We start from the raw sequence: 57671 nt of genomic DNA, 5'->3' as shown, positions 1-57671 counted from the left end.
CTCAACCTTCGTCCGTCGGGGGAAGTCTAAGCTGTCACCCTTGATTGATGAATCAGATTTTTTCTATAAACTGATTCAGTTTCCCGATCAATCAATCTGAATATGCATATCAATCTTTCGATGCGCGACATTGAGACGGTACTTGTGTTGGGCAGAACGCTCAATTTCCGGCAATCGGCGGACCAGTTGCACCTGTCGCAGTCCGCTCTTTCCACGCAGATCAGGCGCATCGAAGACGATCTGGGCGTAAAGCTGTTCGATCGGACGACGCGCACCGTACGATTGACAGTCGCTGGCGAGGTTTTTCTGCGGCAGGCGGTGGTATTGCGGAATGTGTTTCGCGACGCACTCGACGCGATCGCCGGAGCCGCCAGCGGAGCCCGGGGCAGAGTTGCCGTCGCGGCACTTCCTTCGTTGGCCGCAACGCTGTTGCCACCCGTGCTTATGAAGTATCACCTGGCACATCCGGAGGTGGAGCTGAAGGTCTACGACACACTTTCGGGCGCCGCTTTCGATCTGGTGCGTTCCGGCGAAGTGGATTTCGCCCTGACTGCGGCGGACCCGCAGCAAGCCGACTTGCAGTACGACCCGATGATGTCCGACCGCTTTGTGTTGCTGATTCCGATCGATCATCGATTGGCGCGCGCTAAGGGGCCGATCCGATGGGCAGACACGATCGACTACCCGCACGTTTCCATGACCCATCCGAGTAGCGTTCGCCAGTACTCTGAGTGGGCCTTCCTCCAGAACAAGATCCGGTTTCAGCCATTGTTCGAGGCTGAGCACCTTTCCACCATCGCAGCCATGGTGGAATGCGGTTTCGGCGTTGCTGCGTTGCCGCAAATTGCTGCGGCCATCGTCGGACACCGGCGCATCGTAAAGCGCCTGCTGACGGCACCACTGACGAAACGCTCGATTGGTTTGGTGACGGCACGCAGTCGGACACTTTCTCCAACTGCGGCTGCGTTGCTTGCCACTCTTCAGGATTACCTCAGTCCTAAGGGCGGAATTGTGTCGGATCGCTAGCGTGGCGAGTTAGCTAGTAGGTTGGCGGAGACTGTCCGTACACCACTCTTGACCATATCTCCCTCGGCTGCCTTGGATCAAACAAACGCACCTTGCTTCATTGCCGTCTGTTGCATGCTGACTCTCCCCAAAAAAGCACATCTGCCGCTCCAAAATTCTAGGTCAGTTCGATGGAAGTAGAAAACATAGAAATTTTTGTGGCGCTGAAACTCGCGAGGCATGGATTCGTGTTTCACAACCGCTTGTTGGGTCTCCGGGTACAAGCTAGTTGAGACCGATCGTACAAAAATATCCCGTTATCCCGTTATCGCTGAGATTCGTGCAGATATTTTGTCTCATAAATCAGTGTTTTCCCCGACTCCCAACGGACTTGAATCTAGGTCAAGCAACTACTATTATTAGGTCAATAAAGCGTATTTAACAGGTCAAGAACCAGCAAGTACGCCCTCGGGTTGGCGGTGGCTACGGGACTGAAGGTGAGGAGGCAGGCAATGAGCAGCAACGCGATTTCTTTGCGCAACGTAATCGAGAAATGGCTGGCGCCGACGCCGGCCTCGCCGATTCGACTGACCAGGGTACGTCACGCAATACCGGGACCTCTGCGATGCGTACGTGCGGAGGCACTTCTGGCGTCAGGTCCCCTGGCAATCCTCTTTTTCCAGCATGGTGACGGATCGTGGTGCGTGTTTCCTCCGGAGTCGCACCGACCGACGTTAGGAGTTCTCCGCGGGCCGAATGAGAGGAGCCCGGCATAGTCTTCAGAATTGAAGGTGCAATGTGATGGATATCGAACGGATTGCCAGTGATTCGGGCATGCAGGTTGTGCTGGATGGTCGTATCGGGCGCGAAGAGTATAAGAGTGTGTACGGATCTCTCCAGGCCCTTCAGCGCTTTGCCGATAGCATTCGCCAGTTTGTGGCGAGCGAAACGGGGTGCGCTCAAGAATCAGATCTCCGGCTAAGACCGCAGCCTGGTCGATTTGACAGCGCGTAGGGGGCAATCGTGCCTTGGCGACGCATTTGTTGTGCGCGCCACACATAGGAGCCCGTCGGGTGAGTGCGATTTTAGTCCAGCGGCGCGACGTGTTAGCGGCGGTGTAAAAGCGCCATTAGATGGCGGCGCAAAGTTGAGTAGAAGCGTCAACAACAGAGGCGGTTATGGGCCGCTGTTGTTGGGTGATGGTCATCAGAATGGATCGTCGATGTCACGAGGGTGAGGATTGTCGGGAGGCGCGCGTTGTTCGTGCAGCAGGTCATTGAGCGGAATCTGATAGTGCGCGGCGATACGCTCGCGTAGATCGTCGATGAGTTCCACGACGGCGAGCGCCTGATCTGCGGACCAGTTGTCTGGGATCAGGAAGTCCAGCCCGTGAGTGATGCCCGAAGGCAGGTGAAGGCGCTTCATGATTTCTTCTTCTCCATACGTGCTGCGCTGCGTTTCTTTGCGCGCTGCTCCGCCCGTTCACGCGCCTCCTTCACCCGGTAGGACTCGCCTTCGATCGCGACGACTTCGGCGCGATGCACCAGCCGGTCAACCAGCGAGACGACGCAGGCGGCGTTCGGAAACACCTCCGACCATTCTGCGAACGGCCGGTTTGTGGTGACCACGGTGCTCGCTGCGCCATACCGGCGGCTGATCAGCTCGAACAGCAGGTCGGCGTGGCGATTCGAGTAGGACAGGTATCCGACCTCGTCAATTACGAGCACGTCAGGCGTGGCGTACCGGTGCAGCCGCCGGCGTAACGCTGAGTCACTGTCAAGCGCGGCGAGCTCGCCGAGCATCTGGCCAGCAGTTGTGAACAGCGCCGTGTGCCCGTTGACGAGCGCCTGGTAGGCGAGGTTCAGCGCCAGGGTCGACTTGCCCACGCCGTTCGGGCCGATCAGTACGACGTTGGCGGTGTCTCTGACGAACTCGAGCGACATCAGTTCTTCGACGGCGGCCCGGTCGCAGCGCGTGGGCCAGGTCCAGTCAAAGTCGCACAGCGGTTTGAAGCTGCCCAGATGGGCGTCCCGGATGCGTCGCTCAAGCGAACGGCGGGCACGCTCGTCTTCTTCCCACTGCAACAGCGGCGCAACCCAGCCGGCGTCAGTGAGTTCCGGCCAATGCGCCAGCAGCCCGTACAGGCGCAGGGCGTTCGCGCGTTCCTGCAGGTTCTCAGGCGAGCTCATCAGTACCTCCCGTTATCTGGTCGTAGATGTCGAGCCGGTGCGGGGTCACCAGCGTGTCCTTGCTACGCACGTGCTCGGGCAGGTTCACCGTCACTGGCGGCGGTACCTGACGCGACTCGCGCCGACGCTCCAGCGCCAGACGCACCGGATTCTGGTGAGGCGCGGCATCGCTGGCGAGCGTTTCCTCGATCGCTGCCTGCAGTTCGGCTGCACCATAACGGTCGAGCAGCCGCAGCAGGTGGGCGGTGATATTACCCAGATTGGCGCCGCGTTCAGCCGCGCGCAGCATGAGTGTGTGACTGGCCGGCGCTGCGCGGGCGAGATGGTCGAGGCCGCGATGGTGACGGGCTTCGCGTTTGCGTGCAACGAGGGCGTCGATGTGTGCGGGAATCTCGATTTGCGCGCCGCGATCGTAACTGCGCACATGAGTTGCAAGCAGATCGGCGCCGTCGAGAATGCGCACCTGCCGGGGATCAGCCCGGACCGTAAGTACGCGCCGCACGTGGGTATGCGGGATCGTGTAGTCGTTCAGATCGAAGCGCACATACGGCTGCTTGCCGACCTTCACGGCCAGTTGCAGTTCGCAGGGGTACGGATTCTCCGGCAACGCAAGCAGGCTGGGCTGCTCGCGGGCGAAGGCTTCGCGCACCGTGATCGTGGGTTCTTCCCGGCAGGGACGATCCGCCGCCATGCCCGCGCACCATTGCGCGGCCTGGATGTTCAGATCGTCGAGATCGGTGAACTTGCGCGCGGCAAAGAAATTCTCGCGTACATACCTGATAGCTCTTTCGACGCGTCCCTTCTCGTTTCCTCTGGCCACTGCCACGGGACGCGGCTCGAAGCGATGATGAGCGGCGAACGCGAGAAGCGTGGGGTTGAAGCGGATCGCATCACCCTGACGCTCGAGCACAGCGCTCCTGAGATTGTCGTAGAGGAGGATTCGTGGCAATCCGGACCACGCCGCGAACGCGCCGGCGTGGCCCGCCAGGAAGCTGTCCATGCGGGCATCGAGGAAGAAGCGCAGATAGATCTGCCGAGACCATGACAGCACCATGACGAAGGCCATGAGTGGCCGGCGCGCGCGCCCGATCTGCAGGTGATCGAAATGGGCCCAGTCAACCTGGCCCTGCTCTCCAGGCAAGGTGCGCAGCCGCAGATAAGCCTCTGGTGCAGGACGCGGACGGTGTACCGCGATCAGGTGCCGGAAATGATGAGGGTTGCCACGGTAGCCGCGCTCGGTGACCATCGCATACAGCCGGCTGGCCGTGAGCGACGGAAACCTCTTGAGCGTGTCATGGATAAACGGCAGGTAGGCATCGATCTGCGAAGGTCTGAGCATCCCGCCGATGCGGGGCAGACCGGCCTGCGCCAGCACGCGCTGGACCGTGCCACGGTGCACGTGCAACTGCCGTGCGATGGTGCCGCAGCGCCACTTCTCGACGTGGTAGTAGCGCAGGATCTGCGCCTCAAGTTCAACTCCAATGGTCATGGGTCACTTCCTGTGCAGTAGGTAGTAGTACGAACATCACGGAAGACCCGACGGCGTAGTGGCCCCAGGCGCACGAAGCCCGGGCAGACGCAGTGGCAGAAATGGCACTGCTCAGGCACAGCTGGGGCGGTGGCGGATACCGCCGCTGTTGCCGCCGACGTCGTCGAAGTCGGTGCCAGTAGAGCATCGGCGGCAGGCGCAGAGGAACCCTGATGCGTCACTTTATTCCGGCGGCTGCGATAGCGGCGCATCCGTTCGGCATGCGCGAAGCGGCCGTGACGACTGCGCTGATAGCGCTGGCCGGCCACGCGCATGCTGGCCTGACGTGCGACCTCCGAACAGTCGCCGTCGCAATAGATCTGGCCGCGGTCGCAACGGCGGCAAACGATGACCTGCGCCCGGCAGCGGGCGCACACAAACAGGCGGCCGGTGGCCGGCATCGGCAATCCCCGTCAATGCCGAAACGCTATCGACGGGACTGGTGGACCGTGCCATACTGGGCCGGCACCCGTGCCCATGCGCGTGTGGGGCTCGACATCGGAGTGAACTTGGCGGTTTGAGCCGGTGTCGGGCCTGTTTCTTCGGCGGTATTCCTTCTTCTACCGCATCTTGACCTGAGCGTCACCACTTCCTGAAATGAACCGCGTCGGGTGCGTCTGCACTCGCCCTACGGGCTCCTTCCGACGCACCGGGTAGCGCCTCTCGCTCTCCGCGCAAACCATTCCCAAACCGTTTAGCAGAGCATGACCATTCCGCATCTCTGATTGACGCCGCCGTTTAGTGTCGGATTCTCACAGCCGTTCACACGACGTGCGGGATCAGGCTGTCGTCGATGTCTCGCTGTTGCTGCAAGGCGGCGATCGCCTGTTCCAGATAAACCGATGACGGGTGTGCCTGCGGGCGTTGATCCGATCCGTAGCATTTGGAGTGAATCCTACCTTCCGGCGATCGCGGGCGGAGACACTCATTAGCGGGTCAGTGTAAAGCGAGCAAGCGAATCCATGGCCGCGAGAGCGGTTCGCTTTCAAATTCGAGCCCGACTGCGGTGACTGATCGTGCCCAGTCCAATCGCGAAACTGGTTAGCATTCACCTCCCCCCTGCCTTCAGAGCCAAGTCAGACAGTGATGTGTCCGGTTGCAGGCAGGCATCTTGTCCGCGCGGTCGAAGCTTCCCTTGTCGCTGTCACCAAAGCGTGTCACGCGCAAGGCCAAAAAGGTCTGGGCATCCTCGCTCATGGATTGCCTCCCCAAGTTGGGTTGCGGTCGCGTTCGTCGACCTTCTCAATTGCAGAAGCTACGTGGTCGGAAACTCGCGCTTATGCTGTACCGGCCTATAGAACGGCCTGGACGATGAGTGCTTGCGCCAGGAGTGTGTCGGTGTACGTCGCAGTGACATTCACAAACTTCAAAGTGTTGCTATTTTTCATTACCGTGGCGTAAAAATGCACGTCGTCGCCTTGCTTGCTACCGTTCATCATCGAGTAGTGTGCATCGAACGTACTTGCCTTTCTGCTTGCAGGTAAAAGGCTTAATGATGCGGCAAATGCGGCCATGTCCATGAAGGTAGTCAGGAAGGTGGAATGAGTGCGGCCATAGGCATTGACCGTCAGTTCGCCGACTCGTGCCTCGATCCAGGCCTCACCACCGGCGGCCCGCACGCTCTGAAGTCCCAGCGCGATATGCAACGGGTGCTGGCGAATCGCTTCCATCAGCGGATGCTCGGGGTCAATAGTCATCGTTCGGGGAACTCGTTCAAGCCGTCAAGAACAATCTCGAAGGATTCTATATATTTTCAGCTGGGTTTTTCACGGCGCGGTTTTCAAGTCCCGGCGGATGAATCACGCCGGGTTGTTTTTTGATTGGCATCGTGAGATGCCTTCCATTCGGGACGTCAGGCGAACTCGGCCGGAATACGACTGAACATGATTACCCACTGACCATGCTGAACGATTTCATCCTTCTGGTTGAGCACCTCCAGGTCGAACGTTACGATACCCCGGTCCGGCTTCTTGGTTTCGCGCTTGGAGGCCACGACTTCCCGCACGCGTATGGTGTCGCCGATGAACACCACATTTTTCATGTTCCACGTCATGCCCAGCATCACCAGGCTCGTGCCTTCCTTGAAGCCAAGCCCGATCTCGAGTCCCGATGCCATCGCGAAAACGCCGGGTCCGTGCATCAGGCGCTGACCGAACGGTGAGTTCCTGGCATATTCTGCGTTGGTGTGCATCGGGTGGGTGTCCCAGGAGAACGAGGTGAAATTCACCAAATCCGTCTCGGTGACGGTGCGGGACTTGGTTTCCCAAGTATCGCCGACGTTGAGTTCTTCATAATATTTGCCTGGCGGACGATTGGTGGATTGTGTCATGGTGCGTTTCTCTAAGGTTGGACGAGCGTATCGCGTATATCTTCACGCCGCAAATGCGGGCGGCGCAGTGAAGGCTTGGTATTGGGTTTCGAGCAAGCGGGCGAACTCAATGGTAGTGTGGTCGTCATACTGGGCTCCGATGATCTGCACTCCCACGGGCAGGCCCGAATTACCCACGCCGATGGGGGCTACCGTAGCGGGCAAATAAGCCAGCGTGGCCATGCTGGCCCAGAACATCTGGTGGATCGATTGCACCGGCTCGCCATTGATTGTGATTCGGCGTTCGTGGCGGGGTAGAGAATGATCATGCGTGACAGCCGTAGTGGACGCGGCCGGACAGACGAGCACATCAAAGTCTTGAAAGAAGGCAGCCCATTTCATGCGGATACGATGACGTAGCTCGTTGAGTAGCAACCAGTCGCGATGTCCCATCGCGGCCGCTTCCCGTGCGAGCCACCAATAGTCGTCGGTGTCGGCGAATCTGGTGCCGACCTCCTCACGAAAACGCAGCACCTCGGCGGACGTGTGATTGCGGGACGTGGTCGAGCGGAGCAGCCTTACATACAGGCGGTACATTTCGTCGCGGTCGAAATTAGGCCAGGCGTTCTCCGTGACCTGCACGCCGCTGTCGCGTAGGAAATCAGCCAGTTTTTGAAGTTGCTGCGCCACTTCGGTATCGACCGGTGCGTTGGGTGCGTCGAACAAGAACGCTACACGGAAGGCACTGAGTTCGGTCTTTCGCGGCGCAGGCAGATCAAGACGCCACCCCCTGTTTGCAATGTCCGCTGGACCACTGATTACACCTAATACGAGCGCGAGGTCGCTCGCGCTACGCGCCAGCGGACCAATGACGCCCATGTCCGGCTCGGAAACCACATCCGGCAGCGCATGGCCCGACTGGGAGACAATGCCGAACGTCGGCTTGTGCCCGTACACGCCACAATAGTGTGCCGGGTTGCGAATCGAGGCACCTATGTCGGTGCCCAATTCGAGTCCCGTAAGCCCCGCTGCAATAGCCGCTGCGGCTCCGCCAGAAGACCCGCCAGGCGAGCGAGCGACGTCCCACGGGTTGTTTGTCGTGCCGTAAACAGGGTTGAATGTTTGCCAGTCGGCCAACAATACCGGTACGTTGGTTTTGCCGAATATGACCGCGCCAGCTTCTTTCAGGCGACGTACGGCGACGGCATCGTCAGTCGGGATTGAATGGGCGAATTTTTCAAGTCCCCATGTCGTGGGAGTACCCGCCAGGCGGAACGATTCCTTGACGGTCATCGGCACGCCGTGTAGCGGCCCCATGATGCCACCACGCTGACGCGCGCGGTCCGCTGCGTCAGCTTCGGCGCGTGCCTCGTCCAATCGGAGGGTGACCACAGCATTCAGGGAGGCGTTGTGGCTGTCCAAGCGCCCAATGAAATGTTCGAGCGCTTCCCGGCTACTCAGGAAACCGTTGCGGATCGCATTGGCAATATTGGCTGCGCTGCCAAACGGCAGCAGAGATGATGACGACACGTTGAAGTTCCCGTTTTGGATTAGGCCATCGGCATTGACTGGTTGTAGCGTTCGGCCGTCTCGCTCATGCGCGAGAACTGTACCCCGGGGATTGCCTTCATGCGCTGGATCAGGCGTTCTAGCATGACGATACGCGGGCCGCGTCCGATCACTTCCGGGTGCATGGTCAGCGTGAAGGTGCCACCCTCGACATGTTTTGCGCAATAGTCGAACTCGGCCCACCAGATTGCGCCAACTTCCTCGGCCGAGCGTAATCCATTCAGCGGCGGTTTGCCCATAAACTGGAAATAAACAAAATCGTCCAACTCCCAAGCGACCGGGAACTCCACTAGGCTCGAGTTCGGGCCGAATACGACCCGACCGTCCGATTGCACCTCATCGTTTATGCGTGGTCTATAGAGGCGATAATCGTCTGCCATTAGACTGCTGTCATAGAGGTAGCCACGTTCGGCCAAGATCGAGAGTGTGTTGACGCTCAAGTCCCACGCTGGCGAACGGTAACCAATCGGCTTTACCTTCGCGACTTGTTTCAGAGCCTCTTCGGCGGCGATAAAATCGTTCAGCTCTTGCTCCCGGCTCATGCCAACCGGTGAGGCATGAAGAAAGCTGTGTGCGGCTATTTCATGCCCTTCTGCAGCGATGGCCCTCACCGCTTCCGGGAAGGTCAGCGCTGTGTGGCCGGGCACGAAGAAAGTAGCTGGTACTTGCAGCCTGTGCAGGAGGTCCAGTACACGCGGGACACCGACGCGCGCACCGAACTCTCCACGCGAAATCGGCGTAGGCGATGTCTGTTTGAACGACGTAATCCAGCTTGACAGGGCATCAAGATCAAAACTCAAATGGACTGTCGTCTTCATGGGAATTCCCATATTTTGATTGCGGGCCGGTGTTCAAGCGGGGCTGTTTTCAACCAGTTTTCGGGCAATCAGAATCTGCAGAATCTCGTTCGAACCTTCTCCCAGGATCAATACCGGTACTTCGCGGAAAAAGCGTTCGACCATGAATTCGGGCGAATAGCCGAAACCACCATGAATGCGCATCGAGTCGATAGTGACCTCCATGGCCATTTCGGTCGCGAACAGTTTGGCCATCGCCATGTCCAGGTCGGCGCGTTCGCCGTTGTCCATCTTGCGTGCGCCTTGCAGAGTCAAGGCCTTGGCCGCTTCGATCTTGGTGGCCATCTGCGCGAGTTTGAGTTGAATGGCCTGGTGTTGACAAATGGGCTGGCCGAAGGTCTTGCGTTGCTGTGAATAGGCAAGCGCCCGTTTCAGACCGCCTAACGCAATCCCGATGGCCGAAGAGGACACCGACAGGCGGCCGGAATCGAGGCCACCCATGGTGTATTTGAAACCAACTCCCAGGCCAGCATCGCCGCCGAGAACTGAACTGGCGGGAATGCGCATATCGTCAAAGAAAATCTCGGACGACTCCATGCCTTTATAACCGAGTTTTTTTTGATTGCGTATTTCGAGTCCTGGCAGGTGAGTCGCGCCGGGTTGCTTTTCGATTAACATCGCAGTGATGCCTTTGTGACGCGGACTTTGCTCCGGGTCGGTAACAACCAGGGCCATGAGCAGACCGGCGTTCAGGGCGTGAGTCGCCCAAATCTTCTGTCCGTTGATGAGGTAGTCGTCGCCCTCCTTCCTGGCGCGGGTGGTGATGGCTTGGGCGTCGGACCCTGTGCCCGGCTCGGTGATGGAGAAGCAGGCCTTGAGTTCGCCCGCCGCCATGCTAGGCAGCAGACGATTCTTCTGTTCGGTGGTACCGAAGCGGAGAATCATCGATGCGACAGTGAATTGGGCAGTGAGGACGCCGGATAGCGTCATCCAGCCCTGGGACAACTCCATCAGCACGCGCGAGACGGTTTCATAGCCGGCGTCCAAGCCACCGTACTCTTCAGGAAGAGTCAGCGCAAACAGGCCGAGTTTTGCCATTTGATCGAACAAGGCTTGGGGGTAGGTGTCAGTCGACTCGAGTTCAGTGACAACCGGAAGCACATCCCGTTCGACAAACTTTCGTACCACGTCCAGAATCTGCTCGCGTTCGGCGTCGCGTGGAGTCGTCATGGGTAACCTCTTGGATATTTGACTGATGGGGCAAGCAGTCGGGAGGGACTGCGGCTCTCTTGGCGAGTGAATGGCTACCAGCCGACCGATTTTAGATCGGCCTCCAGATCGCGACGGGTACGCTCGTATGTGACGGTTTCATCCGGAATGGTACGAATACGGACTTTGCTATTCATTTCTTCTGTGATGTGGGCAATTACGCCAGGCAACGTCGCCATGACTGCGATACCGGTCATTTCGGCTGGGCTAAAGCCGAGTTGGGCAAATAGCGCCGCTGTCATTCCAACATCGTTAATCGGTAAATCCGGCTTGTTCACCGCGAGCTTGAATGCACGGTGGATCGCTTCGTACCAGTCGCAGGATTCGCCCCAGATGCCCTCTCTCATCGCAAGGTTCTTGAGTCGTTCCGAACGAGGGTCGACCCCTTTAAAGTTGGGATGTCCGAAACCGGGCACACGGGCTTTCCGTGCCCGAAGTTCAGCCACATAGGCCGTTGCGAACGTGTCCAAAGTCTGTCCGGAAGCCTTGTATTTAGCAACCCCTTCGATGATGAACTTGCCAGCGTCTTCAGGTGCTAGTGTGTACTCGCCCGCTGACAAGACTGCGGTGGCCAGACCCGCTTGCATGTTCGGATTTCCCGAGACGCAATAGCGGGCTGCTGCTGTGCCGGGCTTCTTGAGCCCATAGTCAATTGTTGAATTGAGCAAGGCATCGAGCATGCGTTCCTGATTCGGGGTCGGCAGCTTGCCACGAATCACCAGATAGCACGTTGTTGCAAAGGACACGCGGCCCATCAAGTCATTAACGTCGTAGCCACGAGCATGAACGGCGGTGGGCTCCACATCGCTGATTCCGGTATTCCAATAGGCATTCTTGATTTCTGCGCTATTCATGTTATCTATTACTTTCCAGATTGTTTGCGACAATATTCTCGAGTAATCGCTCCCGCACCGTCGGTGGCAGCGGCCTCGAGCGCCGGGTTGCGGGATCGAAGTTCACATAGACTGTTTCGGCGCCAAGCAGCTTTTCGTCGCCAGACGCGCGTGTAATATCAAATCCTAGTGTGAAGCTGCTGCTTCCAACCTTGACCGGATGTACGGCAATCTTGATCTCTTCTTCGAATCTCGCCGGGCTTTCGAATTCCAGCATGATGCTAACGATCGAAGGATCGCAACCCTCAGCCAGCAATGGCTTGTAGTCCCAGCCAAGGTGGCGAAAGTATTCGGTCATGGCCACGTCGAGGTACTCGAGATAGCGCGCGTGATAAACGATACCTTGCTGGTCAGTTTCATGGTACCGAACGCGCAGGCAATGCTGAAAGTTCGTGGTTTTCATTGGCGGGCCAATAGATTCATCGAAATGTTAAGCATGCCTGTCATACATCGAGCGGCATTCAGCGACGTGCCTTCAGAGCATCGTCGAGCGACAGCCGGAGATGATTGACCATGTCGTCCACCTGCGGCTTGGTGATAATCAACGGCGGGCAAAAGGCCAGCGCGTCAGCCATATTGCGCGAAATCACGCCGCGCTGCTGCAGGAAACCATTGACCAAGGCGCCGAGCTGGCCTGGCAGATCAGTGCCGCGCTTTTCCTCTTTGTTGACGACCAGTTCAACCGCCGCGATCAGGCCAACACCACGCACTTCGCCGACCAGAGGGTGACTGCTCAGTTCCCTCAGGCTCGTCTGCAAATGAGCTCCGACGTCGGCTGCATGCGCGACCAGATTGCGCTCGTCGATAATGTCCAAGGTCTCGTTGGCGACGGCTGCTGCCACCGGGTGGCCACCACCGGTGAAACCATGACCGAACACACCGATGCGACCGCTTTCTTCGGCGATCGGCCCGAAAACTCGGTCGTTGACTAGAAGTGCCGACATCGGCATGTAGCTGGAGGTGAGTTGCTTCGACAACTCAAGAATGTCCGGTTTGATGCCAAAGGTCTCACAGCCGAACATGCGGCCGGTGCGGCCGAAACCGCAGATCACCTCATCGGCGACCAGCAAGATTTCGTAGCGTTTCAGTACGTCCTGAATTTTCTCCCAATACGTGGCGGGCGGCACGACGACACCACCAGCTCCCATCACCGGTTCAGCGAAGAAGGCGGCGACAGTGTCGGGACCTTCGCGAAGTATCAGTGCTTCCAATTCGTCGGCGCAGCGTGTCGCGAACTGTTCTTCAGTCTCGCCAGGGAGGCCTTCGCGCCAGTAGTGCGGACACAAGGTGTGTCGCACGAATGGCAATGGCAGACCGAAGGATCGGTGATTGTTCGGAAGGCCGGTCAAACTGGCTGAAGCCATCGTGGTGCCGTGGTAGGCGCGTTGGCGGCTAATGATCTTCTTGCGCTGCGATTGGCCCAGTGCTTCGAAGTGGTACCAGATCATCTTGATGGCCGTGTCGTTGGCCTCGGACCCGGAATTCGCGAAGTACGCTTTGCTCATCGGCACGGGCGCCATTTTTACAAGGCGTTCGGCCAGTTCGATTTGCTGCGAGTGTGATTTGTGCGAGAAATTGTGGTAGTAGGGCAGCTTTTCCATCTGCCGACTTGCTGCTTGAACCAAGCGCTGCTCGCTAAAGCCCAGCGCCGTGCTCCACAGCCCGGCCATGCCCTCGATATAGCGCTTCCCTTCAGAATCGACGACGTAGATGCCATCACCGGACTCAATGATCAGCGGTCCTTGGGTCAGGTGTGACTGCAGATTGGTGTAACCGTGCAGGAGGTACGCGGCATCCTTTCCATGGGCACAATATGCTGTTTTTGTCACGTGATAGCCTCTATAACAATGTTTTTTAGTGATGATGCATCATGCATCGAACTGACGGGCCATGTCAAGCGCAGTCGTTCCACATGGTCTAGAAGGGTAGTGATGTTCGAGTTGTTCTCGCGCATGGTCCCGAAAGCATCCAGACGGATCGTTGCTGACCGTGAAGCCAACACTGGCAGACAATCTTGAGTTCGAGGTGTACCGTGACGCTTCGCGTCCGGTAATGCAGGGCGGGGCGATCACCAGACGTTTGGAGTCCTCTGTTTGTTTACCTGACGAAGCCCTCAGTTTGAGGAAGCAGATCGCTGGCATTTGCGTGGACGCCCGACAGAGCCTGGCTGCCAGGTAGTGCGTTTATCAGCGCAGGCATCACTTCCCGGGCAAACATCTCGGTGTTTTTGCGTGTCAGGTCAGCAGGCATCGTGCCGTATTGCAGACCGGCGCCAACGATATTGAAGCCTCCCTTGCTTTGGAAGTCCGCCAATTTGTCGATCACCGTCTGAGGTGAACCGCAGATGAAGGTGCCGAGCGAGATCATTTCCTCCATGGTCCTCTCGCGCGAGACATTCGCTTTTTCGCGCATCAGATTCTTGAAGGCCGTCATTGATGTATAGCCAGGCGGCAGCAGCATTTCCATCGACATCCTCTGGAAACGGTTAGCGAATGCCTCGATGTGCGGCTTGGCTTCGCGCTGCGCAATCGCATCGGTCTCTCCGACATAGATCTTGACGTTCCATGCCAGATGGTTCGGTGTGGCCTGCCAGCCCTGGCGTTCGGCTTCGTCGCGGTACGCCTGCATGTACTTGAACAATACGGCCGCAGGCGCGGCAGTCTGCAAATATGTGTATCGATGATTGGCCGCCGCGGCGAATTCAATGGTCTCTTTGGAGCCTTGAGACGGAATGAAAACCGGGGGATGCGGCTTGGCATACGGCCGGGGCCAAAGATTTACATAGGGAAATTTATAATATTTCCCATTAAACGAAAATGGGCCGGGCCGCGTCCATGCCTGCATGATCAGGTCATGGGCTTCATGGAAGCGCGCATGACTCTCAGTCGGATTCATGGCCAAAGCGTGATACTCGGCGCCGATGCCGCGCACGAAGCCGGCAATCAGTCGGCCTCGCGTAAGGTTGTCGAGAATTGCGTACTCTTCGGCCACCTGCAACGGATTGCTCAGCACTGGCAAAGCTCGTCCAAGAATCGCGATCTTCGTGTTGCCCTTGAGCTTACGCGCAAGCGTACCGGCCAGCACATTCGGTGACGGCATCATCCCATACGCAGTCTGATGATGTTCGTTCAACCCGAGAAATTCAAACCCCAGATCGGCAGCGTATTCGTACTCGTCCAGATAGCGGTGATACAGGGCCGCGCCCTTTTCAGGGTCGTAGTACGAGTTCGGCAGGGTCAACCATGAGGACTTGTGTTTCTCGACGTAGTCAAGATCCAGGTCGGCATAGGGCATCAGATGGAAAAAGCCAAATCTCATGATTGAACTCCCCGCGTAAATTGCTCAAATACGATGCTGAATCGTTCGGCTTCTTCAACTTGAGGCAGGTGCCCGGAGTTCTCGAAGATCGTGAGTTCGGAATTGGGAAACAACTTTGCGAGCCGCTCGCCATACGTCACTGGGAAAAGTGCGTCATGACGCCCCCAGCCGATCAGCGTCGGGATGTCGACGGTCGGCAGCCACTTTTCGAGATGCGGATCGTGAAAGCGAGGAGTCCAACCCAGCCGGGCGGAGATGTGCCGATTGCGCAAAAATCTATCCATTTGCTCGTCGGTTTGCGGTGTCGCAAGAATAACGTCGGCGCGAGACTGATCGACGAACAGCGTGCGGACCAATTCCTCGTTGGTCATCAGGAACTGATCGGGAAGATCGGTGCCATCGAGGTAAATGCCCGTAGTGCCAACCAAAGTCAACGAGCGCAAACGTTCAGTAGAGCGCACCGCCATTTCCATGGCGATCCAGCCGCCAAGCGACGATCCGATGACATGGACATCTCGAAGGTCGAGCGCCTTGATCAACTGAAGATAGAAGTAGGCCATGTCATGGATGTTGTCGATCCAGTCTGGCGAACTGCTGTGACCCATGCCCGGATGATCCGGGGCGACGACGTCGAAGTTTGTTGCGAGCCGTTGAAGGATCGTGGTCCACTCGCTACCGCCTCGATCGCCGTGGAGGTACAACACGGTCGGGCCTTTACCGCTTCGCAGCACGTACGTGTCACAACCGCACACGGTCGTTCTCAATTCCTCAGGCTCCTGCTGCTCGATCATGATTAAGCCCTTTCCTTATTTGAGCATCTTTGTCAAAACGTACCGAAGAATTCATCTTCGGGTCCGATAATGCGAGAGTCAACGTAAATAATGTCCGGGTGCGATGCGGGCGGTATAAGCCTGAGACCGTCCAGGTCTGCTGGAGGAACGGCAATCACGCGACGGTTTAATCTGCCGGCCAAAATAAAAGGCTCAGGCAGTCAACTTCCAACCCGCATTTCCCTTACACATTGGCGAAATATGGCCGCACTGTTTTTCTGCGCTAGGATTCTCGTGAATATTTCCCGCTCTGATAGTGGCATTAAAACAATCTGCCATTAGCAAGCTGACTTGAGATTCTGGCCGTGGGCTTGATTCAGGATCCATTGATTCGGAGTCTATGCCGATCATTCCGGTTCATTGACGCGTACGATGGCCTTGCCGAAATTCCTGCCTTCAAAAAGGTCCAGAAGTCCTTGAGGCGCCGCGTCGATCCCTTCATACATATGCTCGCGCGATTTCAGTTTTCCTTCGCTCCACCAGTTACGTAGCTGTCGAATGTAGGCATCGTATAAATGAACGTAGTCCCACAATACAAATCCTTCTACTCTGATTTGCTTCAGATTGATCGACCACCAGGGCCGTGGAGAACGATTGACCGGATCGTCTGGATCGCTCCACCAGTCGGCCGTAGTTCCCACGACAGCCATGCGGCCACGGAATTTCAGGCGACTGAAGACGAGGTCCGAGAAAGCACCTCCGGCGAGATCGACATAAACATCGATCCCATTTGGACATAGTGCATCAATCTTTGCACCAGCCTCCGGGTCACGATAGCTGACGGCACCATCGAGGGCGAGTTCTTCGCGAAGATAGTTCAGTTTGTGTTGGGGGCCGGCACTGCCTATCACGCGACAGCCCATGATCTTCGCTACTTGCGAAACGACTTGGCCGACTGAACCGGCGGCATTGCTGACGAACACGGTTTCTCCTGGGCGCGGCTTTCCGGCTTCGACCAATCCGATATGCCCTGTCAAACCTTGCTCACCAAGTGCGGACAGGCGCATATAAAGCGGCGCGTCGCCGGCATCAAACTTCTGCACGACTGTTAAACCATCGCCGCCCGCGGCCGCTTCCGTCGACAAGGGAATCACGGTGGGTGTGCCGTCGCCTTTCCCCTTGCAAATCGAATGTGTCTGATAGCCCAGGTAGCCTTCGACAATGTCTCCTCGTGCGAAACGGGGGTCAGTCGACCTGACGACCTGGCCCACTCCTGCGCCCCGCAGCGTATCTCCCAGGGGGATTGGCGCCAGAACAGCGGCTTGTTCGGCTCCCGTCACCCCGAATCGATCAACCGGCTTGTCCATCAGTTGACGATGGTAGGGATCGAGGGAAAGATATAGCGTCCGAACCAGAACCTCGTAGCCACCCAATGGACGCACGGAGACTTCTTCGCGCTGGAAATTCGCAAGCGTGGCCTTGCCTTCGGGGTGGCTCTTCAACGTCCAGCGAATGTTTTTTGGCAAATCGTTCATGCAATCGGCCCCCGCTCCAGATATTGCGAGGCGTCACCGATTTCATATTGCCAAGCCATCGGCATCTTCTCGTCTTTGGACCTACCGCGGCCGTAATACGAAGTAAAGCCAAGCAGTTGCCGCAGGCGCGGGGGCAACTGCCTGGCTCGCTCGCGCGATATTACGAGCGTATGAGCTTCTTCGGGTTTCAGGTAGCCTGCATAAAAGCACAGTGTCATACCTCGCCGCGGAGCATTTGACATATTTGCTCCCGCGCCGTGCGCAACTTTGCCGGTGAAGAACATTCCGCTGCCAGCCCTCATTACCGCCGGCACAGTTTCAGGGCGATGAGAGACTTCATTCCAGTCAATATCGAGTTTGTGGGTTCCGGGAATTACGCGAGTAGCGCCGTTGTCTGCAGTGAAATCGGTTAGCGCAATTATGCAACTTGCAATCACCTCTGGTTTGTCGGCACCGCGCAGATGGAAGGGAGCATAGCCGCCGTCCTGATGGATGACTTGAGTCGGTGCACCGGGCCATACCTCCAGCACCTGTGCACTGCCGAGTTGGATGTCATAATTAGCGCCGTCGAGACACGCTTCAGCCCAGTCGAGAATGCGGTCCGTCAAAATGATGTCCGCGAAGCAGTGAGTGCGTGCCGCAAGGCCAGCGAGGCGTCGCGTGAACTTATCCGCTTCGGGGTCTATGGACATAATCTCGTTGCGTCGTTGCTCTACGAAAAACCTATCGACTTCACTATTGAACCGGGCAAGCAGATCCGTGCATATTAGATTGGGCACGATGACTGCACCATCGAAGTCGGTAACCTCTTTTATTTGCGCGGCGCTCGTATTCTCTTCCAGAGTCACAATGTTTTTTGGCTGCGGCAACCGGTTAGTCATCCCATGCTCCTTTTTAATGAGTAACAGCCTCGATTGTTTATTCTCGGGCTTACCGCGCAGCTTCATAATACAAGTCTGTCCTTTGCTGTATAGGTTCGGACGGGTCAGAGCCGTGTGCTTGGCGGCCAGTCGTTTTGTACTCAAGGACGCCGTTGCACTGGGTCGGCCCGAGTTTCACAGACACTCAATGAGCCGTTTTGCCAAGTGGCGCCGGCCAAACCTCCGCGAGGGGCTGGAGGAGTTGCCGCAGATGATTGTTTATGTGTATTCTGTGAGCAAGCATCAATTAGATTGATGATGTGGAAGAGTAGGCGTTTTAGCTTCCTGATCACTGGGAAATACGAGACCAATTGGGTCGCACCCACATCCGCGAGCGATTTAAAATTCAACATGGCGGTGGTTTTATGTGGTCACCCAAGAAGAGCGAACTTCGCAAACCCCTATACGTCGGTTTGGTTGAATCCCTGGAGCAGGCGATCGCCACGGGAGCGGTTCGTGTAGGCGAGCGTTTGCCCCCGCAGCGCGGGCTGGCGTCGAGCCTCGGCGTAACGCTCGATGTAGTCACTCAAGCCTATCAACTTGCCGAATCGAAAGGCTTGATCGTGGGCATGGTTGGTCGCGGAACCTTCGTTGGTGCATTCCCCGAAACCGCACAGGCGGTTGACTCTGAGCCGAGACAGCTCGTCGACCTGCGGATGAACACGACGATGGTTTCGCCATTTAATGAGAGCCTCAATCGCTTGCTTGGCGCAATCGCTCGCCGTAAATCTTTACATGGCCTCTTCGAATTTCACCCCGGGCAGGGCATGGAGGCGCACCGCGCGGCAGGCGCACACTGGCTTTCGTTGAGGGGCCTCGCGTACACACCAGACGAGGTCGTGGTGTGCGACAACATGCGAGATGCTTTATTGGCGATTCTGGCGGCCTTGAGCTCAGGTCGGCATCTAATCCTGACCGAGTCTCTGCGGTTCGCGGACTTCCGCCGGCTGGCCGCGTTATTCGGGATCCGCGTGCGCGGCGTTGCTATGGACGTGAACGGACTGTCCCCGCAGGCATTACGGGAAGCAGCTCGCGGCGAGGCAGTTGCAGCGATTTTCTGCTCGCCTACGGGGCATGATCCGACGAACATCACTATGCCGCTCGAAAGGAGGCATGAGATCATTGATGTTGCGCGCGAACTGGATTGTTTGATTGTGGAGGATGATACTGCGGGGCACCTCGCCGGGGATGATACTCCCACTCTCAGTGCGCTCGCACCGGATCGGTGCATTTATATTTGCGGCACCAATCGAAGTCTCGCTGTTGGTTTACGAATTGGCTATGCAGCTATGCGCGGCCCGGTGCGCTCACGATTGGATGATACGATTCCAGTATTGTCGTGGACGTCTTCCGCACTGCTCGGAGAAATTACATCGACCCTGATTGAGTCTCGGACGGGGGGGCGGTTGCTCAATTGGCACCGTCAGGAGGCGGTTGCACGACAACAGATCGCGGCCGATGCACTTCAACGCGGATACCCGCCTTTGCGGTTTCCTAGTTACCATCTGTGGTTGCCGATGGCTCCAAACTGCACTGCAAAGGATTTTGCCGCGGAGTTGCTCGCGGAAGGCGTCGCTGTGTTGCCTGCAAGCGCCTTTTCCGTTGATGCAGAAGCAACGCCAGAATGCGTCCGAATTTCGATGGGCGGCGTCCGCGAGCGTGAGCGATTAGCCGAGGCATTGGCAATTGTGGCGCGCGTGTGGCGCAAGGGTGCGCGTTGACCGTGATATTCATTCGCAAGTGAACAATTCGTGTGCGCCCGCCGAAGTCTACTGCACTAACGCATTCCGCTATGATGCCCGAAACGACATGACATAGTGCGAGCCGATTTTTGTGAGCACCAACGTCATGTCCCGTGCTCGCAACCGCTGTCGAGGCGGCTCGGAACTGCAGCCCAGGTCAGCATAACCGTGAGCTGGGTGCCTCACGCCTCGGCGATCAGATGGTATTTGCCACCGAGCGTGTGCTGATCCATGGGATTGGGTCCGTTTTTTCCCGCCAACATGGCGCGAATTGACGCGTTTGTCGCTGACAACGCGTCAATTCCATTTCTCCACCGTTTCTTAAGCTTCCGATACCGTGACAGACTTCGTCGCGAGGTACGGTTCGAGCGCTTCCGGGCCGCCTTCGGAACCATAGCCGGAGTCTTTCACACCGCCGAACGGCATTTCCGGCCACGGCGTGGCCGCCTGATTGATCCACAACATGCCGACTTCCAGCCGTTGGCTCAGCTGATGGATATGATTGAACGAGCGCGTGAATGCGTAACCGGCGAGGCCGTACGGCAGCCGGTTGGCTTCGCTGATGGCCTCGTCGAGCGAGTCGAAACCGCGAACCGCGGCGACCGGGCCGAACGGTTCGTTGTTGAAAACGTCGGCTTCGAGCGGAACGTCAGTCAACACGGTCGGCGCGAAGAAATTGCCGTCGCCGCCAATCGCTTCACCGCCGGTCGCGACGGTTGCGCCGACCGCGCGCGCGTTTTCGATGACTTTCCTGATGGCGCCGACCCGGCGGACATTGGCGAGCGGCCCGAGCGTCGTACCCTCGGCCAAGCCGTCGCCGACTTTCAGGCTCTCGGCATGCCGGACCAGCGCTTGTTCGAATTCGCGGCGGATGCTGTTGTGCACGAGAAAGCGGGTCGGCGAAATGCATACCTGACCGGCGTTGCGGAATTTCGCGCCGCCCGAGGTCTTGACAGCGAGTTCAAGATTCGCGTCTTCGGCGATAATCACCGGTGCGTGTCCGCCGAGCTCCATGGTCACACGCTTCATATGCTGGCCGGCAAGGGCGGCGAGTTGCTTGCCGACAGCGGTCGAGCCGGTGAACGTGATTTTGCGAATCGCCGGATGTGCGATCAGATGGTTCGAGATTTCGCCGGGGTTACCGGCGACCAGGCCAATCACGCCCTTCGGGATCCCTGCGTCCACAAACGCTTGCAGCAGTGCGGCCGGCGATGCCGGGGTTTCTTCGGGAACTTTGACTAGGAACGAGCAGCCGGTCGCGAGCGCGGCACTCAGTTTGCGGACCACCTGATTGATCGGGAAATTCCATGGCGTAAATGCGGCGACAGGGCCGATCGGTTCCTTGATCACAGTCTGCTGAGAGGTGAGGTTGCGGGCCGGCACGATCCGACCGTAGACACGCAATCCTTCATCGGCAAACCATTCGATGATGCCGGCCGCGGACAAGACTTCGATGTGGGCTTCGGCCAGCGGCTTGCCTTGTTCGAGCGTCATCAGGCGCGCGATTGAATCGGCGCGCTCGCGGACGAGTCCGGCAGCCTTGCGCATCAATGCGGCACGTTCGAAGGCGGGCACTCTGCGCCAAACCGCGAAGCCGCGCTGAGCAGCTTTTACCGCACGGTCTAGATCCTCGATGCCGGCATGCGCGACGCTGCCGATTGTTGCGCCCGTGGCGGGATTGACGACATTGAGGGTCTTGCCGCTTGCGGCGGGACCCCATTCGCCATCGATAAAGAGCGGGGTGTCCACGTATTCAGAAACTGCCATGTCTAACTCCTGTGCTCAAGCTTGAAACGGGTTTGGATCGAGTGTGTATGGGCGAGCGGAAGCTACATCGAACCATCAATCGGAAGTCGGGCGATTGCTACGGATCAGAGGCTTGTTGAAACGAGCATCGGCTTGAACAAGACCGAATGTGTTTTGTAATGCGATCTCGCAGTGAGTCCCAAGGGTAGCGTTGAGACTAGAGAAAACATGCAAGCTGGTCCGCCAATTGTGATGCATCATACATCAAATGGCGTGCTCGTTGAAGTTAAAGGGTGCACCCGCAGCGTGCCGAAAAACTTAGACCGCCGGTCGCACGGCTTACGAAGCCGTCAATGCCGGCTGACAGCGCAGTAATCGAAAAACGGGCGCGTAGCGAGAACTCGAGGAGCGGCCGGGATTCGCAAATATCTTAAGCTTCAGATATTTGCGAATCCCGGCCGGACCTCAATGTGCCAGGCAGCCAGGTCATCCAGACGTGAGGCGCTGCCACGCAGCGCCTTGCCGTCCAGCGCAATGAACTGTCGTCCGGGCGGCGCTGACGCCTGTCGCTGCGCGAAATGACGCACCGCGCACTCCAGCTCATGCTCGTCGAGCTGGAGCAGGAATTTGCGGATTCCTATCCAGCTCGGGGCCTTGCCCCAGTTCGTCCCGAACAGCCCATTCAGCTGCGCCAGGCGCTCGGCAATGAACACCTCAATCGTCCTGAGCGAGTTGGCGCCTGCCAACATCGACATCACGATCGCACACAGCAGCGGCTCCAGCGCATAGCGCTTGCCCTGCTCGCGCCGTACATCGTGCAGCTCAGAAAATACACCCCCCGAATATCATTCTCGTTTCCACTGCTTGCTTCGAAGCTCACGAAGTTAACACGGTCGAACGGAAGTTAACAGCCCTGTGGAATACCCACAGGTTATCCGGCTCATCGTCGACAAGTAGGACTGTTGACATGGCGAGATGCGAGTCGGGACGTTTACGGAGGAGCCGCAACGACCGTGCCGAAGACCTCCAGCCGCTGGCTCCAGCAAGGCGATGAAAATGGTGGCAATGGTGCGGGGCACACATACATAATTGTCAAATCGCAGCGGAAGGGTATACGCCAGCATCTCCTCAACCATGCGCAGGTTGAGCGGGAACCGATAGTACAGCCACACGGCGTAGCTGATGATGTGCGGCGGAAATCGGTAGCCCTTGAACGAAATCGGCGCCTCGGCCGACGGCAAAACGGAGACGGAACCTTTCCTCATGCCCCATTATATTCGTCGACCCCGGCGCCAACTTGACAATACCCGACGTGCATGGATAGTCGCCCGCGAGGCAACCATCAAAACCGCCCTCGGACTTGAAAAGCATTAAGTTGGATATACAATACTGTTTATGTGTATCTATTGGAGATAATGATGCAAGTCGCTAAATGGGGCAACAGCCTTGCCGTCCGGCTGCCCGCGAGCGTCGTCGATGCACTCGGTTTGAAGGAGGGCGACGACATTGAGATCTATGCCGAACAGTCCGGCGCGTTCTCGGTCAGCAAAAGGCCGACAGCCGCTGAGCGGATCGAGCGCTTGCGCAAGTACCGCGGACGACTGCCTGCCGACTTCAAGTTCGATCGGGAATCGCTCAGCGAAAGGGGAAACGCTGAATGACGGTTGAGGCACCGGCGCGATTTGCCGTCGATAGCAATGTGATTGCCTATCTGTTCTCCGGCGACGCCGCGAAGGCTGACCGGGCCGAGGCGCTGGTGGTGCAGGGGGCTCCGATGCCCGTCATCAGCACGCAGGTAATGAACGAGGTTACGCTCCTCATGAGCCGCAAAATGGGGCTCTCGTGGCCGGAGATCAACGTTCTCCTGGGCGATGTGGAGGAGTTCTGCGAGATCGTGCCACTGACGCTTGACGTCCACAAGGAAGCACGCCGTATCGCCGAACACTACGGATTCAGGTTCTACGATTCGTGCATCATCGCCTTCGCGTTGCTTGAAGATTGCGAAGTACTCTATAGCGAAGATATGCAACACGGCCAGGTCATCTTCGACCGGCTGACGGTGGTCAATCCGTTCCGATCACCCAGTTGACCGCCGTCCAGTTCGTCATCGGGCGTCGCACGGTTTGTAGCGGCGACGCTTTTTCCATCCGGCGCGGCGGACTGCTGCGCCAGCACACGGTCGACCGTCCATATGCGCCGCTGTTCAGCTCGCAGGGTTCCCTGCGCGAGCCGGTGAAGCGATTCGGCTCGCTTGTATCGACGCATGAACGCGGCGGTCACGATCGCCAAAATGAGGCCGCCCGCACTCTGCCCGCGCACCAATTTGACATAAAAGAAATGATCACCATTTCATACGCACTACTTATCATTTGCGCGGGTTCCAGAAGTGAACGCCGGGCGACGTGCCATTGATCAGCAGGGCCTTGAAAGGCGCCTCACTTTCCGAAGGCCGGGCTGGATGAGCCGGTGGTTCAGTCAACCCAAGCGAATAAAACGACCTCTCAGATCGGCCCACAAGCCGCTCGCGGACTCCGGTTGAGGGTAAGAAGACCCCAGCAAACCTCGCGAAAAAGACGGTCAGCGACTTTTTCAACAGTATCGGCCACAAGGGGACGGTCAACTACCCTCGGCGAACGGCCGCTCGTGCCAGGATTGCGGCCGATTGCTCTCGCGCACGCTGCGTGGCATTGCAGCCGTCCACTGACTCGAAATGCCAATCCGGACCACTACCACTAGCGGCTTCTATGCGGCAAGTCTGATGGGCTCACGCGTTTCGACCGCCCCTAACTGTCGCCGCGTACTGAACGTGATTGCTCAATCGCAGCGATGAGCGCCGCTAGCGATACAGGCTTGCCAATGTGCGCGTCGAAGCCGGCCTGCAGCGCTTCGACAACATCTTTTTCGCGTCCAAAGCCGGTTAGGGCAATGGCCGCCGTGGTAGCTGTTTGAGGTAATTGCCGGAGTTCCGCAATGAGTTCATAGCCGCTCATCCCCGGCATGCCAATGTCCGACAAAATCACGTCAAATCGGGTTTCGGCTACTGCGGCAAGCGCCGCTTTGCCGCTGAGTTCGGCGCGGACTATCGCCCCCTCCATTTCCAGCAGCGCGCGCAAAGCGTCGAGCGCGTCGGCTGAATCGTCAACCAGCAGTATGCGCAGATCCTTCAGTGTGCTCCCGTCGACCTCGGGACGGGTATGTTCCGCAGGGAACGAAGATGCGATCTCGGGCAGTCTGACGGAGAACGTTGCGCCTTGTCCCACGCCATCGGATTTCGCCTGAATCTGGCCTCCGTGCATCTCCACCAGCTGCTTTACCAGCGACAAGCCGATCCCCAGACCTCCGTGTTCCCGGGCGGGCCCAGTATGACCCTGGCTGAACATGTCGAAGACGCGGGGGAGGAAGTCAGGTGCGATCCCTTGACCTGTGTCTTTGACCTGTACACAAACGAATCCATCTTCATGGAAAACCGTCACATCCACTCGCCCGCCGACTTGAGTAAACTTCAGCGCGTTCCGGATAATGTTCCAGAAAACCTGTTCCAGACGGACCGGGTCTGCCTGTATCTGCACACCGTTGTCCGCGCCCGAAAGCACTATGGCCACGCCGCTGGCGGCCGCATCAGATGCGCTCGCGTCGACCACTGTACGCAGGATTGCCGACACGTCGACGGACGACAGATGTAGCGCAAGTTTGCCGGTTCGCGCCCGCGACAGATCGAGCAGATCATCAATGATTTTTGCCTGGCCGACCACCGAACGGAGAATCACATCGGTCGCATCCCGGACCAGCGGGAGTTCCCGGAGTTCCGGTGCGCGCGTCAGCATCTCCGCCTTGACGTGAATCAGGTTTAGCGGGTTCTTCAGTTCATGCGATAGCACTGCAAAGAATTCATCCTTCTGGCGGTTCGCCGACACGGCGCGCGCACGAACCCGCCGCTCGAGTTCCAGCCGATTAGCCTGGCGGCTTTCCGTACTTTTACGATCCGTGAGATCCCGCGCAATTTTTGCGTAGCCTCTGAAGCCCTCCGTGTCGATTGCGGTCATGACGCCACTGCAATAGATTCGCCTGCCATCCTTGCGCACGTGCCAACGCTCATCTTCGGCACGGCCGGCACTTCTGGCCTTTTGTCTTTCCGCCAGTGGTAGACCCTGCGCCCGGTCTTCCGCAGAAAAGATCAGATCGATCGGCTTTCCGATTGCTTCCCCTTCTTCATAGCCGAACACGCTTTGCGCACCCCGGTTCCAGCTCACGATCACCCCGTCGAGGTCCTGCACAATGATCGCGTAGTCGTTCGTCGTGAGTGCAGCAAACTTCAATCGCTCTTCGCTGGTTCGCGCCGCATCTTCGGCGCGTCGTCGCGCAGTAATATCAATCAGGGTCAGCACTGCACCATCAATGCGATCTTCGAGCGTCCGGTATGGCAACAGTCGGGCGATGAACCACTCCCCGTCGGTCGTGCTGACTTCACGTTCGGTCAGCTTTAGCGTTTCGAAAGCGGCAACCGCGTCCTGTGCCAGTTCCGGATAGTTCAGGCGGTGCCTGAGATCCAGCAACGGCCGCCCGATGTCGGTCTCGATCAGATTGAAAATATCGACCGCCGGCGCGGTGAAGCGCTTGATGCGCATCGCCCGATCCACAAATATCGTCGCGATGCCGGTTGAGGCGATGAGATTCTGAAGGTCATCGTTTGCCTTGGCCTCGTCTTCGACTTTCGCCTGCAGCTCGGCATTCACAGTGGCCAGTTCCTCATTGACCGACTGGAGTTCTTCCTTGCTGGTTTCAAGTTCTTCGGTTGCCGAACGCATTTCCTCGTTGATAGCCTGCAATTCTTCATTGGATGCTTTCAGTTCCTGGGTCGACAGACTCGATTGTTCGACATTGGACTGCAGCAGCTCCTTGGTCCGCGTCAACTCCGTTTCGAGATGAGCAACAAGCCGGTCTTGAGGAGGGTTGTGAACCGGATCAGTCGAACCCTCCCTGTCCGCTTCATCAGACTCATCGAAGAAGACGGCGACGACATCACCACCGGCTGCTTCATCGTGAAAAGGATGCACGGAAAGATTGACATAGGAGACGGCATCGCCGCGTGAGAAGCGCACGTTCCTGACCTCGACGCTCGCCCCACGATGCAGCGCCTGATAAAGCGCCGTTCTCAGTTCAAGGCGCAAATCAGGATTCGCGACCGTGAGGAGATTGTGCGAGGGCTCGCCCCCAACGTACCGCAGGAAGCGTCCGGCGTCTTCGGACATGTGAAGGATTTCAGCGTCCCGGTCGACGAGGATGCTCGGCGGTGAGAAATGTTCGATCACGCGCTGGTGCACCGGTGCAAATGAAAAACTCGCCGCCTTGGGCAGAGGCTGTGCAACCGCGACGGGAGAGGTGGACGGTATTTTCCCGGCAGACGCGAGCTGGGGCGTCACGCGGCTTCGGCGCGTGGCAGGCTTTGCGCGATAAATGCGGTTTTTCTTGTCGATCGGCACGAACAGGTCTTGTGCCAGTTCGGCTGATTCCGAACTCCCGAGGAAAAGATATCCGTTCGGGCGCAAGGCGAAATGGAAAGTTTCCAGTACCTGCCGCTGAACGTTTCGGTCAAGATAGATGAGCAGGTTGCGGCACGTGACGAGGTCAAGTTGTGAAAACGGCGGATCGCGCAGGATGTTGTGCGCGGCAAACAGCAGCTTTTCCCTGAGCGCTTTGCTCACGACATAACATCCACGCGTATGCGTGAAAAACTGCCGTAGCCGCGAGGGCGGGACATCGGTCAGAATGGATTCGAGATAGCGGCCGGATCGGGCCGACTCGATCGCACGCTCATCAATATCCGTGGCGAACACCTGAATGCCGGGCTGGTGGCTCTCTTCGGCCAGCCGTTCGCACAACAGCATGGTGAGCGAATATGCCTCTTCACCGGTCGAGCAGCCGGCCACCCACCCACGAACCTGTTCCTCGTCGTCCTTGTCTTCGAATATTCTGGGTACAACCTCGCGCTCCACCGCTTCGAACGCTTCACGATCGCGGAAAAAATTCGTTACGCCAATGAGCATGTCACGAAGCAATGCCCGGTTTTCGTCGGGGTGTCGTTCCAGAAACAGGTGATACGAAGGCAGATCAGGAAGCGCATTGACCTGCAGGCGTCGCTCGATGCGCCGCAACACCGTCGCGCGCTTGTAGTGACGGAAATCATGGCCTGTATGGAGACGTAGGGCCTTCAGAATTTCCTGCAACGCATTTTCCGCCGTCGCCGCAGCGTTTTCACTCGGCGGGGCCGCCGCGATCGGAACCTCGCCCTCAACGGTTGGTAGCTGGATGACCTGTGCGTTGCTCCACAGTTCGATCAGTTTCTGCGGAAGATCGACGACCGGTAGCGACATGTCGATGAGGCCGGTTGCAATGGCGTTTTGCGGCATCTCGCCGTACTCGGCGTCGTCAGGACTCTGCGCCAGGGTGACCCCGCCGCACTCCTTGACCCGGCCAATGCCGGCCGTCCCGTCGCTACCTGTGCCCGAGAGGATCACGCTTATTGCACGAACACCATGCGCGTCTGCGAGGCTGCGGAAAAACCTGTCGATGGCCACCGGTCTGCCCGACGGACGCTCCGCGGGCGTCACCTGGAGATAGCCATCAAACATGGACAGGTCGTTGGAGGGCGAAATAAGATAGACGCTGTTCTTTTCGATCCGTGTGGGCTCGCGAACCTGCATGACGGGCATTGAGGTTACCCGCTGCAGCACCTGATCCGCACGACTTTCGTACTTCGGCGACAGGTGCAACACGATCACAAACGCCATACCGCTGTCTGCCGGCATCTGCTCGAATAAACGCAGAAGCGCCTGGATGCCGCCTGCCGAAGCGCCGATACCCACGATGGGAAACATGGGCGGAGCGGAGGGCGTGGCTGCTACGCCGGACTGTCCGGGCCCGGGGTCTGAGGATGAAATATTGGTCATGAGCAAGGGGCAGAGCCCCGGGTAGGGGTCCCGGTTTGCTGTAAAACGACAGCATCGAGCGCTCAGCGTACACCGGCCCGCGCCTGCAGGAAAGCGGAACCCACGCCTGAACTCAACGGCTGAAAGGGCAAACAGGCAAGAGTTGCCTGTCCTTCCGCTGCACGACAAAAAAACGGCAAAAAAGTGCGCCAGGCAATGTTCAGAGGAGCCACAGAGCGACGCGACTTGATAAAGAGTGGCCAATGCCGGCAATGGGCCACCCCGCGCGGATTAACGGGGCGATGATCGTCGCCACGTACGCGACTGCCCAGCATTTGCACGACATATCTGGCGTTTTATCTGGCGGCAATTGCGGTCGATTCGTAGCTTCTTCGATATGACTTCGGTCGTTCCTGTGTGATATCGACGCCGCGCTTGCAGATCCATGCAAACGCCCACTCCTGCGCAACCTGGATTGCCTCATCTTCGATATCGAACCAGCCAAGATTACGCTCAATATGCATTTCACCATCGATATCAACGCCAGTGGAAACGCGGACAAGCCGCGCATGTGCGAAGAAGCTCCCGAATAAGAAATCCGGAGTCGCATCGATGATCCACCCACGGTAGCCACATTGCATGATTTACCTCGATAGGCAGGCTGATCGGGACTTGAAAAGCAAGGCACGGACTTGGCTCCTGAAAAAAGCTCGTCGATTCCGCGCTCAACACCGGGACACGCGCTGTTTCGGACTGCCAATCCTGCCAGCGACTTTGAGCGCGGGGGCAGCGAAGCCAGCGGTGACAATGAGCAACCTACATGCCCGCCCAGCTATCGCGATCGTCCCGTTTGCGTCGCCTTTGGGACATTCGCCGAAAGAGCGTGCTTGGCTGTTGCGGGTTGTGAAGACTCATTAAATGGCTGTGTGGGCTGCCGTTCGTCGACGCAGGTTTGTGGATGGCGCAATTGAACGTGCAGCCGCCAGACAGCTGATTATCAACCTTATGGCGTCCCCTTTTCGGGGACCAGATCAGGTCTCCGCTACGGCCGCGTCAAAAGCCGAAGAATGCGCGGATCCTGGCGCACATCAATGGCCATGCTGATCTCAATGCGAGCCGCATCTTCATGAGCAGGATTCAGGATGTAGTTGAAGGCGAACGGCATCACAGCACTCGGCACCTTGAGAAGGGCCGAAGTGGCGTGCGTTAGCCACTCAGTTCCCGCAGCCTGCGTCCAGTCCCGGTCGTCGCGCCAGCCAGGCGGACAGGTGGCCTCTGCCATCTCCGAGATCGTGAGGCCCTCGTCGACCTGGACCTTCAGCAACTGGTAGGTATCCGGAAGATCCGCAGTGCTGCCGATTTCCTGATGCACGAGTGTTTCCAGAAGGGCGCCCGCAGGATGTTCCGCCATATAGACGACGGGTTGTCCCGCAAAATGCCACCGGCCGGGTGCACGAAGGCCGCCAACTCCCTTCAGATCGCCATAGTTGCTGATTCTCCACAGGACCATCAGGCAAAATATCCTTCGTCAATCTGGACCAATGCATCCTCCACCAGACGCGCCCCGTGTTCAGTGCTCGCCATCTCAAGTGCGCTGCGACCGGCGAACCGCTTCTGCGGGCTTCGTAGCCACTGCATCGCCTTCGTCGCCTTTCCAAACGCCGCGGCAGCCTGCGCCAAAATGCGCGCCAGGCGAATCGCCCGGTCAGACTCTTCGGTCGAGAGACGCTCGTGCTGCTGACGCCTGTGCGTGAGAGTGCGCCGCGGAATGATAAACGCAAGTTCATCCGCTTTCAGCCCCTGGGCCGTCAGGCGGTCGATCACTTCAACAGCGACGCGCCCGCTCGCAAGCTCAGCGAGGTCTGTCTCGTTGCGAATGCGCGCGTCAAGTAGTTGCTCGAGCATGGCGAGTTCGGCGCGGCGCGGATTTCCGGCCCCGGTCGGTACGAAAGCGATCGTTGTCATGGCGACCTCGTTGGCAAAATGCTCGTCCATTATAGGCGTTTTGCCGTCACCATGGTGAAGTACCAGGTGCGCGGCCCGGAGAGGACGGGTTTGGTTGAAAGCACTCCAGGGTAGAACGGCCGCCACACGGTTGGACGGCGTCCGATATTTGATAATTAACATAATCGTTTCACGAACTTCACAGTCAAAACCGGAGCCTTGTTCGGAGGCCGCCTCCTATGCGGATCACCGGTGGCAGCGGCTGACTGACATAGGTGGCGTGACGACGCAAATGGCCGGCGACGCGCCAACGGGCACGCCGGGCGGCAGAGGGCGCGTCCTTGTCGTTGCGTGGGATTGTGCTGCCACACCTGCCCGGTGTCAGAGGGCTTTTGTCGGTGCTGTGATATTGGCCTGATAGCCTGCTGTCAGCCGGCGGGAAAGGGCGCCCGTCATCGATCATCGCCAGCAATGATGCGACAATGCCTGCCGTCCAGTCGATGCAGCCGAAGGAGCGCAGATGACCGATCACACCTGTGCGGCGTGCGGAGCAATCACGTCGCCGCACGACGTTGTCAGCGTCGCGGCACCGGATGGCGCATACCGGTTGCTCTGCAGCCGCTGCTTCAACATCGAAATGGCCAGTCTTGCGGATGTGCACGCCTTCGAACATCCGGAGTTCACGCCCATACGCCTGCCCGATGCGAACGGCGTCGTTCATGAGTTCCATCTCCGCAGCCTGCTGTTTGGCGACCATCTTTCACTGGAGGCGTTCGAACTGGCTTCCGGTGACGAAGACTGCGCGGGCTTCCGTTTCCAGCTTCTGGGCGATCCGCAGACAGACCCGTTCGAGCTGTTGGGCCAGATGGTGCAGAAGATCAGGCGCGCTCTTGCGATCAGGCACGTGGTCGAGCGTGCTGGCCAGCTTGAGATAGCCGGAACAACGGTCCGCGGACGGATCGAGTGGGACGATAGCCAGGATGGCCGCCTCCCATGTGTGGTCATTGATGGCAGGCGGATCGACTGGACCGATTTTGGGACGATGTTGATGATGTGCGAAGGCTGGCAGTTCCGGCTTGAGCTGATCGATCCGAGCGATGAAGCCTGAGTCTGATGCCACCGTTTCGCTGTAGTCGTCCTGTCACAGGAAAATTCGGTGAAAGTTGTGCACAGAAAAAGTGGAAGAGCCTGTGGACAACCTGTCGGGGAAGTTTCGCAAACGTTTGATTGCATGCGGATTTGTTGCACTGCACGGGGAAACGACATCGCCCATCATCATGTCCAGCCGGGGAGGGCCCTTCGGATATCAGGCCGACCCGCAAAGCGGTTTCGTTCTTTCCGTATCTGCCCCGGGCAGACAGTGCTGATCCCGGGACACGCTGACTGCCGCTGCACGGTTCCAGCTTTCCGTCGCCCGGGAGCGGGCCCCGCGGATCGGGGCTGGGCTCAAGTTCCCGAGGCTGACCAGCGTCGCTCCCGCAAAAGCTCACCGTTCGCGGGGACAATACCCGCGTCATGACGGTCATGCTGTCCGTCGCTTCGGGCAGATTGAGCGCCGCGCACGACCCGTGTAGGCGCGATTGCCAGCGTCGCAGGAGTTGCGGTTTTCCAGTTGCAGCCCGCTGCCGTGCCGTACGCACGTGAGGTTTCGTCCTGAGGGGCCGGATCGGGTGTCATGCGCAGAATCCCATAAAAGCACGATCGTTCAATTATGTCGAGGCTTTTTTGAAATGTCGGGGTCTGGGCTAATTAGAAATGTCTGATCTCAGGGGTTGTGTGGGCTCTCTCTTCACGGGTTTCAACTCCATGCAGTGTTGAAGGACTGCATATGAACTGGCAAGGCGTATCAGTCCGTTCAGTGAGCCTTTCCGGACCGGCGGCCTGGTTTTGAGGCTGGCTTTGGCTGTTTGGCGTGTTTGCGTGGCGAGCTGCAGGATTGTTTCATTCAGCTCGGCCTGCGTGAATGCGCGCGCCTTCTTCGTGCCGGGCAGGGTTACCGGTTTGCGTACCGCCGCGCCGCGATTCGTGCGTGACGGCGAGCCTGAGACACGGCGGTTGTCGCGCTGTGCCTGCATCGCCTGCGCGACCTGCAGCACAGGCCCCAGCCGCTTGTGCTCCACCACAGCCCCCTGGTCGATTTCCGCGAGCTTGTCGTACGGCACACAGGGCAGCGCGACACCACCGGCACGCAGTTCGATGCGACCGTCTGGATACTCCCACACGTCGATGTAGCGGCCGATCAGCCGGCGCGTAGCCGGTGTGTCTTCCGGCAGCCAGATCATGAGGTCATTCAGCACTGTCAGCGAATCCGACACCTTGCGCGTTACCCGCCAGGTCAGGATCGCGTCGAGATCCTCACCATCACGCAACCGGCCGGTGCGCGTCGAATGTGCTCCGCGGAGGCTTCGAGAAGTGCGCGTTGTAGGCGGCCATGAAGGAGGGCGCCCAGGCATTGGCCGCTTCCATGGTCTGGATGCCGCGCAGCCGCAGCTCCTTCACAAGGCGATCCTGCAGCGTCAGGTGGGCGCGCTCCACGCGCCCCTTCGCGGGGCTCGAGTTCGCGCAGAAGGTGTCGATATTGAGCTCGTACATCGCCCGGCCAAACTGCGTGACGCCCCGCGCGCCGGTGCGGCTGTACGTTGGCCGGAAGACGCTAGCCCGATCGCTGTAGAACGCGACCGGTTTGCCGTAGCGTTCCAGATACGCGCGCGTCGCCTCGAAGTAGCTGAAGGTCGACTCGGTCGCCGTGAAATGCAGCGTCATCAGCCGGCTGGTGGCGTCGTCGACATACACCAGCAGCGTGCAGGCGGGCGCCCGGTCCTCGAACCAGCGGTGGTCGCTGCCATCGATCTGCACCAGTTCGCCCAGACACGCGCGCCGCGCGCGCGGCTGATAGATCTTGGGCGGGCGCTGACGGCGCGGCACCCACAGCCCGGCATCGCGCATCCAGCGCCGCACGGTTTCCTTCGACAGCACGAGGCCATGACATTCGGCCAGCTTCTCGCAGGCCAGCGTCGGTCCGAAATCGGCGTAGCGTTCCCGCACGAGTGCCATGGCCCGTGCACGCAGATCGATGGGCAACTCTCGGTTGCTCGGCTTCCCACGCTTGCCCGACACCAGCCCGGCTGGACCATCGGCCTCATAACGCCGGCACAGCCGGCTGATCTGCCGCTCACAGAGATCTAGCCGCTCGGCTGCCTGAAAGCAGCGCAGGCGGCCTTCAACGACCGCCTCGATGACTTTGACTCGTTCCAGTTCGCGCATGGTTGCCGTGATCAGGCCACGCCCATTCATGATTGCCCCCTGGGTCAACGCATCGCGACAGCGTGCGCTTCAGGGCGGAAACCGGACATTTCTAATTAGCCTGAATCGGACATTACTAAAAAGCTCCCACAGTTCAAATGTTGATCATTTATCTTATGTCAAATCACGATCAGAACCGGGCTCAACCCGTCGAACGTGATCACGATCAACGCGCCGAAAACACGCGGCGCAGAGGATTCTGACTCTCGCCCAACCTCCGTTACCTCCGAGCGAGGCTGCGCGGCTGAAATCAACGCTTCTGCGCGAATCGCGAGAGTCGTCTGAACCTGTCGCCTCAGGTGGCCATTGCTGAGGAAAACACGTCACATCTGGTCCAGAATTCGCGACTCGTGCTAATATTGTGCATATATTGTGCACGGAGATTGAAATGAACCCGGAATCCCCCGTCGTCAGCCCGAAGGCAGGCGCCAGTTTCGAACAGTTTATGGCATCGCTGCGTGACCCGGACAGTCCTGCGCCGGTCGTCTCGGCCCGTCGCTTCGGCGAGGCGCTGCATATCGACCTGCAGACGCTGGCCCAGCAGGCGCACGTGCATCGCAATACGCTCAGTCGTCAACCCGCGTCTGAAAGCGTCCAGCGGTTTCTGCGCGAAGCCCTCCGTGTTATCCGCGCGGCGACGGACATTTGCGGGGACGTGACTCAGGCCCTCTTCTGGTACAGGAACGAACCTTTACCTGTCTTCGACTACAGGACGGCGGAGCAACTGGTTTCCGATGGCCGGACTGACGACCTTCTTCGCTACGTTTCGTCTCTCGAAGCAGGCGCGGCAGGATGATCCTCACCGCCATTTCCGGCATCACGGCCTACCGCATGCACGCGCCAAAGTGGGCAGTCGCACCTACGAGCGGCGCCGGCGCGGGCAAGCATGGAGGGCGGGCAAACCGCATCGGACTTTCCGCCCTCTACCTTGCGCTGGATGTCGATACTGCGGTACGGGAATATCAGCAGGTCTCGCCATTGATGCCACCCGGCACGCTCGTCAGTTACCAGCTGAGCATCGACCCTGTTGTCGATTTCACCGGTGGCTATCAAGGCGGCAAATGGGCTGCACTCTGGGAAGACTTCCATTGCGACTGGCGAGGTTGCTGGTTCAATCAGCGCATCGAGCCACCGAGCTGGGTACTCGGTGACGAAGTCGTGGCTGCGGGCGCGAAAGGGATTCTGTTCAGGTCACATCTGTCGCCGCAGGGAGTGAACATGGTGCTCTACGTGGACGAGCTTGGGTCGACAGACCGGCTCGAGGTGTACGACCCGCAGCACGCGCTTCCCCGAAATCAAACGTCGTGGATGTAGAAGGCCGAACCGCAGGCGGACCACTCCCCTGATGGCAAATCAGACCGACCGCACCGATGGCGTTCCTTCGAAGGCTTGCCGGTCAACTGGGAGGGATGACTGCCCCGATTTATGCCCGACGCCCAGCCCCTGCAACTTCGAATCGACGTTCACCGCGCTTCGACCTGCCAGCGGTGAATCCCCCGCGGGGGGCGAGCTCATCGGTCCCGTTGCGGACAGCCGTTTCTTCTCAAAACAGTCATTTCCAGCTGCGCGATCGCCGCTACCCATGCAGCGCCACCGACGCAACGACTTGGCGTCAGATCTTGGATATCATCTCGGGTTGTGTCGATCTGCCACCGCAACGGCACAAGCCGCAAGACGATCATCACGCCCAATGGCGAACTGAATCTGGACATTCCGTGTGACCGGCAGGCGACATTCGAGCCGCAGTTGGTGGGCAAGTATCAGCGCCAGCTGCCGGGCTTTGACGATCACGTCATCAGCATGTACGCGCGCGGCATGAGCATGCGCGAGATTCAGGGCCATTTGCTGGAGCTATATGGCCTACAGGTGTCGCCCGATCTGATTTCGACCGTCACCGACGAGGTGCTGGCCGAAGTCGAACAGTGGCAGCAACGCCCGCTTGAGGCGATGTATCCGATCGTGTATTTCGACGCACTTCGACTGAAGATCCGCGACGAAGGCACGGTCAGGAACAAGGCGGTGTATCTCGCGCTGGGCATTCGGGCCGACGGCGCAAGGAAGTGCTGGGTTTGTGGATCGAGCAAACCGAGGGGGCCAAGTTCTGGCTGAAGGTCTTCAACGAACTGAAGAACCGCGGCTGCATGACATTCTGATGGCCGTCGTCGACGGCCTGCGCGGCTTCCCCGAGGCGATCGAAGCGGTGTACCCGGCCGCCCAGATCCAGACCTGCATCGTGCATCTGATCCGCAATTCGCTGAATCTGGCGAGCTGGAAGAACCGTAAGCCGTTGGCTGCGGCGCTGAAGCCGATCTATCAGGCCGCCACCGCCGAAGCCGCTGAGGCGGCGCTGCAAGCCTTCTCGCAAAGCGAATGGGGCAAGAAATTCCCAACGGTCGCCGCGATGTGGCAGCACCAATGGGAGCAAGTCATTCCGTTCTTCGCCTATCCGCCGGAGGTACGCAGTATCATATACACGACAAACGCGATCGAAAGCATGCACATGCAGCTTCGCAAGATCGTCAAGAACCGCGGTCATTTCCCAAGCGACGAAGCCGCCCGCAAATTGCTGTACCTGGCCTTGCGCAACATCGAAAAGGATTGGAAGATGCCACCTATCACCTGGCGGCAAGCAGTCAATCAGTTCGCCATCGCGTTCGGCGAGCGATTCACCACCGCCATCAGCTGAGATTTTTAACCGACCTCAGCACACAAAATTCCTGACACCTCCGCGAACCCGATAGCGAGATTGCCCGGCGCTTGCAACTCACGCGCGCCACGGTGGGCAAATGTCCCCTTGGGTGCGAAGTGATTTGTCGCCCGTTGCGGTTTATTCAAGGTCGATTTCGGACATCTCCCGGCTCAAGTAGCCCTGCCGGCGTACGCTGCAGACTACCAGCATTGCAGCCGAAAAATCGGGAAATCGTGGAGCGAGGCCCTCCTGGTGGCTTGACCGGTGATTTCGATCACCTCAACGTCGCCCAAGGCGATGCCGGTCTCGCGCGCAGCGTTTATCCGGTCGGCAGACCTTCTCTCAGACCCTGCACTCCTAATTGAGTCGGCAGTGCACACCATCCCTTCGCGTTCATGAGAATCTAGTTCGTCGCGTTCAGAGTGATTTTGCGACTTCGAGCGCGACGCACTTTTTCTCATTCACCTATGGGGTATATATGGACCGCATCGACTCAGTCCTTTTGACGCAAAATACGGGCTATACGTCACTCGGAGAAGTCTTTTCTCAGGGCGCCGTCAAGAAAGCGGAGAGGTTGCCGTTTACGATAAAGGTGGTAAATAACCTGTCGGAGCTAGACAAGGCCGTCCAAATGCGCCGGGCCGCCTATAGGCGCCACTTGCCAGAATTCGCCGAAACGATGGGCGTCGAGGTGCTGGATTCTTCACCTGGCACGGTTGTGCTACTGGCACAGTCGCGGTTGGATGGGGGCCCGCTTGGTACGATGCGGGTCCAGACGAACGCGTTCAGTCCGCTTGCGGTTGAACAGTCCGTCCGCCTGCCCGACTGGCTGCGCCAGGCGCGCCTTGCAGAGGCGACGCGCCTTGGCGTCGCGCGCGGCGCGATCGGCCGGATGGTGAAGGTGGCGCTATGCAAGGCTTATTACATGTATTGCGCGCAGAACGAAGTCGACTGGATGTTGATTACGGCCCGTTCACCGCTTGATCGGGAATACGAGGCCATGTTGTTTGAAGATGTGTACGGCCAGAACGAATTCTTGCCGATGACGCACGTTGGCGGGTTACCACATCGGGTGATGGCGAAGCCGGTTGCTTTGGTCCGCCAGCGCTGGACGAAGGTCAACCATCCGTTCCTGGGATTTTTTTTTGAAACGGATCACGTTGACATCGACGTCTGCGTCACATTCAAGCAGCATGAAATTGTCGATCCGACTGAGCGCAGTGAACTGGCAGGCAGCGCCGCAGACCGTCTGCGACCGCTGACTGAAGCGTAAGGTAAAAATAATGTCCGCGCGATGAAATTTGGCCGGACCGCGGGGTCGGCGGCGTCGGCGCAGCTCTGCGCTTTCGCTGCTGACTGTCACAGCATTGCAATCCAATGGACGTCATTGAGGAAAAGCAACAAATGACAGGCGTTAAGTGGGCAATCCGGGATCGGTTGACCGGCTGGGCTTTTCACCGGTTCTCTGTCTTTACAGCGCCTTTTGTGATTGCGCTCGGCAGCATCGCCGTCGTGCTATGGGAACCACATCAATTCGACACCGCAGGGATGGTGAGGCTCAGCTTTCCCGTGATCGCAGATCCGTCAGCGGCACTGTCACCCACCGACGCGATTGCCCGCCTGCGGGATACCGCGCACACCGCACGCTTCAGTACCCACCTCGCAGAAACGCCATTCTGGTTCATGCTCACCGCGCCTGACGTGACCAGCGAAGAGGTCACGTACATCGACCTGCCGTCCCGGCATGCGCAGACGCTATCCTGCTGGCGTGCAGGCGCCGCCCCCAGGCTGCTCGGCACAGGCGACCGCCATGGAACGAGCGGCAAAATGCACTTCAACAAGGCAGGCTTTGCGCTCAGGCTTGACGACCCTGCCCCGCATGCGCCGATCCTGTGTCGGGCCACATTCTCCGGCCCCGCGTATATCACTGCGTCCGTATCGAGCGAGGAGGAGCTTGCAATTTCAGCGCTCGATTTCCACCAAAGTGCAGCGCTAATCACGGGCGGCTTGCTGACGCTGGCAATCTTCGTGTTCGTTACGGCCATCATCAATCGCGAATGGACGTACGTGATTTTTGCCGCATGGCTTGTCGGCAATCTCCGGCTGAGCGCCAACGCCATGGGCTTTGATACCGAATGGCTGGGCCGGCTTATCCCGCCCGACCATATCGCGTTCGTGCGGGAATTCACGTTTGCAGCCTATTACGTGCTAACGACGACACTCTTTGTGGAACTCTTTCGTCGCGAGCTGAAAGCAATCGGTCTGCGCTGGAGCCTGCACGCCGTTCGGTACGGTGGCTGCGTGCTCATGGCCGCCGCCTTCATGCTGGATTACAGGCACTTCATCCCCGTGCTTTGGACCAGCGCCAGCTTCTGCATACTGGTGCTGACCTACTTTCTCGCCCAGCTAGTCATCAAGGCGCGCTCCCGCACTGTACTCTGGTACGTCGCGTCAATGGGCATCGTGCTGATCGCGACGCTCTCGGAAGTGCTGGCCGCCGCGTTGGGTCTCAAAGCGCTGGAGGGCAAACTGAGTCCCGTGGTGACGGCGCTTTCATCAAGTATGCTTTGTGCATTCGCGATCGCAGAACGTATGCGCGAAGAGCGCGAACGACGCCGGCAAATGCAGATTGAGCTGCGAAACACCTATGACGTCACGCCGATCGGCCTCTTCACTCTGAACACGGACAACTGCTTCGTTCGCGCCAATCCTGCCCTGCATACGATGCTGGGCCTGCCCCAGGAGCGATGCGTCACCCATCGCTGGGCGAACTATTTCGCTTCTGGCGCCGAGGCCGAACTTTATGCACTGCTGCAACGTGGCGGCGCGGCATCGATTGAAATCGACGGCGCGGCTGGCACGAAGACACACGCCCGGCGCTACTCGCTGCGGGCGATTCGCGCCAACGGCTTCATCGAAGGCTCGCTCGAAGACGTGACGGACCGCTCAAAAGCGGTGGCGCGGCTGCACTTTCTGGCCGAGCATGACCCGCTCACCGGCCTTCTGAACCGTTTGGGTATCGAACATGCAATCGACCGGCAATGCCGCGAAAGCGCTCCGTGGGCAATCGCATACCTTGATCTCGACCGCTTCAAGGTGTTCAACGACCTCTTCGGGCACGGCACGGGCGACGAAATATTGCGACTTGTGGCTGCGCGCCTCGTCGAACGTCTCGGTCCCCACGTGCCGATTGGGCGCATCGGTGGCGACGAGTTCGTATGCGTGCTCGCCAACACGGCGATTGACGATGCGATCGGGCATTGCCGCGAGATCGTCGAGGCGTTGAACACCTCCCCGTTTCAGGTCGATACACGGGCGTTCCAGGCCAGGGGATCGATTGGCGTGGTCGAATGCTCGCAAGGTGAGCGAGTCGCGGACGCCCTCGCCTACGCCGATCGCGCGTGTCGCGCCGCGAAACGTGGTGGCAATGGGCGACTGGTCGCACTACGCAAGGGCGCGCAGGCATTCGAAGAACGGGCCGCTGAGATCAATCTGATTGAGGCGCTGGGGCAAAAGCAACTGCCTGAGGGACTCTTCCTCGTGATGCAACCGATCATGTCGATGCGCGAGCCAACAGAAGCCCTCGACTTTGAGGTGCTGCTGCGTCTGCGCGCACCGGATGGCAGTGTGGCGACCGCAGGAAAGCTGATCGCTGCCGCGGAGGATTCCGGCACCATCGTCGAGATCGACCGCTGGGTGCTTTCGACGACGCTCGCATGGCTTGATGAGAACCGCGCATCCCTTTCCACCACCCGTTTCGTGTGTGTGAACCTGAGCGGTGGTTCGCTCAACGATGAGCGCTTCCTCAACGAACTGTTCGCGATGCTCTCGCGTCACCAGAGCGTCATCCACTACCTCTGTATAGAAATCACTGAGAGTGTCGCGCTACACGATCTTGAGCATACGGAACGCTTCATCGCGCGCGTGCACGATATGGGGGCAAAGATAGCGATAGATGATTTCGGCGCGGGACAGACATCGTTGCGTTACCTGAAGAAGCTGTCCGCCGATGCGCTCAAGATCGACGGCGAGTTTATTCGCACGATGTGTAATCATCCAGCCGACATCGCAATTGTCGAGGCGATCATCAGCCTCGCACGCAATCTCGGTATGCGCAGCATCGCTGAATGGGTAGAGGATCTCGAGACCTTGCGCGCGCTGAACGAACTGGGCGTCGACTACGTGCAAGGCTTCGTGATCGCAAAACCGCAGGAGGCCAAGGACATTCTCGTGGCCACTTCTGCCGCGAGCTTCGTGACTAACGCCGAAGTCAAGCGCTATCTTGAGGCAGAGCAAATTCCACAAATCGGCGACGATCAGGAACGCATAGAGCGCGAAAGCGCTATCTGGCACGGCTAAGCGGCTCAGTTTACGGCACCGTTCGCATCAGGCGGCCACGAGCCGACCGTCGGTTTACATAAACTTGTTCCTATTCTTTGCAAAATTTTGTTCCTGGCCTCCAAGCCTTAACCACGCGCCGCGTGACACCAAAGGCCCCGTTTCTGCCCCACCGCGCCGGCAAAGTCAGCGAGCGCTTTCATCAGTATCAATTCGGCGCTGCACTTGGGGTTTGCCGGAAAAGCCACAAAATCGCCTCAAACGTTGGTCTGGGTAACAACTTTCTGCAAAACATCTTGAAGCAAACTTGTTCCCGGCGCCTCTGTCAGCCCCGATTCGGTTGACCCCACGTAGGAACAAAATTATGCGAACCAACGCTGATAGCCGTTGGTTCAAGTAAATTTGTTCCCGTTTTGCAAGTAATTTTGTTCCCCATCCCCTTGCTGGCCACCAGGCATGGGCTTTCCGGTGCGTCGTGATGGTCAGTCAGCGCATCAGTGAGCAGCCCGTACACTCCACGCTGCAGGATAACGCAGATAGATCATGAGCACGGCCACGCCGAGCCGGTCATGATCGCCGCGGTGTTGCCGCACGCTCAACGTCAGGAAAGGCCAGCAGTTCGAAGCGCCGGGCCGCAGTGAGCAGTTCACGCCGTGGCATTTTTGTTGGTCTCCACGCCGTTACTCTGTTTCCTGGTCCGGGCGGTTCGTGGCGAAACACCTGCAGAAGGCCGCCGGCCCTTCGGGTTTTTGACCCACCGGATGAGCGACAAACCATCGTCGGTTTCGCGCAGGCGGGTGCAATATTTTGGGTCATCTCGCTGCCCTGGCTGAAGCCCATGATCAATGTTATCCAACCACCTCGAAACAGCGCTGTGTGCCGCCTCGACTTCCCAGTCGGCCGCCTTTTCGAGTAAGTCCGAGAGCACTGAATCGTGAACCCACTCGCAACACGACGCAATCTGCTGATCGGTATAAAGGTATCCTTTGGTTGATAACTTCGAACCCTTTGCATATCGGACAAGCCCCGCAGCGTGCATTTCCTGAGCGAGTCCAACGAAACGCAACAGGTTTTGAGTTGGATTGCGACTGATTTGCCCCGGATCCTGACGTGCCCAACAGAGATCAAGTTCAGCAATCGCAACGTCAAATGGACATCGGAACGACCAGTGCTTGCGTTCCTCCGCATGCACCTTGACCCAGTTGGGGTGCCACCCTTCAACCGTCAGTTCCCATTCACACCGACAGATGCCGTGGCGCTCCCGGAGAGAATCCTGGGCATGTCTGGCGCGGGTGACAAAAGAAGGCCGGGCCGCTGAAAACGCGCCGATGCACTTATAGAAGTCAAAGATGCGGGCGAATCCGATTCATGCAGGATCTCCGACAGACGAACTGCCTCCTCGTGCGGCAGCGGCGGATCTGGATCCGGGGCAATGTTCAGGAACCTTAAACACCTGTGGCTGCTGATACCGTTCAACTCCCGGAAACGGACAAGTACCGACAGCCTGGATTCATACGGGCGGAGATTGCCAGGCCACCAGTTTAACGGAGGGATAGCGGGTCATATTCATCAGTTGCCGGTGGCGATGATCCGCATGTGATCCGAAAAATTGGATTTCGCGAGCTCTCGCAACCAGCTTTCGTAGGACGTCACCTCGTCCCAGGCCTCGCCTACGGCCAACTGGAAGAGTATCGCCTCAGTTGCCCTGGCGATATGCTGCATGGGAAACTCGAAATGCCGGCGTGCAGATTCGGGCGAAAGCTCGACAAACGCTTTCCATAGCTGACCGGCGCAGTCCGCAAGCCGGCGCCCTTCCCTGAATTCGCCCGGTGCGAAGTATTGCAGGTATGAAACGCTGCTCCCGGGTGGCCACTCCGAATCGATGTCGTAGCCGTTGAGGACGTACGCGATTTCGTCCTGCGAGCGCAGACCATGAAACCGCGCATGCGCAGCCATAAAACGCGCGGCCACGTGAGCGTTGCCCGTGATCGCCATATATTCATGACGATAGTTTAGCTGGTGCGAGCCGACGGAAAAAACGCTCAGCAGGTAGCCTTCGTAGTCGAGATCATTCTGGATACCGAGCAGCCATTTCCATTCCCGGAACGTGATATCCTGCGCCTCGTCAATGATTAGCATCACGTAATTTCGCTTCGCGTTATTCGCAAGCGCAATGAAGCGCTGTTTGCACAGGTAGATCCCTTCCGCTTTTTTCGGGGACTTCGTCGGTGGACTTGCCCCTGCATAACCGGACACGCTTGCGCCAGCGCGTCAGGCTCGACGGGTCGATCGGAGGCTCGGTCTGGAAATACGTTTCGCCCGTGAAGACCTGCCAGTACGGGTTCTCCACCCATTTGCCAGACGACCTCTTCGTCGGACAGATCGAACGCATGCTGCAAATACAGCAGCCCTGCAATCAGACGTTGGCGAGCTCGCTGGCCGACCTTTGCCCGACACGAAGCTCTCGCCCATCGACGCGCCCATCCGCTCCCAGTTGATCAGGTCAGTCAGGCGCACCAGCGGATGTTTCAGGTTGATCTGTTCTCGCAGCGGTTGCCGGAAGAAATCTCCCTCCGTCACAGGCGTCTTCGGACCCATCTGCACCTCGTCGAAAAATGCAGGATTCACGCGTTAATATGCAAGGTCCCTGCAATTCCCACAACCGTATTTCGGACTCAAAGCCCCACCCCGCAAAGCTTTGAAGGTTGTTCAGGTCCGACTATTGAGGCTGCGCTGAACTTGCGGCCCAGGTCGCTACGTAGCGCGTGGTGGCCGCTGCCACCTGCCGCCAAACGCAAAGAGTTTAGGATGACGCTTGGAAGATGTTTGCTGCGACGGTGGAGCATCGTAGCTTGTATCGTGCCACCGTTAGAACCTGTGACGAAGCCCAACCCGGAATGCCAATTGGTCCTGTGTGGAAGAAGGCGCGAGTCCAAACATTTGAGGCGGTATCTTCAGGCTATTGGAATGCTCGTAATTGCCAGTTACATACACGTCCGTCGACTTGGAGAAAAGATAGTGTGCGCCCGTGCTGACCTCCTGGAGCCGAACTCCCCCAGATAGAGTCGTATAGGTGTCAGCGACACCCACGACAATATCCGGACGGACCAGATAGCTAACGCCGCCTTCGAAGACACTTATCGAAATACCGGCTTTGGCCTCAATCGTAGTATGGGTGACGTTGGCAAAAACCGTCGCGCCACCATAAAGGTATCGCCCTCCAACGCCAAACGTTCGCAGGTTCGTTCCGTTGAATGCTGTCTCTCCAATACTGCCTCCCGCGCCATTGACGCTCGTGTATGCTGCGGAGACTGAGAACGGCCCTGAATTGTCGTATTCGACGCCATAACTTACTACTCGTGGGGAATTTGCCGCGCCACCGAACGAACCTGCCATATTGCTGAACCCGAACATTGCCCCAGCGCGCACACCGTGAAAGTTGGGAGTCGTATACAAGATAGAATTGTTCGCCTGCTCGCCTGAGAGACGATCCGCGTCCTGATAGTGCCAGGAATAGCCAGCTGCGAACTGCACTGCGGCCGTATCCCAGTAGAGAAATTCGTCCATAAAGTCGTTCTGCCGCCCTAGCTTGACCGTCCCGAAAGGCGAAGTGAGTCCGACCGTTGCCTGGCGCCCAAAAAGAGCCCCTCCTTGCCGGCTTGCTCCGTTAGTCAGCGAGAATCCGCTTTCGAGCACGAAGATTGCGCTCAATCCGCCGCCAAGATCTTCCTTGCCACGTAGCCCCCATCTATTGCCCTGGATGACGCCACTGTCTTCAATAACAGCGCTGTGTCCGCCCTGGTTATTGATGTAAGTGATGCCATTGTCGAGCACCCCATAAAGCGTGACACTGCTCTGCGCGTTTGCATTTCCAGCCAAGGGAATAGTCAACGCAACCAGGGAGCAGAACTTTTTCATATATGTCTCCAGTTATTCGATTGGTATATTGCCAATTCTCGAGCGAACGAATTGCACTGCGGCGGATCTGCACTGACTTGATCCACCGCCCCCAAGACTCTTTGAAATGCTTTCTCAATCCGGCCGGCACGGACGAGTACCGTTTGCTCGTCACCGGTCAGGAACACTGCCGACATGCGAGAAGCATCACGAGACCGAGCGAACGCAGAAGGCGCCTTGAGTCATGTCTCCCCACGGAGCGCGATACACTTAAACGAGGCTCTTCCCTATCTCGGAAGGCTGTCGCCACCAAAATTACGGAGATCTTGCTTGATGTGTCGACTAGCCACGTAATAGAGCGCCGAACCAATTAACGCGAACACTAGGATTATGCTCATGGAATACTGAAGAGACGTGCTCTTGAGCCCATAATGCGAGATCAAATAGTCGCTGATAATTCCATTTAACATTGGTCCCAACGATAATCCAAGTACGCTTGAAAGCAGGGATAGAACGGCTGACGCGGTTGCCCTCATTTTGACTGGGACCAATGATTGAATCGCGGCCACCACCGGCGCCAAATGCGCCTGGATCATGCAAAGCGTAATAGTGCCCGCTGCCAAGGACAGCCACAGATTGCTGCAAAGGTACTGGACGAGCCCGGCCCCGACGGCTGCCATTCCAGCAATCATAGGTAGCCACGCGTACCATCGACTATCTCGTCGGCTGAGACGATCAGACGCAACCCCGGCAAGAAAAATACCTGCTGCGCCACCAACTCCTCCCATGACAGCCATATACCCAGCGGTTTGAGCGAGTGGCAGATGATGTACCCGAGAATAAAAAGGCGCATCCCAATACAGAATCGTGTACATGGCGAAGGCTTTGGACGCTCCGGCCAAAGCGAGGTACCGAAACGCTCGGATTTGCCACAATAGGAGCAAGCTCTTACCGATCTTCAGGCCGTCCTCGATCCCGACCTTTCTGGCGGTCTTCTTCGACGGACCAAAGGTAAAAAAAGCGAGCGGTCCAAGCAGCGCGCCGATAATTCCAACCAGTACGAAGACATGCCGCCATCCGACGTAATAGATGATTCCACCAACGATGCCGATACCCAACACTTTCCCAATTGGAATCGCAAGGCCAAATAGGCCCAATGCCGTTCCACGCTGGTGCGGTGGAAAGTAATCCGCGATCAGAGCATGTGATGCCGGGATTCCGGCAGCCTCACCCCCGCCGACGCCCAGACGGAAACAAAAGAGGCTGATAAAACTCGACGCTAGCCCACAGCAGGCAGTCATTACACTCCAGAACACAACCGCGACAGCCAGCACAACTTTGCGTGAGGTCCGATCCGCAACGATCGCGATAGGCAAAGTCAAGGCCGTGTAGGAAATGCCGAATGCAAGTCCAGTTATCGCGCCGACCTGCGTATCGGAAAAGTCAAACTCCTTTTGCAGTGGAATTTGCAATATGGTGATGATGCTGCGGTCAATCGAATTGAAGATCGCGATGAGAAGGAGCACAGATAGCATAAACCACTTATACCAACCGGCGTCGCGTATCGTCTGGTTTAACGAGCCCATATCTCCGTCTTGTGGCATCTGTCGTTGTAGCGTCATGACCGCACGCTCTGCCGAGAAGAATTGCTCATGTAGATTCCCTTTGAGCAGCATGCGAACTGCGTCAATCGCGCTGCGTACACTTGCGCAAAGCGGTCCGGCGAGTTGGAGCGGTAATAGCCGATCGCTTGGTCGATATTCAGACGCAGCTCCCAACGAGTGTCCGCACCTGTTTCTCTCGATCTCATACCGATGTCTCCGTCTGTTTTCATCAACCTATGTTCTCTGCGCGCATTCACCTACGCGCGGATAATCTGTCGCCCGATCCGGTTGCGCCATGTTTCCGCCGACCAGTGGTGACGTAACGTCGACAGTAAAGGATGACTGCCCACTCGCAATGAAGATCGCGGAATACCCCCTTCCGTGCCGGCCGAGTCGCAAGTCGACTTGCGTGCCAAGACGATGAGGACAAAGTCGTCGTTAGGTCACATACCTGATCTAAGTCGAAGATTAATATATTACTTTTATAAAATCAAGAAAACAGAACAGATTTTTGTTATTGGGGGAAACCCCTATTAAATTTATCTTAATAATAACCATACGGATATAAGTTAATATATTACATGAACGGCAACCATTGGTAGTTTCCCTCGGTGAAAATAGGTCGGACAGCAGCACTACCGAGAAGCAAAAGATGATTCCGCATCACTCGAACTGCGGGCCACCTCCAACTAACCTGACTGCGGCGGGGACGGCGCCGACCGTCATTCCCGCAGAAATTCTGGCCACGCGGAAGTCAGACTGGGAAGCGAACGTCGTCTCACCGCCGTCGTGGACGTCCGCTCCATGTCTCCCGGGGGAAAGAGATGTTTGCACAGCGTCTTACTGCAAACCGTTGACCGGCATGCTTTCAGATGGGGACTACCATCGCATCATGCTGAATCGCTCATCCGTGCCGGACGCCAGCAAAAGCACGAGCAGCGCGAGTTCGAAAACTCTTCCGTAGAAGTATCGTACCGCCCTCTCCCGAGGCAACCGTGAGGCGCAGGGGAAATTCCCGATTTCCTACACATTGTTAATATATTAATCTATCCGATCTTGATATGAAAAATTGCCCCCCAAAACGCATGACCGGATAAATTTAGAATACGGAAGGGAGAAATGGCACTGACAGCGAAACTCGCGCCTGAGTTCCAGGCGCATTCGAGCCGAGATCGAAGCGATTTGAGCTACGATCGAATGCCCGCGCAAAAGAATGCGCGTTTTTGGTTGGGCGGCTCAATGCCGCCCAACCAACTCACCACGCAGCTCTGCATCAAATTCACAAGCGTAATCTTGCTCGCTCTGACGTTGTGGATAGCCTTCGCCGCATCAGCGTCTGCCGCAGGCGCCTCGGCCGCCACGACAGGCCGCTATATCAATCTTCCGGGGGTCAAATTGTGGTACTTGGATACAGGCCAAGGCACACCAGTGGTATTCATCCACGCAAATACAGGAACCAGTACAAGCTGGAAAAAGCAAATCGACGCGTTCTCGTCCGCGGGATATCGAGTTATCACGTTCGATCGAAGGGGTTGGGGTAAGAGCATCGCTGATAAATCGTCTGGCGCTCAACCTGGTAGCGTTGCTGGGGATCTTGACGCCCTAGCCACCCTGCTGAATCTTCCCCCTTTTCACCTGATCGGCGTCGCGGCCGGCGGTTTCGCCACCCTCGACTACGCTTCGTGGCGGCCGAACCGCCTGCGTAGCATTGTCATTGCCGCAAGCAATGGGCATTTTATCTCCGAATCAGCCATGAAACAGCTTCGAATAGAAATCGCAGTCCCCAGCTTCGAGTCGCTATCACCGGAGGATCGCGAAATCGGAGTTTCCTACCGAACGGCACATCCGGACGGCGTAAAGGAATGGAGCGAGATTGAACGATCGGCACACTTGAGCGGTTCTCCGATGCAAGACCTTCATAGCCCGAATACTTTCGCAAAGATGGAGGCGATAAATGTTCCGGCTCTAGTAATTGCCGGCGACGAGGATCTGCTTGCGCCGCCAGCGCTCATGCATCTGTGGGCAAGCCATCTTAAACAGTACGAACTGGCAAATATTAGAGGTGCGGGACACTCTTTGCCATGGGAGAGGCCCGAGGAGTTCAACGAGACGGTCCTAACCTTTCTCGGAAAACATTGAAATTAAGACCTAATTGTTTCGAAACTGAACTCCACAGGACTACCGGGCCAACAAGCGACCGTCATACCGATCCGAAGGAACGGTACCGGCGCGCGATCTTGCGAATCGCGGTCGGAAGCAGAAGCCCAGGAAGTCAAACTGATGAACGCTAAAGCGCTCCCGCCGATTGTCATCGCGGCAGTAGACGACTTTCGTCTTCTGCGGATGCAAGGCCAGTGAGCACTGCGCCATCCGCTGCTCCAGGGCTGCCTTAAGCGCCTGCGCCTTCGTCAGGGTGCGACAGTGGCAAACTACATCATCGGCATAACGTTCGAACGGCACGCCCGGGTAGTTGCGGCGCATCCATTCGTCGAACACATAGTGCAGAAACAGATTGGCCAGCAACGGACTGATCACGCCATGGACGCAAAAGATAACTTTGGTCGACGTGAGCGGTTTGCGGGGAGCCGGGCAGGCGAGACGGCCCTCCGCTTCCGCCGGCTGGTCGCGTGGCGGTGGGAATCGAATGGCGAATGGTGATGCTGTCATCGGCGACCACCACCTCCTTCACGAGCAGTCTCGTGATGCGCTGACGGTCCTGAACATCGAGGGTCGTGGCATGGCTGCGCAAACGCCCCAGGAATGCCGTTAGCGTTTCCGCCAGGCGTAGGTAAGCCGCCTGGTCGACCAACTGGGCACTGAGCCCGCGCAGCTCCTCCTGAAGACTCTGCTCGCGTTGCCGCAGCGCAGGCATGCGCCGCCGCAGCTCGTTCAGAGAAAGGAGGTCCTCCTGGTACGCGGTGAGCAACCGGTCCATACGTTTCTGCGTTTGCGCCAGATCCTGCGTGACGCGGTCCTGCTGCCGCCTGGCGGGACTTGAATTGCGCGCCGTCTCAAGGCGCCTGTCCAATTCGATTTGGATGAGCGCGGGATCCTCCAGCAGGCGCACAACTTCGGACCACACGATTTGCTCCAGCAGATCCAGCCGGATGGGGCGTTGCTCACACCTGGCGTGGCCGTCGTAGCGCCAGGCGTCAGTGCCCAGGCAGCGGTAGTAGGAGATCTTGCGCGCGCTACTGCGTGTCGAGTTCCGGTACAGGGCGTAGCCGCACTCGCGGCAGTGCACCAGGCCTTGCAGGATACTGGGTTCGATCGTCCGGCGCGACGCGTGCTTCCTGTTGCTGTCCAGGCGCTCCTGCGCCAGGGCGAACGTATCCGGATCAACCAAGGCGGGAACTAGAATCTCGATCCATTGATCACGCGGCAGTTCGTGATTGGCACTGTTGCGGGCGGGCAGGCCACCGCGCTGGCGCAACGTCCGGTTGTTGGTGCGTTCTCGCGCGGCCTGTTGGGTCTTGCCGAAACAGGCCATTCCACGATAGGCAGGATTGCGAAGTATTGCCCAAACCGTAGAACGCTCCCAGCGTGCTGCGCCCTTCCTGGTTTGAATTCCCAGCTCCTTCAATCGGCGCGTGACAGCACCGATGCTCAGCCCCGCCACCGTGTACAGCTCGTAGATCTGGCGAACTACCTGCGCCTCGGCGGCGATGACCGCGTAGCCGGCCGCCTGCTCCTCGCTCTTGCGTTCATAGCGGTACCCGTAGGGCGCGCCACTCAACACGCTGACCTCACCTTGCTTCGCACGATGCCGCTTGCCCCGCCGCGACCGTTCGAGGATCTGCGCGCGTTCATACTCGGCGATTTGCGGTTCTCTGCAAATCGCCGATGATGCGGAGCGCGGAATTATGCAAAGCCACACCGCCAAAGTGGCGGCGCAGCTTGCATCTCAGCAGCGCAGCGCTGTGCATTATCGCGGCTCGAACAATGAGGCGATCAGCACGTCCGGCGCCTTGAATCGCCTGAACGTAATCACTTCCGCAGAGGCCCGGTTCCATCAGATTGGGCCAATGGTGTTAAATCCGCATGCTGCAATACGTCCGGTTGTGGGGCCATGCCCCGATCGGTCTCCTCCCTGAAACTCAACTAAGTAATCAGTTATACGAAGTAGATGACCTTGCGATTCGGCGGCGCATACTTGTGCTGCCTTTCAATCAAGTGAGGCCATCATGCTTGAAACACATTTGAAGTCACCTGTAACGCGCCAGCGGCTCCGCGCGGGTCCCGCGGCAGATCACATCGACGGGTTCGCCGACTGGCTCCAGCGATGTGGGTATGCCCCCGGTAGCATCGACTGGATGCTGCGCTGCCTTGCCGGCTGGACAGATTGGATGCTCGCCAGCGGGTTTGGCGCGCAAGAGCTGCTGCCCGGGTTCGAGGCGTGCAAGGTGGAACTCGACAAGAAGCGGCATGTTCCCACAGTCGCGGAGCCAATCGCCAGTCGTTGACGGCAGCCTCGGTGTTCATTCGATTCCTCCGACACGAGGGTAAGCTTGCGCCCGCTGTGGCTCCGCCATCTGCCAGTGACCTTTGGCCTGTGCTCGGAGAGTTCCGGTTGTGGATGTACAGTAAGCGGTGATTTCAGCGCACATAGCTTCCTGATGCCAGCAGGCGCAGCATGTGTCCACCTCAACATGAACTGACCCCCGAGAGTTGGACGTTGAAGCGTTAATTTTTTCCCGCTCGCATTCGATATTCCGCGGGACTCAGTCCACCAAGTTTCGATTTGGTGCGGTGCCGGTTTTTGTAGTCGATGTAGCCCTTCAGGCCTGCCCGTAATGCGTCGACGTCTTCGAAGCCCGTGAGATGGAAGTACTCGGCCTTCAGAGTGCCAAAGAAGCTCTCCATGGCCGCGTTATCGAAGCAATTTCCTTTTCTCGACATACTTTGCTTCATTCCGTAGCGGGCCGGTGCCGCTCGGTACGGTTGCATGCAATAGTGCCAACCCGGTCTGAATGAAGCATCGGTGTAGCCGCATTCCCGCGTTTCCTGACAGCTTTCTTGAGCATGCCCATGACCATCGGGAAGTCGGGGCGATGGCTCGACTCGTAGGCAACAATTTCCCCATCGTAGAGGTCCATGACCGGAGAAAGGTACAGCTTTTTCCCCGCGACCCGGAACTCGGTCACATCGGTAACCCACTTCTCGTTTGGGCCCGACGCGGTGAACTCACGATTGAGCAGGTTCGGAGCGGCCTCGCCGACCTCGCCCTGGTACGACCGGAACTTCTTCCGGCGGATTTGCGCATGTCGACCGGCTCACGGCAGATATACGCACGGACATCGGCTGCGATCAGCAGCGGCTACCGCCGAGCCGTCCGAGCACGAAACGCACGATGCGCTCGGCATGAGCGCCGGTCAGCTCGATGCGAACACCGGCGAGCGACAACGTCTCCCGATCACACGAAGACGACAAAGCGTCCGCCGTCGACGGTGGAGCAGGAGTGGTTGGTGCGGCGTCCGGATGGGAAACGATAAATGCCGCGTCTGGTGTGACCGCGAGCGGGTGCGCCTCTGCACGTGGCTCGCGCGAGAGCTTCTTGCGCCACACGCCGAAGGTACTGACGGCGAGCCCCTACTCATGACAGAAACGTCGAAGGCCCAGTCCGCTTGTGGTCCACGCGATGACCATCTCGCGCCAGAATGCTTCGCCTTGCCGGGGGCGTCGTGCGCCCGTCGGTGCGGCCTCTCCCGTTGCCTCGTCCATCGCATTGCTCCGTCGTTACGATGGCATCACCTTCGCACCGCGCTCACGTGCATTCAAGACGGGATGCGCTGACGGATACCTTTCTGCAATACCGAATTTCGCCGCAAGGAGCTTATAGCCCCCTTTGCCAGCGAGCTACTCGCGAACCACCTTCCCCTTAAACTTTATATCGAATTTCCTCACGGAACATCCAAGGTCGTGTCCGACTCTCGGGGTCAGTTCAAATCCGGGGCGGTTCAGCAACCTCGGATCTCGGAAGTCAAGGTTAAGGACACTAACACCTAACAGTCAATATTATGACCTATAGGGTTTTCACCGCTAGATTCTCTCGCCCCTCGCGCCCCACAATGCGCCCAGTGAGTTTCATGACTCGGCGTTTGGCCCCGCGCGGACGACAGTACGCTCCTCCTGGAGCAACCAATCTCGCTGCGCGAGGAATTGAATGAAGCCACGTCCGCCGGTTCGCTGTGTGATGAGCTGCGATACGTTTGCACGGCAAGCAACCTGCCGTAATTCAAGACTAGAGTCGGCAATCAGATGAAATCAAGGAGAATACGCAATGCCATCCACTAACCACGACACCTTGGTCGAATGCCCGACTCCGCCGAGACGAGCACTACCTCGTCGGTCCTGTGACACACACGCTCATGTTTTCGGCTCGCGAGCCGCGTTCCCTCTCGCGCCCGATGCGGGTTTTGAACCGCCTCTTGCACCGGCAGAGCTTCATACTCGTGTGCTGGCGCACCTCGGTTTCGAGCGCGGCGTCATCGTTCAAGGCTCCTGTTATGGAACGGACAACGCTTGCACACTGGATGCCATTGCTCGTGCCCCGGAATCACGTCGGGGAATAGGTGCGGCGCTTCCGACGGTCACCGACGACGAACTTGCCCGCCTGCGCGCAGGCGGCATAGTCGGATTGCGATTTACAGAAATCGCATCTGCCCGATATGGCGGGCGAAAGAAAGGCGCGATTGGATTCGATGCACTTGTCGAACTCGGTTCACGCCTTCGTGACCATGACATGATTGCGTCAATCGACACGACCAGCGAGACCCTTGTGGATTGGGCACCACGTCTTTTCTCCCTGGGTATCCCGCTTGTGCTCGACCACATCGGTCGCGTGCCGGACGGACTAAGCCGAAGTATCACGGATCCTGCGTTCATGGCCATGCGCGACTTCCTTGGGGAAGGTCGAATCTGGGCAAAGTTGACCTTGGTACGCGGGTCACGTCAGGCCCCCGATTACGAGGATTTTCGCCCACTGCACGAATTCCTCGTTGAAGCTAACCAAGACAATCTACTTTGGGGCACGGACTGGCCCTTGATCCTCATGGGTGAGCGTCAAACGCCAGACCTCGGGCACCTGCTCGATCTCCTCGACGAGTGGACTACCGATGATGTCAGGCATCGCATCCTGGTAGATAACCCCGCGCGGCTTTATGGCTTCGCCTGATCCGTGAAGGAATCAATAGGATGAGCCCCAAAAAAAAGGAAGATTCACAGGATGGTCAAAACCTATTTCTCCTTCTCGCCGTGATCGAGGGTGAACAAGACGAAACACAGTTATCGGCAGCTGAAGCCTATGTTGGTCGACCGGGCGAGCGGTGGACAGGTGGTCGACGTAAAGGGGGCAATGACGCTCCATTTGAACCACCCCAAATTCATCTTTGCATGTGGGACATTGAGGCTGCAGATGTTCCGACGCAGCCACCGCCAAGGCTGCCAGGCGTTTGGTTCTGGATCGGACGTCAGATTGTGCCCGGAACGGCGAGATCTCCGGCAAATGCAGGCGGGCTGGTTTGCAATATGACGGATGTCGATTCCACGCACGATGAAGAGTTGAACGACTGGTATAACACTGAGCACATTGTTCGACTCGGACTTGTGCCCAATGTGCTGGCAGTTAGACGCTTCGAAAGCCTCGATGGAAGTCCACGCTACATGGCCATCTATCACCTCGCCGACGTCGAGGTGGCACAAGGTCCAGAATGGCAAGTCGCGTCAATGACGCCGTGGACCATGAGAATGGGACGCTTTCGCTCGAACCAGCAACGTTGGTCCTTCACGCTCGCGCCAAAAATCGAGCTTGACGCTGCCGAAAATGGTACGAACAGCTCCCTCCGGGTCAAATAGGACGCGGGATTATGGATGACATACCGACTCATCTGGCTTCCAGCCATTCTGCAAGACCGACTCATTACGAACTGAATGCCTTTGCAATCGAGCAGTAATGCTAGGGAGTGAGCGCGGAAGAGCCAGCAGCGCTAAAGGAGGCCGCATAGAAGCCTTCGCCCCCAGAATGGCGCGCTCTCCTATCGCGCGCCGCGCTGAAGATCACATCCCGCCCGCCTGCGTTGCCCGAACTGACAGACGAAGCTGCCGCGCAGATCCAGCAACTCGTATGTGGAGGGCTCCTGTGGTTGAGCGCTGCGTTTGGCGAACAGATCCGTTGTTGCAATGAACCGTGGGCTGTGCCGCTGCGCGAACCGACTACAGGTCATCGCATCGACGCCCCTACAGTACTAATGACAGGCCCCGGTCTCGACAACCGGGGCCGTGTTCGTTGCGCCGTCCATCCCCTCGAATACCTCCCGATACCGAGTCTCGTTTAGCCTTCGACGTAACAACTACGAACTCCTGCCCTAGCGAGGCTAGACTGTTTGCGTAAGCAGACCGGCCTCTGAACGCGTGATGGGATCGATCCAAACCGGCTTCTCCGCCTTCAGGCCGCATGCCTCGTGAGCCCCGTTACCTACTGTATTTTCAAAAAAACCGCCAAAGACGTCAATCGCGTTCAAGAAAGCGCAAGTTTTCGATTACAGGCGCGATTGGATTTAAAAGTACACGTTTATACCAATATGTGGAACTATTTGCGTTTTGCTTGACGAGTTTCCGACTATGGGCATCACGGCGTTCTGTGCCGTGCCTGATGCGCGTTGATAAGCAATTGTTGCCGTGAGCATTGTCCGTTTGGACAGGAGATATACCTCCCCAATAGTGTATTGTGTCCAAACGGCACCACCTAAAGAAGTGCGTTGCACGGAAAAGCCAAGCGAGTTGAAGGCATTAAAAGAGTAGACGAATCCGCCGTCATATGTAACGAGCGATGCGACGTTATTGCCTTTCTTCATCTTCGAGTCAGTGATATCACCAACAATCCGGATAGGCCCAGCCGTATACGCGCTTCCTATTCCGCCAATCGTGAGGCGATCTAGATAAATAGCTCCGCTGGTCTGGTTAACCGGCAGGCCGAAAAATCTTGATACCCCATATTGAAGCCCGGGATTAACAGGTGCGGCCGCACTTTGTTGAAGTACGACTGCGGCTTTCAGATTCCCTCGTTGGTAGACAATTGCTCCTTGGGAGGTGTGCCCAAGCTTGTTGGTGGTATCCGTAAAACCGTATTGATATTTGATCCGGAAACCCGCCCAATATGGACCTTCATACCGAATACTATTATTCACTTCAGGCCCACCAATCTGATCGGTAGACCCATGATGAAAGGAATAAGCGTCGCCTTGACAAGCACTTGAGAAACACACCAACTCGGACATAAGTCCAACTTGACGGCCCATTGTAACGGTGCCCTTTGAGTTGCTTGAAAGACCTACGTATACCTGGCTTGTAAAACCCCCGGTGCCACCTTGAAAACTCCCATTGTTTGCAAAGAATTCCGTCTCTATGCGAAATATGGAAGATAAACCTCCGCCCAAATATTCTCTTCCCAAGAAACCGAAATGGTCGGAGCGGTACACCGACGAATCCATGATTACTTTCGATTTGCCGTTCGAATTCGATACGTATGTTGGACCAATGTCGATGTTTCCATACATTGTGACGGCGCTGTCCGGAGACACCGCCTGTGTTGATTGAGCTAACACACAATTTGATACGGATACCGAAATAATAAATACAACATAGCATTTTGTTCTCACTTCACGTCTCCAAACTTTTTATATATTTATGTCGCCAGGCTGTTTCAAGTCGATTGAAGTACTCCGTTCGCTCCTCAGAATTTCAGTTTCGAAACCCAAATCCTGCGATATAGAACACGGTATCAGACTAGGCATAGCCCGAATTCTTTCCGACGGAAAATAACCGAGCGGATGCGAAATGTCTGTCTGACGACCTGTGCGGGTTGTGTCACCTAGAGGGTGTGAGGCACTTTTCGCCAGACCTGGTACCTTGGCGGGATGAACAAACGCAAACCCTACCCGACGGATGTATCGGATAAAGAATGGCAATTCATCGCTCCGCACCTGAGCTTGATGAACAAAGACGCGCCGCAGTGCCAATCTGAACTGCGGGAGATGTTCGACAACGTGTTGCGCTAGATCGTGCGCGCGGGTGCGCCTTGGCGCCTGTTGCCAAACGACTTTCCACCGTGGGAACTGCTGTACCAGCAGACGCAACGCTGGATTCAGGCATGCTGTTTCGATGCCATAGTGAACGATCTGCGTTCGGTCATCCGGGTCGCGCAGGGCCGACGGGGCCAGCCCAGCGCGGTCATTTTCGATGGACGAACGTTGCAGTCGACCTGCGAGGGTGGACCTCGCGCCGGTTACGACGGCTACAAGCGTAAGCGTGGCAGCAAGATGCACGTGACGGCCGATAGCTTGCGGCAATTGCTCACAGCGCATGTGACGCCGGCCAACGAACAGGAACGTGCGCAGGTCGGCGAACTTGCATGGCGCGTGCAGCAGGCTACGGGCCAGACGGTAAAAGTAGCGTTCGCCGATCAGGGATATACCGGCGAGGAACCGGCGCAGGCCGCGCTCGAAGGAATCGAGCTTCGGGTTATCAAGCTGCACGAGGCGAAAAATGGCTTTGTACTGTTGCCGCGTCGATGGGTGGTCAAGTGCAGCTTCGGATGGCGGAACCGCCTTCGCCGGCTCGCTCGCCATTACGAGCGCTTGCCAAAGACTATCCCAGGACTTCACTTTGTGGTTTTTGTCGTTCTGATGCTCGTGCATTTTGCATACCTGACTAAAACTGCCCAACACGCTCTTGACAAAGAGTTTATGCAGATCGAAACAGATACCGTCGATTGCCAAATCTGAATTTCTGCATTCGTGCTGTCCACGGAGTAGTTGCTGCGCTCGCCCAGAGGGCCCCTTGCGCGATCTCCGGTGATGCCAAGTGGTAAACTGCGGCATATTTCGGCTCACCGTCTAATGCCTTGAAACGTCTTGCGGCTAGTACGCCCGGCACTCTTGATATGCGAGCTATATGCTCGGTGTTGTACCAGTCGTTGAATTCATCCTCATGGAGTTCGTCGATAGACATCATGTTGATGACAAGGCCCTTTGCATCGCTCGGACAATCCAAGGAACCGGGCATGATCTGCGAGCCCGACCATAATCCGTTATTTGATGACCTGAACAGGTCACAAGTTCTCGATGCTGGCACGGCAGCGAGCAACAGGTGGATCACGGCACCTTGCATTTTTGCCTCGGCTCCTGCGGGCATTCGCCCTCCGGACCAATACTGAACCGAGGGTCCAACTCGTATCTCGCTCGCCAACTCTTCAGCGTTCTCCCTGCAGAGGAAGAAGCCGAGAATCAGGTTCATGTTAGTTTCGGTCATAACGAATTAACTGCGTGTGAATGCACACCGTATTGCAACGCGGACAGTTTAGTCACTCGATGCTGATCTGTCCG

46 protein-coding genes and 6 pseudogenes are annotated in these 57671 nt (G+C 57.8%); 18 read left to right on the top strand and 34 right to left on the bottom strand.

Annotation, left to right across the window (positions count from 1 at the left end; genetic code table 11):
- Window positions 1–102 precede the first annotated feature (102 nt).
- Window positions 103–1026, top strand: a complete 924-nt coding sequence (locus B0G71_RS39390) for a LysR family transcriptional regulator (protein ID WP_116149823.1) — start codon at window positions 103–105, stop codon at window positions 1024–1026.
- A 780-nt stretch (window positions 1027–1806) separates the two neighbouring features.
- Window positions 1807–2019: a hypothetical protein gene (locus tag B0G71_RS39380; RefSeq protein WP_106286359.1), complete on the top strand. Its 213-nt coding sequence runs from the start codon at window positions 1807–1809 to the stop codon at window positions 2017–2019.
- A 192-nt stretch (window positions 2020–2211) separates the two neighbouring features.
- Here B0G71_RS39380 and B0G71_RS39375 read toward each other — a convergent pair whose 3' ends face one another.
- From B0G71_RS39375 to istA, 3 genes are read right to left on the bottom strand one after another with little or no spacing between them, the layout of a single operon-like run.
- Window positions 2212–2430 (bottom strand): hypothetical protein, encoded by a 219-nt coding sequence (locus B0G71_RS39375; RefSeq protein WP_116138983.1) that lies wholly within the window; start codon window positions 2428–2430, stop codon window positions 2212–2214.
- Window positions 2427–3194, bottom strand: coding sequence for an IS21-like element helper ATPase IstB (gene istB / locus B0G71_RS39370; protein ID WP_116138981.1), 768 nt, complete (start codon window positions 3192–3194; stop codon window positions 2427–2429). The genes B0G71_RS39375 and istB overlap by 4 nt, the downstream gene beginning before the upstream one ends.
- Window positions 3181–4683 carry an IS21 family transposase gene (gene istA / locus B0G71_RS39365; protein ID WP_116138979.1) on the bottom strand — a complete coding sequence of 501 codons (1503 nt, stop codon included), beginning with the start codon at window positions 4681–4683 and terminating at the stop codon, window positions 3181–3183. The genes istB and istA overlap by 14 nt, the downstream gene beginning before the upstream one ends.
- Before the next feature lie 212 nt (window positions 4684–4895).
- On the opposite strand from istA, the gene B0G71_RS39360 reads away from it, so the two are divergent.
- Window positions 4896–5243, top strand: coding sequence for a hypothetical protein (locus B0G71_RS39360; protein ID WP_116138977.1), 348 nt, complete (start codon window positions 4896–4898; stop codon window positions 5241–5243).
- A 544-nt stretch (window positions 5244–5787) separates the two neighbouring features.
- Here B0G71_RS39360 and B0G71_RS42390 read toward each other — a convergent pair.
- The 13 genes from B0G71_RS42390 to B0G71_RS39300 form a co-directional block, all read right to left on the bottom strand.
- Complete coding sequence (locus B0G71_RS42390) at window positions 5788–5919, bottom strand: hypothetical protein (protein WP_258875847.1); 132 nt, start codon at window positions 5917–5919, stop codon at window positions 5788–5790.
- A gap of 95 nt (window positions 5920–6014) precedes the next feature.
- Window positions 6015–6419: a PaaI family thioesterase gene (locus tag B0G71_RS39355; RefSeq protein ID WP_116149820.1), complete on the bottom strand. Its 405-nt coding sequence runs from the start codon at window positions 6417–6419 to the stop codon at window positions 6015–6017.
- Between the two features lie 155 nt (window positions 6420–6574).
- Window positions 6575–7051 carry a MaoC/PaaZ C-terminal domain-containing protein gene (locus tag B0G71_RS39350; protein ID WP_116149819.1) on the bottom strand — a complete coding sequence of 159 codons (477 nt, stop codon included), beginning with the start codon at window positions 7049–7051 and terminating at the stop codon, window positions 6575–6577.
- Between the two features lie 42 nt (window positions 7052–7093).
- A complete protein-coding gene (locus tag B0G71_RS39345) occupies window positions 7094–8560 on the bottom strand; it encodes an amidase (protein WP_220377362.1) in 1467 nt (488 codons plus the stop codon).
- 20 nt (window positions 8561–8580) lie between these two features.
- Window positions 8581–9417: a polysaccharide deacetylase gene (locus tag B0G71_RS39340; RefSeq protein WP_116149817.1), complete on the bottom strand. Its 837-nt coding sequence runs from the start codon at window positions 9415–9417 to the stop codon at window positions 8581–8583.
- 33 nt (window positions 9418–9450) lie between these two features.
- Window positions 9451–10626 (bottom strand): acyl-CoA dehydrogenase family protein, encoded by a 1176-nt coding sequence (locus B0G71_RS39335; RefSeq protein ID WP_116149816.1) that lies wholly within the window; start codon window positions 10624–10626, stop codon window positions 9451–9453.
- A gap of 74 nt (window positions 10627–10700) precedes the next feature.
- Window positions 10701–11519, bottom strand: a complete 819-nt coding sequence (locus B0G71_RS39330; protein WP_116149814.1) for a citryl-CoA lyase — start codon at window positions 11517–11519, stop codon at window positions 10701–10703.
- Window position 11520: 1 nt separating this feature from the next.
- Window positions 11521–11961: a thioesterase family protein gene (locus B0G71_RS39325; protein WP_116149813.1), complete on the bottom strand. Its 441-nt coding sequence runs from the start codon at window positions 11959–11961 to the stop codon at window positions 11521–11523.
- Window positions 11962–12019: 58 nt separating this feature from the next.
- Window positions 12020–13387 (bottom strand): aspartate aminotransferase family protein, encoded by a 1368-nt coding sequence (locus B0G71_RS39320; protein WP_116149811.1) that lies wholly within the window; start codon window positions 13385–13387, stop codon window positions 12020–12022.
- A 268-nt stretch (window positions 13388–13655) separates the two neighbouring features.
- Window positions 13656–14876 carry an LLM class flavin-dependent oxidoreductase gene (locus tag B0G71_RS39315; protein WP_116149810.1) on the bottom strand — a complete coding sequence of 407 codons (1221 nt, stop codon included), beginning with the start codon at window positions 14874–14876 and terminating at the stop codon, window positions 13656–13658.
- Window positions 14873–15667: an alpha/beta fold hydrolase gene (locus B0G71_RS39310; RefSeq protein ID WP_116149808.1), complete on the bottom strand. Its 795-nt coding sequence runs from the start codon at window positions 15665–15667 to the stop codon at window positions 14873–14875. The genes B0G71_RS39315 and B0G71_RS39310 overlap by 4 nt, the downstream gene beginning before the upstream one ends.
- Before the next feature lie 386 nt (window positions 15668–16053).
- Window positions 16054–17181: an NADP-dependent oxidoreductase gene (locus tag B0G71_RS39305; RefSeq protein WP_116149807.1), complete on the bottom strand. Its 1128-nt coding sequence runs from the start codon at window positions 17179–17181 to the stop codon at window positions 16054–16056.
- The gene (locus B0G71_RS39300) at window positions 17178–18128 is read right to left on the bottom strand and encodes a phytanoyl-CoA dioxygenase family protein (RefSeq protein ID WP_116149805.1); all 951 of its coding nucleotides are present in this window, start codon (window positions 18126–18128) and stop codon (window positions 17178–17180) included. The genes B0G71_RS39305 and B0G71_RS39300 overlap by 4 nt, the downstream gene beginning before the upstream one ends.
- A gap of 284 nt (window positions 18129–18412) precedes the next feature.
- Here B0G71_RS39300 and B0G71_RS39295 point away from each other — a divergent pair, with 284 nt between their 5' ends.
- Window positions 18413–19822: a PLP-dependent aminotransferase family protein gene (locus B0G71_RS39295; protein ID WP_147308761.1), complete on the top strand. Its 1410-nt coding sequence runs from the start codon at window positions 18413–18415 to the stop codon at window positions 19820–19822.
- A 342-nt stretch (window positions 19823–20164) separates the two neighbouring features.
- On the opposite strand, the gene B0G71_RS39290 is transcribed toward B0G71_RS39295, so the two are convergent.
- The 3 genes and pseudogenes from B0G71_RS39290 to B0G71_RS39280 all read right to left on the bottom strand — a co-directional run.
- Window positions 20165–21610 carry an NAD-dependent succinate-semialdehyde dehydrogenase gene (locus tag B0G71_RS39290; protein ID WP_106285716.1) on the bottom strand — a complete coding sequence of 482 codons (1446 nt, stop codon included), beginning with the start codon at window positions 21608–21610 and terminating at the stop codon, window positions 20165–20167.
- Between the two features lie 416 nt (window positions 21611–22026).
- Entirely contained in the window at window positions 22027–22410 is a 384-nt protein-coding gene (locus tag B0G71_RS39285; RefSeq protein WP_116149802.1) for a transposase family protein, read from the bottom strand.
- A gap of 297 nt (window positions 22411–22707) precedes the next feature.
- A pseudogene (locus B0G71_RS39280) lies at window positions 22708–22830 on the bottom strand (IS6 family transposase); the annotation flags it as partial.
- Between the two features lie 177 nt (window positions 22831–23007).
- Here B0G71_RS39280 and B0G71_RS39275 point away from each other — a divergent pair.
- Genes B0G71_RS39275 through B0G71_RS39265 form a run of 3 tightly spaced genes read left to right on the top strand, consistent with a single transcriptional unit; the run spans window position 23008 to window position 24001 of the window.
- Window positions 23008–23250, top strand: a complete 243-nt coding sequence (locus B0G71_RS39275) for an AbrB/MazE/SpoVT family DNA-binding domain-containing protein (RefSeq protein WP_116149800.1) — start codon at window positions 23008–23010, stop codon at window positions 23248–23250.
- Complete coding sequence (locus tag B0G71_RS39270; RefSeq protein WP_116149799.1) at window positions 23247–23678, top strand: PIN domain-containing protein; 432 nt, start codon at window positions 23247–23249, stop codon at window positions 23676–23678. The genes B0G71_RS39275 and B0G71_RS39270 overlap by 4 nt, the downstream gene beginning before the upstream one ends.
- Window positions 23675–24001 (top strand): hypothetical protein, encoded by a 327-nt coding sequence (locus B0G71_RS39265; protein WP_116149797.1) that lies wholly within the window; start codon window positions 23675–23677, stop codon window positions 23999–24001. Before B0G71_RS39270 ends, B0G71_RS39265 begins: the two co-directional genes overlap by 4 nt.
- A 371-nt stretch (window positions 24002–24372) precedes the next feature.
- Here the strand turns inward: B0G71_RS39265 and B0G71_RS39260 are convergent, their stop codons facing one another.
- From B0G71_RS39260 to B0G71_RS39245, 4 genes are all read right to left on the bottom strand, one after another.
- Entirely contained in the window at window positions 24373–28464 is a 4092-nt protein-coding gene (locus tag B0G71_RS39260) for a CheR family methyltransferase (protein ID WP_220377361.1), read from the bottom strand.
- A gap of 407 nt (window positions 28465–28871) precedes the next feature.
- A complete protein-coding gene (locus tag B0G71_RS39255; protein WP_116149794.1) occupies window positions 28872–29156 on the bottom strand; it encodes a hypothetical protein in 285 nt (94 codons plus the stop codon).
- Between the two features lie 401 nt (window positions 29157–29557).
- Window positions 29558–30028 carry an RES family NAD+ phosphorylase gene (locus tag B0G71_RS39250; protein ID WP_116149793.1) on the bottom strand — a complete coding sequence of 157 codons (471 nt, stop codon included), beginning with the start codon at window positions 30026–30028 and terminating at the stop codon, window positions 29558–29560.
- Window positions 30025–30480 carry an antitoxin Xre/MbcA/ParS toxin-binding domain-containing protein gene (locus B0G71_RS39245; protein ID WP_116150012.1) on the bottom strand — a complete coding sequence of 152 codons (456 nt, stop codon included), beginning with the start codon at window positions 30478–30480 and terminating at the stop codon, window positions 30025–30027. The genes B0G71_RS39250 and B0G71_RS39245 overlap by 4 nt, the downstream gene beginning before the upstream one ends.
- 499 nt (window positions 30481–30979) lie before the next feature.
- Here B0G71_RS39245 and B0G71_RS39240 point away from each other — a divergent pair, with 499 nt between their 5' ends.
- The gene (locus tag B0G71_RS39240; RefSeq protein WP_116149791.1) at window positions 30980–31567 is read left to right on the top strand and encodes a hypothetical protein; all 588 of its coding nucleotides are present in this window, start codon (window positions 30980–30982) and stop codon (window positions 31565–31567) included.
- 637 nt (window positions 31568–32204) lie between these two features.
- On the opposite strand, the pseudogene B0G71_RS39235 reads toward B0G71_RS39240, so the two are convergent.
- Window positions 32205–33753, bottom strand: a pseudogene (locus B0G71_RS39235) (ISNCY family transposase).
- A 397-nt stretch (window positions 33754–34150) separates the two neighbouring features.
- Between B0G71_RS39235 and B0G71_RS39230 the strand changes: the two are divergent.
- The 5 genes and pseudogenes from B0G71_RS39230 to B0G71_RS39205 all read left to right on the top strand — a co-directional run bounded on the left by B0G71_RS39230 (window position 34151) and on the right by B0G71_RS39205 (window position 40810).
- Window positions 34151–34558: a DUF2384 domain-containing protein gene (locus B0G71_RS39230; protein ID WP_116149789.1), complete on the top strand. Its 408-nt coding sequence runs from the start codon at window positions 34151–34153 to the stop codon at window positions 34556–34558.
- Window positions 34555–35076, top strand: coding sequence for an RES family NAD+ phosphorylase (locus B0G71_RS39225; protein WP_116149787.1), 522 nt, complete (start codon window positions 34555–34557; stop codon window positions 35074–35076). Before B0G71_RS39230 ends, B0G71_RS39225 begins: the two co-directional genes overlap by 4 nt.
- A gap of 228 nt (window positions 35077–35304) precedes the next feature.
- Window positions 35305–36448: pseudogene (locus B0G71_RS42810) on the top strand (IS256 family transposase); the annotation flags it as partial.
- 481 nt (window positions 36449–36929) lie between these two features.
- The gene (locus B0G71_RS39210) at window positions 36930–37724 is read left to right on the top strand and encodes an N-acyl amino acid synthase FeeM domain-containing protein (protein WP_116149784.1); all 795 of its coding nucleotides are present in this window, start codon (window positions 36930–36932) and stop codon (window positions 37722–37724) included.
- 131 nt (window positions 37725–37855) lie between these two features.
- Window positions 37856–40810, top strand: coding sequence for a bifunctional diguanylate cyclase/phosphodiesterase (locus tag B0G71_RS39205; protein WP_116150011.1), 2955 nt, complete (start codon window positions 37856–37858; stop codon window positions 40808–40810).
- Window positions 40811–42358: 1548 nt separating this feature from the next.
- Here the strand turns inward: B0G71_RS39205 and B0G71_RS39200 are convergent.
- The 4 genes and pseudogenes from B0G71_RS39200 to B0G71_RS39185 form a co-directional block, all read right to left on the bottom strand.
- Window positions 42359–43045 (bottom strand): hypothetical protein, encoded by a 687-nt coding sequence (locus tag B0G71_RS39200; protein WP_258875844.1) that lies wholly within the window; start codon window positions 43043–43045, stop codon window positions 42359–42361.
- Window positions 43041–43387, bottom strand: a pseudogene (locus B0G71_RS39195) (transposase); the annotation flags it as partial. The pseudogene B0G71_RS39195 and the gene B0G71_RS39200, both read right to left, overlap by 5 nt.
- A gap of 270 nt (window positions 43388–43657) precedes the next feature.
- A complete protein-coding gene (locus B0G71_RS39190; RefSeq protein WP_116149783.1) occupies window positions 43658–44707 on the bottom strand; it encodes a porin in 1050 nt (349 codons plus the stop codon).
- Window positions 44708–44973: 266 nt separating this feature from the next.
- Window positions 44974–46362, bottom strand: a complete 1389-nt coding sequence (locus B0G71_RS39185; protein WP_116149781.1) for an MFS transporter — start codon at window positions 46360–46362, stop codon at window positions 44974–44976.
- Between the two features lie 1047 nt (window positions 46363–47409).
- Between B0G71_RS39185 and B0G71_RS39180 the strand changes: the two genes are divergently transcribed.
- Window positions 47410–48429, top strand: coding sequence for an alpha/beta fold hydrolase (locus B0G71_RS39180; RefSeq protein ID WP_116149780.1), 1020 nt, complete (start codon window positions 47410–47412; stop codon window positions 48427–48429).
- 39 nt (window positions 48430–48468) lie between these two features.
- Here B0G71_RS39180 and B0G71_RS42375 read toward each other — a convergent pair whose 3' ends face one another.
- Both B0G71_RS42375 and B0G71_RS39170 read right to left on the bottom strand, forming a co-directional pair.
- A complete protein-coding gene (locus B0G71_RS42375; RefSeq protein WP_258875843.1) occupies window positions 48469–48771 on the bottom strand; it encodes a reverse transcriptase domain-containing protein in 303 nt (100 codons plus the stop codon).
- The gene (locus B0G71_RS39170) at window positions 48725–50029 is read right to left on the bottom strand and encodes a recombinase family protein (RefSeq protein ID WP_220377360.1); all 1305 of its coding nucleotides are present in this window, start codon (window positions 50027–50029) and stop codon (window positions 48725–48727) included. The genes B0G71_RS42375 and B0G71_RS39170 overlap by 47 nt, the downstream gene beginning before the upstream one ends.
- Before the next feature lie 445 nt (window positions 50030–50474).
- Here B0G71_RS39170 and B0G71_RS39165 point away from each other — a divergent pair, with 445 nt between their 5' ends.
- On the top strand, window positions 50475–50753 hold the full coding sequence (locus tag B0G71_RS39165) for a hypothetical protein (protein WP_116149778.1): 279 nt from the start codon (window positions 50475–50477) through the stop codon (window positions 50751–50753).
- A 220-nt stretch (window positions 50754–50973) separates the two neighbouring features.
- Here the strand turns inward: B0G71_RS39165 and B0G71_RS42370 are convergent.
- Together B0G71_RS42370 and B0G71_RS42365 are read right to left on the bottom strand one after the other, a co-directional pair.
- Window positions 50974–51560, bottom strand: a pseudogene (locus tag B0G71_RS42370) (IS3 family transposase); the annotation flags it as partial.
- Between the two features lie 37 nt (window positions 51561–51597).
- Window positions 51598–51720 (bottom strand): hypothetical protein, encoded by a 123-nt coding sequence (locus tag B0G71_RS42365; RefSeq protein ID WP_258875842.1) that lies wholly within the window; start codon window positions 51718–51720, stop codon window positions 51598–51600.
- An 850-nt stretch (window positions 51721–52570) separates the two neighbouring features.
- On the opposite strand from B0G71_RS42365, the gene B0G71_RS39145 reads away from it, so the two are divergent.
- Together B0G71_RS39145 and B0G71_RS41160 are read left to right on the top strand one after the other, a co-directional pair.
- Entirely contained in the window at window positions 52571–53464 is an 894-nt protein-coding gene (locus tag B0G71_RS39145; protein ID WP_116149775.1) for an amidohydrolase, read from the top strand.
- A gap of 20 nt (window positions 53465–53484) precedes the next feature.
- Window positions 53485–54144, top strand: a complete 660-nt coding sequence (locus tag B0G71_RS41160) for a DUF4286 family protein (protein ID WP_147308760.1) — start codon at window positions 53485–53487, stop codon at window positions 54142–54144.
- Between the two features lie 701 nt (window positions 54145–54845).
- Here the strand turns inward: B0G71_RS41160 and B0G71_RS39125 are convergent.
- Window positions 54846–55946 (bottom strand): porin, encoded by a 1101-nt coding sequence (locus B0G71_RS39125; RefSeq protein ID WP_147308759.1) that lies wholly within the window; start codon window positions 55944–55946, stop codon window positions 54846–54848.
- Window positions 55947–56204: 258 nt separating this feature from the next.
- Here B0G71_RS39125 and B0G71_RS39120 point away from each other — a divergent pair.
- A pseudogene (locus tag B0G71_RS39120) lies at window positions 56205–57071 on the top strand (IS5 family transposase).
- Here B0G71_RS39120 and B0G71_RS41155 read toward each other — a convergent pair.
- Complete coding sequence (locus B0G71_RS41155; protein ID WP_147308758.1) at window positions 57031–57582, bottom strand: DUF4286 family protein; 552 nt, start codon at window positions 57580–57582, stop codon at window positions 57031–57033. The pseudogene B0G71_RS39120 and the gene B0G71_RS41155 sit on opposite strands and share 41 nt — an antisense overlap.
- Between the last annotated feature and the right edge of the window lie 89 nt (window positions 57583–57671).

The organism is Paraburkholderia sp. BL27I4N3 (assembly GCF_003386115.1).
GTDB lineage: Bacteria > Pseudomonadota > Gammaproteobacteria > Burkholderiales > Burkholderiaceae > Paraburkholderia.
The sequence above is the reverse complement of the archived record's forward strand: the minus strand, read 5'-3'. Positions and strand labels throughout refer to the sequence as shown.

Coding starts and splice junctions, on each gene's coding strand:
- B0G71_RS39390 (WP_116149823.1), top strand. CDS start 103: ATGCATATCAATCTTTCGATGCGCGACATTGAGACGGTACTTGTGTTG.
- B0G71_RS39380 (WP_106286359.1), top strand. CDS start 1,807: ATGGATATCGAACGGATTGCCAGTGATTCGGGCATGCAGGTTGTGCTG.
- B0G71_RS39375 (WP_116138983.1), bottom strand. CDS start 2,430: ATGAAGCGCCTTCACCTGCCTTCGGGCATCACTCACGGGCTGGACTTC.
- istB (WP_116138981.1), bottom strand. CDS start 3,194: ATGAGCTCGCCTGAGAACCTGCAGGAACGCGCGAACGCCCTGCGCCTG.
- istA (WP_116138979.1), bottom strand. CDS start 4,683: ATGACCATTGGAGTTGAACTTGAGGCGCAGATCCTGCGCTACTACCAC.
- B0G71_RS39360 (WP_116138977.1), top strand. CDS start 4,896: ATGCGTCACTTTATTCCGGCGGCTGCGATAGCGGCGCATCCGTTCGGC.
- B0G71_RS42390 (WP_258875847.1), bottom strand. CDS start 5,919: ATGAGCGAGGATGCCCAGACCTTTTTGGCCTTGCGCGTGACACGCTTT.
- B0G71_RS39355 (WP_116149820.1), bottom strand. CDS start 6,419: ATGACTATTGACCCCGAGCATCCGCTGATGGAAGCGATTCGCCAGCAC.
- B0G71_RS39350 (WP_116149819.1), bottom strand. CDS start 7,051: ATGACACAATCCACCAATCGTCCGCCAGGCAAATATTATGAAGAACTC.
- B0G71_RS39340 (WP_116149817.1), bottom strand. CDS start 9,417: ATGAAGACGACAGTCCATTTGAGTTTTGATCTTGATGCCCTGTCAAGC.
- B0G71_RS39335 (WP_116149816.1), bottom strand. CDS start 10,626: ATGACGACTCCACGCGACGCCGAACGCGAGCAGATTCTGGACGTGGTA.
- B0G71_RS39330 (WP_116149814.1), bottom strand. CDS start 11,519: ATGAATAGCGCAGAAATCAAGAATGCCTATTGGAATACCGGAATCAGC.
- B0G71_RS39325 (WP_116149813.1), bottom strand. CDS start 11,961: ATGAAAACCACGAACTTTCAGCATTGCCTGCGCGTTCGGTACCATGAA.
- B0G71_RS39315 (WP_116149810.1), bottom strand. CDS start 14,876: ATGAGATTTGGCTTTTTCCATCTGATGCCCTATGCCGACCTGGATCTT.
- B0G71_RS39310 (WP_116149808.1), bottom strand. CDS start 15,667: ATGATCGAGCAGCAGGAGCCTGAGGAATTGAGAACGACCGTGTGCGGT.
- B0G71_RS39305 (WP_116149807.1), bottom strand. CDS start 17,181: ATGAACGATTTGCCAAAAAACATTCGCTGGACGTTGAAGAGCCACCCC.
- B0G71_RS39300 (WP_116149805.1), bottom strand. CDS start 18,128: ATGAAGCTGCGCGGTAAGCCCGAGAATAAACAATCGAGGCTGTTACTC.
- B0G71_RS39290 (WP_106285716.1), bottom strand. CDS start 21,610: ATGGCAGTTTCTGAATACGTGGACACCCCGCTCTTTATCGATGGCGAA.
- B0G71_RS39275 (WP_116149800.1), top strand. CDS start 23,008: ATGCAAGTCGCTAAATGGGGCAACAGCCTTGCCGTCCGGCTGCCCGCG.
- B0G71_RS39270 (WP_116149799.1), top strand. CDS start 23,247: ATGACGGTTGAGGCACCGGCGCGATTTGCCGTCGATAGCAATGTGATT.
- B0G71_RS39260 (WP_220377361.1), bottom strand. CDS start 28,464: ATGTTTCCCATCGTGGGTATCGGCGCTTCGGCAGGCGGCATCCAGGCG.
- B0G71_RS39255 (WP_116149794.1), bottom strand. CDS start 29,156: ATGCAATGTGGCTACCGTGGGTGGATCATCGATGCGACTCCGGATTTC.
- B0G71_RS39245 (WP_116150012.1), bottom strand. CDS start 30,480: ATGACAACGATCGCTTTCGTACCGACCGGGGCCGGAAATCCGCGCCGC.
- B0G71_RS39240 (WP_116149791.1), top strand. CDS start 30,980: ATGACCGATCACACCTGTGCGGCGTGCGGAGCAATCACGTCGCCGCAC.
- B0G71_RS39230 (WP_116149789.1), top strand. CDS start 34,151: ATGAACCCGGAATCCCCCGTCGTCAGCCCGAAGGCAGGCGCCAGTTTC.
- B0G71_RS39225 (WP_116149787.1), top strand. CDS start 34,555: ATGATCCTCACCGCCATTTCCGGCATCACGGCCTACCGCATGCACGCG.
- B0G71_RS39210 (WP_116149784.1), top strand. CDS start 36,930: ATGGACCGCATCGACTCAGTCCTTTTGACGCAAAATACGGGCTATACG.
- B0G71_RS39205 (WP_116150011.1), top strand. CDS start 37,856: ATGACAGGCGTTAAGTGGGCAATCCGGGATCGGTTGACCGGCTGGGCT.
- B0G71_RS39190 (WP_116149783.1), bottom strand. CDS start 44,707: ATGAAAAAGTTCTGCTCCCTGGTTGCGTTGACTATTCCCTTGGCTGGA.
- B0G71_RS39185 (WP_116149781.1), bottom strand. CDS start 46,362: ATGCTGCTCAAAGGGAATCTACATGAGCAATTCTTCTCGGCAGAGCGT.
- B0G71_RS39180 (WP_116149780.1), top strand. CDS start 47,410: ATGGCACTGACAGCGAAACTCGCGCCTGAGTTCCAGGCGCATTCGAGC.
- B0G71_RS42375 (WP_258875843.1), bottom strand. CDS start 48,771: ATGCGCCGCAACTACCCGGGCGTGCCGTTCGAACGTTATGCCGATGAT.
- B0G71_RS39165 (WP_116149778.1), top strand. CDS start 50,475: ATGCTTGAAACACATTTGAAGTCACCTGTAACGCGCCAGCGGCTCCGC.
- B0G71_RS39145 (WP_116149775.1), top strand. CDS start 52,571: ATGCCATCCACTAACCACGACACCTTGGTCGAATGCCCGACTCCGCCG.
- B0G71_RS41160 (WP_147308760.1), top strand. CDS start 53,485: ATGAGCCCCAAAAAAAAGGAAGATTCACAGGATGGTCAAAACCTATTT.
- B0G71_RS41155 (WP_147308758.1), bottom strand. CDS start 57,582: ATGAACCTGATTCTCGGCTTCTTCCTCTGCAGGGAGAACGCTGAAGAG.